Here is a 56,590-nt window from a genome sequence, read left to right as displayed (position 1 = left end):
GGCGGATTAATCCTGATGCGCGGGAAATAGCTCATCATCAGGAGCCCGCGCTTGAGCGCCTCCTGAAAAATCAGCTCCATGACCTTGCGGCCGAGCGGCTGGCGGGTTTCGCGATCGTTCACGAGGTCCATCCCGATTAGCAGGCCACGGCCGCGCACGTCGCCGACGAATGGGTACTTCTCCTTGAGGCCGAGCAGGCGGCTCAGGAGAATCGCGCCGATCTCGCGCGAATTTTCGACGAGCTTTTCGCGTTTGAGCGCTTTCAAGGTTTCGGCGACGGCGACCGCGGCGAGTGGATTTCCGCCGTAACTCGACGACGAGGCACTCGGCTTCGCGAAGGGCTCGGCGCGGCTGATCGCCTCGCCCATGAGCACGCCGGAGACCGGGAAGCCCGCGCCCATCCCTTTGCCGACCGTCATGATGTCGGCTGCGGCGCCGCTATGCTCAACGCCCCACATCTTACCAGTGCGGCCGAAGCCGGTGATCATCTCGTCCGCGATCAGCATCGCGCCGTTTTCTTCGGCGACGGTTTTGACCGCAGGCAGCCAGTCGTCCGGGGGAATTACGTTACCGGCCGTGCCCTGCATCGGCTCGGCGATGATCGCCGCGATTGCGCCGGCAGAGGCGTTTTTTATCTGCTGACGCGCGAAATCGACGCAGTAGAGCCCGCACGACGGATGTTGCAACTTGAAGGGGCAGTGATAGCAATCGGCGTAGGGCACGGCGTGCTGGCCGCCGGGCAGCGGGCCGTAGCCCTGCTTCGACTCGTCACCGATAAGTCCGAGGACGCCGCCGGTCTTGCCATGAAAGCCGCCCCAGAAACTGACGACCTCATGCTTTTTGGTCGCTGAGCGCGCGAGCCTGAGCGCGGCTTCGACCGCCTCCGAGCCGCCGCTGTACAGATGTGCGCGGCGGAGGACGGCGGGCGCCGCCTCCGTGAGCAGCTCGAGGGCCTCGGCGCGTTCGGCCGTGGCAAAGGTGCCGACGGTCAAGCGCGCTGATTGCCGCGCGATCGCGGTGCTCATCGCAGGATGGGCATGGCCAAGGCTCGCCACCGCGACGCCGGCAAAGAAATCCAGAAAAACATTGCCGTCGGCGTCGATCAGGGTCGCGCCGACACCGTGGTCGAAGGCGAGGCCGGCCAGCGACGAGATGCGCTGGCGTCCGGGCGCAAGATAACGCTGCTCGCGGTCGAAAATCGCGCGCGAATTCGGCCCCGGAATCGGCGTGACGACGCGCGGGAGTTTGGTCGTCAATTCAATCGCGGACCGAGTTGCAATATTGTCTTTGGCGCCCTTGCGCGTCTCAGGATTTAGAGAAAACGCCATCCGGTTAGCTCTGTCGTGCAAGAGCCTTTAAGTCAAGTATGGGAAGTCTACGGCGCCGGCGATCAAACAGCGGAATAACCTTCAAGCAGCGTTATAAACCTCGGCGATCTGACTCGGCCGGGTATCGCGACAGGTTTGACCTCGTGCTGCAAGTCAAGGGCTGAGCGCGGCCCGTACTGCAGGTGAGCGCTGGTGGGCGTGCGCTACCAGCATCGTCACCTGCCACCGCTGCGTGTCGGACAAGACGCTGCGGAATCCGGGCATGCCGGATAGCCGAATTCCGTGTGTCACCTTCCAACAAGTGACCCCCTCGGAATCGGCCGTCACCATCTGGTCTTGCTCGAATAACTGCGGCGGCTTGGGAAACATCCCTCGCGACGCGTCAGTGGGCGGCTCCTGCGGAAGACCGTGGCAGAACGCACAGCGTTCTTTGAAAATATGCGCACCCGCGGTCATGTTGGCGTCGTTGAATGGAAGAGGATTCCTTTGTGCGGCCGCATCCCCGATGCTCGCGCTCAATGCCATGTGGGCCAAAGTCGCCTCGAGTGGAAGCGGCTGCGCGGTGGTTTCCATCGAAACTCCGCCGGATTTCACGAACACGTATGCGCCGACTACAAATGCCAGAGTGGTTGCGACGCTACCAAGAACAAACCATCCCAAACGTAACGACATTCAGAATTTGTTTATCTCAAACGTCAGGAGATAGCGACCCATCTGTGCCAAACGTCCCTAGGACCGACGAATCGGCGAACAGCGCCCTCGCTTCCGCGTCTGGCACAGGAGCGCGGTTGCCGCGCGGCGGGTGCTGGTTACTTTCCTTCCCGCGTCGCAGCCCACCGGTCATCGTGAGGAACTTGGTGATGATGAATCTGCGTCTTTCGCGTTCTGTTTCGGTCCTTGCTAAGCGACCCAAGAAAAAACTCGATATCCTGGATATCAATTCGAGATCAATTCTACGCTACATATTGACACAAAAGATGTAAAAGCTGAATACTGCATGACATCTGCACTCCAGATGGTAAGCTCTCAGACCATAAGCGCCGCATTCGGAACGTCTTTGGCGGCCATGGGCCGAAGCGATAGACGCCGCCCTTTTTCCGTTCTAATTACCGCGACGACTTGGTGGCCGCTCTCCGCCCGACTTGCTATCCGACTTATCCAACACGGATGTTCCGTCGCGGCTTTGTGTCCTCGCGGCCACCTGTTGAACCGGGTCTCCGGCATTGGATCGCTCTATCGATATCGGGCGTTTGACTCTGGTCAGTCTCTGGCGCGCGCCATCGCCGCCCTGCGCCCAGATCTTATTGTTCCTTGCGATGACCGCGCAGTTTGGCAGCTGCACGAGGCCTTTGAACGATACCCTAGCTTCCGCCCGCTTATCGAAGCCTCGCTCGGTGACCCCTCGGCTTATGAATCGATTCGGAGCCGCGTCGACTTTATGCGCGTCGCGCGCGAATTGGGACTGCAATCACCTGATACCTGCAGGATTTTTTCGGCCGCCGACGTCGCCGCTTGGCAGATCACTCCGCTCCGGCCTGCGGTCGTCAAACTTGACGGCACCTGGGGCGGCACCGGAGTAAAAATTGTCACGTCCGCCGACGAAGCCGTCAGCAGCATCCGCGCGTTATTAAAGCCCCAGTGGCCCGGAACCGCTTGGAAGCGATACTTGATCAACGGCGACCCACTCGCCTTATGGGCGCGAAAGTCAGCCTCAAGGCCGGTCGTTTCGCTGCAAAGATTTATCCCGGGCCGGCCGGCCAACGCGATGCTTGCTTGCTGGCAGGGCGAATTACTCGGCTTGGTCACGACAGAAGTGATCGCTTCCCAAGGGCCGACTGGCTCTGCAACCATCGTCCGGCTAATCGACCATCCGGAAATAGCCGAAGCGGCGCGGCGCGTGACCGCGCGGCTGCGCCTTTCCGGCTTCCACGGTCTGGACTTCATTCTCGAGGAAGCTACGGGCTCGGCATTTCTGATCGAATTGAATCCGCGATGTACCCAGCTTGGCCACCTGATTCTCCCGGCCCAGGGTGATTTAGTCGGCATCCTCTGCCGCGGCTTGGGTCTGCGGACGGCGCCACTGCCCGAACCGGCGATCGAAGGCGACCTCGTAGGGTTTTTCCCACAGGCGGCGGCTTGGAATCCCGACAGCCCCTATCTGAAATTGGTTCAACATGACATTCCCTGGAGCGAACCGGCTCTCATCCATGAGCTGCTCCGCAGCTCATGGTCCGATCGGCGCCTTGTGATGCGTCTGTACCGCCTGTTGCGCGGCCTCAATCCGGAACGTGTGCCGGAGTTGGGCCAGGTCGACCTCGGATTGATGCTGCGCCCTCGCGAACGCGCCACTCGCCAGGCGCCGCTGCGGTGGCTGAGCAAGCGGAATCGCCGGCAGGCGGTCAAGTTTGCGCGGCCGGAAGAGGGTTCGCGCCCCGATCATGTCGTCGAGGGCTAGCAAGGTGCCCGACCCCCTCGTATGCCGGCTCGTCACAGCGAAGTAGCAATCGTCGGCGCCGGGCCTTACGGCTTATCCCTTGCTGCCCATCTCCGCGCCCGCGGCATCTCGCTGCGCGTATTTGGCGAGCCGATGCAGGTCTGGCGCGGCCAGATGCCCAGCGGCATGCTGCTCAAATCCGAAGGTTTCGCCTCGAACCTCTACGATCCGCAAAGTTCGATGACCCTGCGCCGCTATTGCGCTGATCGCGGTCTGCCCTATCAGGACGTCGGCCTGCCGGTGCCGCTCGCAACCTTCGTCGCCTATGGGCTCGCCTTCCAGCAGCAGTTTGTTCCTGACCTCGATCCCTCACGCGTCGACGCCATCACCAGTGCCGCTGACGGATTTGAGCTGACCACGGCGAATCGCGAGACCTTCTTTGCGCGCCGCGTGGTGGTGGCGGCAGGTATCAGCCATTTTGGCTGGCTGCCTCCCCTGCTATCCGGTCACCCCGCCGAATTGGTGTCTCACAGTTCCGCGCACGGCGGCTTGTCCGAATTCAAGCATCGCCGGGTAGCGGTGATTGGCGGCGGCGCCTCCGCGGTCGATCTTGCGGCGTTGCTTCACGAAGGGGGCGCCGCCGAGGTCACCTTGATTACGCGCCGGCCGGCGCTGGCCTTCCATGAACCTCCCGGTGGTCCGCGTTCGCTTATGCGCCGGCTGCTCGAGCCGCGCTCAGGCCTCGGCATCGGATGGCGATCATGGCTATGCACCTACGCGCCTCTGATCTTCCATCGGGCACCCGCCGATTTACGTACCCGCGTCGTCGAGCGTCATCTCGGTCCGGCCCCGGGATGGTTCATGAAGGACCGCGTTATCGGCCGCTTCCCGCTGCTGACCGGTTCGACCGTCAGCGGATTGAAGCTTGTGGACAGCAAAGTGCATCTGGAGATCGAAGATCAAAGCGCCCGGACCACCTCGATCACCGTTGACCATGTCATTGGTGCGACCGGCTACCGGGTTGACTTGGACCGTTTGACTTTCATCAAGACGCCCTTGCGGCGCCGGATTCGCCACGCGCATGGCGCGCCGATCCTCAACCCGAATTTTGAAACCAGCGTCCCCGGTCTATTTATGATCGGGATCGCTGCCGCTAACAGTTTCGGCCCGCTGATGCGCTTCGCCTGCGGCGCGGGCTTTACCGCCCGCCGCCTCGCCCGCCGCCTTTAGGATTCCAAGGCCGAGCCGGCGGCGTGAGGAAGAATCCGTGGATGCTCCGCGCGAGGTCGCGGAATCGTCTCGCTCCGCGCGGCAGTCGCGCTCCGCCAGTGTTTAGTCCTTGCCCAGGGCCATGCAGGTCATGTCGACATCGTAGGAATGCGTGTCGCTGGCGTGCGGGCGGATCTGGAGGTTGGAGACGGTCACGGGCATCGGGAGCGACTGCACGCCGTAGAGGCTATCGACCACCTGGGGAAGCGTGATGTTAGTGAGTTTGACTTCGACGGTGTACTGGCGAAAGCCGCCGGGTACGGCGTGATCGGCGGGCGTCAGCGAGACGATGCGATCGCGGTTGACGCTTTTGGTCAGGCTTTGCTCGACGACCGAGAAGAGCGAGAAGTTGGGTCCGTTGGGGACGGTGCGATGCTGAGCGGCGGCAAGCTCGCCCTGCAGGCGCTCGTAGACGCCGACCAGCCGCCGCACCTCGAGGAGATCGTTCCGGCGGGTGATGACACGGTCGGCGAGGCTTTGGCGCAGATTGACGATCGGCGAATAGACGAAGCCGTAGAGGACGAGCACGGCAACGATCGCGCCGAGCACGCGCAGAAGTAATTTCTCGCGCGGCTCGCGCTTGTCGAACCAGGTAGCCGCGGCTTCCCACAGGGGTGCGATCGCTTTCTGCGCGCGCTCGAACCACGGCTCCAGCGGCTGGGTCAAGGCTGCGGCGCGCGCGGCAAGGCGGCGGAGACCGACCGGCAGAGCCGGCGGCTTGAAAGTTAGATTGCGCAGGCGCTCGACGAGCGTCATTGCTGCCCCGCGGTGTCTTTGAGTTCGGCGCTCAGGCGGAACTCGACTTTGCCGGCGTTGGCGCCGGCGCCGGCGTGCTCGACCTGGATCGCGCCGAAGTTGCCGCTGCGCTCGAGCGCGCGCTTGATCAGATCGACGGTCGCGAAAGAGTCGGCGGAACCGCCGAGTTTGAGGCCGCTATCGTCAACCTGCAGCGTGTCGGCCTGGAGCGCGACCGTAGGCGGAATAGCGCGCGAGATTTCGAGCAGGACGTCGAGTGGCGAGCCATGGCCGAGGTTGCCGCCGAGCAGGCGCAGGCGATGATTCATATCGGCGATTTTGGCCTGCAATTGGGCGCGCGCGGTGGCCGCGTCGGGATTGCCGAGTGCGGGCGCAGTAACCGCGACGATCTGCCGATTCAACAGATGCAACTGGCGGGCGTCGACCGCCATCGCGAGGATGACGTGGATCGCGGCGATCGCGAGCGCGGCGATCGCCAGCCCGGTAGTCAGACGCAAGGGGCGCAAAGCGCCGCTGCGCCCGCGGAAGACGAAGTCCTGCTGGCGGAAGTTGAGCAACTCAAGCGGCGCCACCGGGGCCTCGCCGAGCAGCATCGCGAGGCAGGCGGCGAAACGCACCGGTTCACTGCTGACGCCTTGAATCAGCGCTGAACAATCGAAATCGCCGAGGTCGCGGATGGGAACTTCGAGCGCGCTCGCGAGTTCGTCACGCAGCTCGGGCGTGGCCGCGGCCGAGCCTGCCAGCACCAGGTCCGGCGGCGCCTGATCGGAGCTGTGGGCGAGCAGCGTCTGGCGGATCGCGGTCAGCATCGGAGCGGCGATGTTGGGCGGCGTGCGCGCGCCGGCGGGCGGTGCGAGTCCGCGGCCCACCGTGCGTAGCGAGCGCGGCGTGCCGGCCTCGTCGATCAAGACCATTGAGGTGCTGGTCTCGTCAATTTCCAACACCAGATGCGTGCCGCCGCGGCCATTGCGCGCGCGCGCGAGCAGGCCGGCGAGGGCGTGGGTGCTGAGCGTGACGGTCTTGGGATCGAGTCCGGAAGTGGCGAGCAGCTGGAGATGGCGATGGAGCTCTGCTTTGCGTGCGAAAGCGGCGATCACGAGACTCGCGCCATCCTGGCGGCCGACACGGGCGAAGGCGACCGCGGCGTCGTCGACGGCGAACGGGAGATGCTCCTCGAGGGCGAAGGGGACTACCTGGTTGAGGCGGCGGCGGTCGGTGAAGGGCAGGGTGAGAAGCCGCTTGGCGACTAGCTCACCCGGCAGCGCGCTGATCGCGATATCGGGCCGTCCGGTGGCGGCGACGATGCGCGCGAGCGCGCCGGCCAGGTCAGGCTCGTCGGCGGCGCGGTCTTGCTCATAGACGCCGACCAGTTCGAGGGCTTTGTAGGAGCGTTCGGCGAGCGCAGCGCGCACGCGGTCGCCGCTCAATTCGAGCGCCAGAATTCGTTGCCCCACGTGCTTTTCCCGCCGTCTCCCCGCCGTCGTGCCGGCGTTCAGTCCGCGTGCCAGTTCGATAATGTGAAGGAAGCGCCGCCGCCCTGAGCTGCTGCGCGTTTAAATGTCGCGTACACGCGCTTGCGGGCTCCGGCGAAATCCCCCTGACCCGTTATAGTAAAGTAAGTGCTGGTCGTGGTTAACAGGTTGCTCACGGGAGGTTTTCCGGCCTCAGGAATGACCCTGGTAACATCGGTCTGTTGATCGAAGGGCACGAGCGCACGCTGGTTGATGATGTCCTTGATAGTAACCGCGTCGATTTTAAGCGCTGGCGCCAAGGCCAAAAGCACCTCGGGCGGCGCGGTATTGAGGTTGACGCCCTTAGGTGTCGGCATCGCCGTCAGGAATTGAGAGAGGATGAGGAAGGTTTGGTCGTCCATGCCCTTGAGCATCCGCAGGTCGTAGATGGTGGGTAGGGCGCTGTTGCGCGGTTCGTAGGGCGGGATGAGGCTCAGGTAAAAATCGGCTTCAGCGCCGCCGGGAGTCTCGATACTGTCAGAGTCGAGCCAGTCGATCATGGTCGGGAGCAAATCGGGTGACAAATTCAGATTGGCAAGCAGGGTTGCGATAACCTCCGCGACTTGCTTGCTGGGCTGTCCGGTCTGGCTGTCGACCAGCTTGTTCAGGTTGATCTTGCGATCCTCATCGATAATCGCCAGCGAGACCGCGCCGCCCTCGACCGGAATGGGTGGGAAGGGCTGGGCCCAAATCTGATCGAGGCTGTCGTGTCCTTTCGGCTGGGTGGTCCCACCGCCGCCGCCCTGATTCTGCGGAGGATTGGCGAGGGCATTCTGAACGAGCAGGGCCAGGCCGACATTGACGCCCGACCGCGCGAGATAATAGGCGCGCAGCTCGTCAGCCTGATTCGCCGCACTGCGATAACCCAGGGCGGCCGTGGTGGTGAAATCCATCACCAGCAGGGTCATCAAGGCGACGGCCAGCATCGTCGCCAGCAGGGCGATGCCGCGTCGAGGTTTGCGCCCGGTCACCATTGTGCAAATGCCATTGGCAACGTGACCATGGTCGAGAGCCGCAGCGGCGCGCCGTTGGGGGAAGCGAGCGCGAGTTCGATCGCGACGGCCTCGGGGATTTGGCGGCCGGGCGGCAAGCTCTCCGAGTTCCAGGACTCGCCCCAGATATTGCCGTCGAAATAACTGAAATGCAGGGACAGGAGATTGTCGGCGAGAATGACGGTCGCGTTCGCGGCGGTGAGACCGCCCGCGGTGGTCAAGAGGCTGCTGAGCTGGGTGCGCGTCAGCAGGAACAAGCCGCGACGGTTGGGATTCGGCGCGGTGGCGTAAGTGACCGTGTCCTCTGCGCCAAAGCCTTCAAGCGAGCGGCGATGACCGGGATCCAGAGTCGAAAAGCTGATCGAGTCGAGCGGTGAATTGTTCTGCATGCGGCCCTGGCCGATCAGAGAAACATTGCTCGCCGTGACATTTTGGGTTTGCACCGCGCCGCGGATTTCGTTGCTCATCTGCCAGAGCACTGAGCGGCCCTGCTGCGCCGTGACGAGGCGGTTCTCGCCCTGGAGCTTGCCGGTTGCGACCGCGTGAAACGAGCCCGCGAGCATCACCATAATCAAGCCGAGGATCGCGACGGCCAGCATCAGTTCGATCAGAGTGAAGCCGGCCGCAACAGCAGGCCTCGAATGACGTCGCCGCAGGCTCATCCGGTGCCTAACGTCACACCACCCGGTCCGTTGGGGCCGCTCGGGCCGCCGCCGGGATTGGTCTGGTTGGGGGTTGGCGGCATCGGATTGTGCATGAACTCGGTCAGGTTGAAGCTCTTGCGGAAGCCGGGCCCGTAGAGCACCTGAACCTGGACGCGGGTGATGTCCGGAAAAAGCGGCGAGGGCGTGACTTCGCGCACCCAGCGGAAGTTCGGGTATTCGCCGGGGTGGGTCTGCGAGAAGTCGCCGTGGGTTTGGCCCGGGTTCGGAAAGCGCTCGAGTTCAGCTTCCGACATCAGAGCTTGTCCGAGCATCGCGGCCCGTGTGAGTTCCTGGGCGCGGATGACCGACTGCATGTCGCTATGATGGAGCGCGAGCAGGGCGATCAGTGCGATGCCGATGAAGGCGATGGCGATCATCACCTCAAGCAGCGTGAAAGCGGCAGTGAAATGGGTCGGACGGCGCCTCATCCCGCTATCCCGGCCATTGCCTGACGGCTCAAATCGCCGCGCGCGATCGCGGTGCGCCCGCTGAAAGGGTTGATTGAGAGGGTCATGACGTCGCCGTTGCTGTCGGAGAGATGGATCACCACGCCGTCGGCGATGCCGCTGGGGTAGAACTGCGAGCTGATGGCGCCGCGGCGGAAGGCGCCGGCGCCCTCGACCCAGACGTCGCGCAAATAGATGTTGGCCGGCAAGCGGACTGGCACTCCCGCGGGGCCGCGCTCGGGTCCAAATTGCGGCTGCACGGCGAACGGATCGAGGCGCGTGACGAAATAGCCGTTGTGATCGAGATCGAAGGTCAGGCGCAGCAGAACCTTCTGCGCGCCGGCTTCCTCGTAGAGGTAGTTCGAGCGGCTGGCGAGCCGCCGCGCCTCGCTCTTAAGCTCGGAATTGCGCAGGCCGCCGAAGTAGGGCATCGCGATCATCATCACGAGGCCCATGATGAAGAGCACGACGGCGAGCTCAAGCAGCGTAAAGCCGCGCGCCATGCGTCGCGCGATGTCGAGCCGCGGCCTCAGGCGGCGACGCTCATTGAGTGCTGCTACCGTCGATATCGGCGTTTTTGCCTTCACCACCCTCGACCCCGTCGGCGCCAAAGGATTTCAGCGTATAGCTGTTGCCGTCGCTCTGGTAGAAATAGGCATTCCCCCACGGGTCCGGCGGAACTTTTTCAATGTAGGGTCCCTGCCAGTCGTGCGGGATATTGCCGCTGCTGGGCGCGCCGATAAGTGCGTTGAGCCCCTGGTCGGAGGTTGGATAACTGCCGGCGTCGAGGTAGTAGCGGTCGAGGCCGCTTTTTAACTGCGAAATGTCGGCCTGCGCCTTGACGCGCTTGGCCTTGTCGGTGGCGCTGCGGAGGTTCTGGACCACGATGGTGGCGAGCAGGCCGATAATCAGGATGACGACCATCAGTTCGATCAGGGTGAAGCCCGGCGCGAACTGTGAGTTTTGGGATTTGGAAGTCATTGGCATACGGGCGACTCGTTTCGCGATCACTGCATCATCTGGTTGAGCTGAAAGATCGGTTGCAAGATCGACAGCATCATGATCAGGATAACCGCACCCATCAGGATCGTCATCAGGGGGCCGAGGAGGGTGGTCAGTTGTCCGAGTGAGGCATCGACCTCGCGTTCGTAGTTGTCGGCTACCCTTTGGAGCATCTGCTCGAGTTCGCCGGAGCGCTCGCCGACCTTGATCATCTCGATCAGCAGGGGGGGGAAAAGGCCGCTGCGCTGCAGCGTCTGCCCCATGCCGTGGCCTTCGCGGATACTGTCGCGGCTCTGCTCGACGGCGTCGGCCAACAGACCGTTGGTGACGACGCGCTTGACGGCGGTCAGAGCGGGCATCAGTTGTACGCCGCTTTCGAGCAGGGTCGCGAGCGTGCGGGCGAAGCGCGCGCAAATGATCCGCGTCATGGTAGGGCCGAGGTAAGGCATCCGCAGGATCCAACGATCGTAGACGCGGCGGCCGGCGCGGGTGGAGAGCCCGAACATGATGCCGGCGATGGCGGCGACGAGCGCGATAATGATCACGAGCCAGTAATTCGACAGGATGCCGGATAGGCGAATCAGCACGCGGGTCATCAGAGGCAGGGCCGCGTGCTGCTGATCGAAAATCGTCGCGACCTGCGGAATCACGTAGGTGACGAGAAAGCCCATGATGAGCATGCCGGCGAGGATCATGATGACCGGGTAGGTGAGCGCGCCGCGCACCTTGCCGACGAATTCCGACTGACGCTCGCTGTAGTCGGCGAGGCGATCGAGGACGGGCTCAAGGGCGCCGGCGGCCTCGCCAACGCGGACCATCCCGACGTAGAGGTCGGAGAAGATCTCGGGATGGAGCATCAGGGCGTCGGCCAGCGACGAGCCCTCGCGCACGCGCTCGCGGACCTGCGAGAGCATCCGCTTGATGTGGGGGCGGGTCGATTGATCGGCGAGCGTGCCGAGGGCCTCAACGAGTTGAACCCCGGCGCCGAGCAACGTGCTGAGCTGGCGGGTCAGCAGGGCGAGTTCGGGCGCCGGGAGGCGTCGATGGAAGGTCGGCAGCCATTGGCGGGGTGCCTGCGCCTGTAATGCAGCGTCGGCTTCCGCGGTCAATTCGGTGGGGAAGATGCCGAGTTCGCGCAGTTTGCCGCGGGCGGTGCGGGCGCTGTCGGCGTCGATGACGCCGCCAACATTGCGGCCGCTCGGCGCAAGTCCACGGTAGGCAAAAACCGGCATGATGGTTTCGGCCGCGCGGCCGCGCTAACTGATCTCCTCTTGCGTAACGCGGAGCAGCTCTTCAATGGTGGTCTGTCCGGCCATCACGCGCTCGGCGCCGTCCTGTCTGAGCAATTTCATCCCTTGCGAAGTGCAGGCCCGCCGCAAGGTCGCGGAATCGGCCTTGCGCATCACGAGGCTGCGCACCTCGTCGTCAATGATCATCAGTTCCTGAATCGCGGTACGGCCGCGATAGCCACTGTTGCGGCAAGCTTTGCAACCCTTGGGTTTGTAGATCGGGCCCTTCAAATGACTGGGACGCAAACCGATACGCGCCAATTCATTTTCGGCGGGCGTGTACGGCTCGCGGCACTCCGGGCAGACCACCCGGAGCAGGCGCTGAGCCAGCACCGCCAACACCGAGGACGACACCAGGAACGGCTCGATCTCCATATCGACCAGGCGCGTCAGTGCGCCGAACGAGTCGTTGGTATGGAGGGTGGAAAAGACCAGATGGCCGGTGAGGGCGGCCTGAATCGCGATCTCGGCGGTTTCGCTGTCGCGGATTTCGCCGACCATGATGACGTCGGGATCCTGACGCAAAATCGAGCGCAGCCCGTTGGCAAATGTCAGCTCGATCTTCGGATTCACCTGCATCTGGCCGACGCCGTGAAGCTGATATTCGATCGGGTCTTCGATCGTGATGATATTTTTTTCGGGTGAGTTGATGCGGCTGAGGCAGGCGTAGAGCGTCGTGGTTTTGCCCGAGCCGGTGGGGCCGGTGGCGAGGATGATGCCGTGACTCTGCCGAATCAAGCGATCGATTTTGCGCAAATTGTCGCCCGAGAAACCCAGCCGATCGAGATTGACGTCGACCTGCGCCTGGCCGCGATCGAGCAGCCGCAGCACGATGCGCTCGCCGAAGGCGGTGGGAATGGTCGAGACGCGGATATCGATGTCGCGGCCGGCGATGCGCACGCGGATGCGCCCGTCCTGCGGCAGCCGCTTCTCGGCGATGTTCAGCCCGGACATAACCTTGATGCGCGAGGCGATCGCAGCATGAAAACGCTTGGGCGGTGACAGCAGATCGTAGAGCATCCCGTCGACGCGGAAGCGCACCACCAGATCGCGCTCGAAAACCTCGACGTGGATGTCACTGGCGCGATCCTTGACCGCCTGCGACAAGAGCCCGTTGACCAGCTTGATAATCGGCGCGGCGTCGTCGGCTTCGAGCAGATCGCGCGGCTCGGAGGCAAGCTCGCTGGCGACCAGATCGAGCCGCTCTTCGTCGAGATCGATCATCAAATCCTGGGCGGTGGTCGTGGCGGCCTGATCGTAGGCTCGATTGATCGCTTCGTTGATCACCTCGAGCGGCGCAACCACCGGATTGATCGCCTTGCCGAAAAGCACGTGGAGATCGTCGAGCACTTCGTAATTCGACGGATCTGCGATCGCGACCATCACCGCGCCGTCCTTCAGGCCGATCGGCAGCAGCGCGTTTTTCTTGGCGTAGTTGATCGGGACCTTGGCGACAAGGTCGCTGTCGAGCAGGTGGCCGTCGATTTGCGCCTGAAACGGCAACCAGTATTCCTGGGCGAGAGCACGGGCGAGCCGCTGGGGCTCGAGTGCGCCCATATCGACCAGCACCTGGGCGAGCTCTTGCCCAGGCTTTTTGCGCTGCTTGGCCTTCTCGAGGTCCTGAGGTGAAACCCAGGAACGGTCGAGCAGGATTGCTTCAAAACCTTTGTGCGCAGTCGCCATTACGTCGGGAAGAGTTCTCTACCAACAATTAGACACGATGTGCCGCGCGGGGCGCAATATTTCGTCAGCAGATGGCTGCTTTAGCCTAATAATGGGTAATCGGAGTTCCGCCCCCTCCGCCCGTGCCGAATCCGTAGCTGAATCCTGCGCCTTTTTTCGCCGGCATCGTATGCTCCACCGTCGCCCATGAGACGAGTTTGTCGTCGACGAACTTCAAATCGAGAAATTTGTCCGTGTCGCCGGGTTTGGTTGAGGTGTAGAGCAAAGTTGCCGCGATGTCGTTCGAGTTCGGCGTCGAAACGTAGCTCCAGAGTTCGGAATTCTGTTCGAGCGGCGTGCGCATGTCGGGTTCGCCCCAATCCGAGTGGACCTGAACGGTCGATTCTCCAGCCTTCAGCGTAGATGCCATGCGTGCCGCCTTGGCGCGTGAGCCGGCGTCATACACCACTCCGCAGCCGGCCACGAGCACGACCGCCAGCACCATCAGAGTGCGCAGCTTGAAGCGTCCCATCGGCGGAATTGTCTAGGCCCAGCCCGCGCATGTCAAATTTCCCGCTAGCTGCGGCGCTCCGCAGCCGCGCTCCGCTAATCAAGAATCTTGACGCAGCTCGCAGACTCGCTTGCTCGCTCCGCGCGGCAGCCGCGCTCCGCTAACGTTGTGTTGTGCTATAAAGCTGTCGCGGGAGGCGACTGTGCAGGAGACTCCGGGCAGAAGAGGCAATTGATGGCAAGCAGACTTAAGCTGGTGAAAGGCGCTGCGGAGCGGGGCGCAATGATTTACGGGATGCGGCTGTTCCAGCCGAGTCAGCCGGTCAAGGTCGAAGACGCGAGCGTCAGCTTGAACGACGGCACCTCGGCGCGCGTCACGATGCATCTGCTGGAAGGCACTCGCGCGCAGATTCGGCGGCAATTGATGCAAAGTATCGATGCGTTCTTTGAATTGCTCGACGAGGATCATCCGCAGTAACAGCAAGCGGAGCGACTTCGCGGGGCCCAATAAAGAATTAGATCAGAGGGGAAAAACTTAAGGAGCGTTGAGATGGACCTGAAGTTTGTGAAGTACGAGAAGAAGGATCATTTGGCGTACGTGACTTTCAACCGGCCCGAGGTGATGAACGCGATGCATCCGCCGTGTCACGTCGAAATGGATCAGGTCTGGGATGACTTCGCCGCCGACAAGAATTTGTGGGTAGCGATTCTAACCGGCGCCGGCGATCGGGCCTTCTCCGCCGGCAACGACTTGAAGTACACGGCGGCACATCACGGCGAACCGATGCCGCACTGGCGCGGCGGCTTCGCCGGCATCACCGATCGCTACGATATCGTCAAGCCGGTGATTGCGGCGGTCAACGGGTTCGCCCTCGGCGGCGGGCTGGAAATCGCGCTCGCCTGCGACATCATTATCGCCGCCGATCACGCGCGTCTCGGGCTGCCCGAGGTGCGCGTCGGCCTGATGGCGGGCGCCGGCGGAGTCCATCGGCTGCCGCGTCACATCCCGCTCAAGATCGCGATGGGCATGATGCTCACCGGCAAGCACATCATGGCCGCGGAAGCTCATCGATGGGGTCTGGTGAACGAAGTCGTGCCGCTTAAGGATCTGATGCCGACGGCAGAACGCTGGGCCGCGGAGATTATGGAATGCTCGCCGCTGTCCGTGCAGGCAAGCAAGGAGCAGGCCTATCAGGCATTGCATCTTTCGATCGAAGAGGCGACGGCGAAAAAGTATCCGGCGACCAATCGGCTCTTCAAGTCAAAGGATATGATCGAAGGTCCTCGCGCCTTCGCCGAGAAGCGCAAACCCAACTGGAAGGGGGAGTAAACACGAGGGAAGCTGTGCACAGGTCGGTGAGCAGAGTCGTTTGCGTGAAGGAGTAGGCTGGATCGGCGAGGCGCGGTCAAGGTCAGGAGTCTGCGAGCTGCGTCAAGAATCAGGGAGAACAGCGCCGCTCCACCCCGATAGCGAAATCCGCTATGAATGGGACGGACCGTAATTCACCAACGGCCAACTGTTCAATGGAGAATCGATGAAACACGAAGATATTCGCTATCAGGACGGCGACGTTAACTGTCACGGCCTCTACGCTTATGACGAGCATAGCAGCGCGCGCCGCCCGGGCGTGCTGATCATGCCCGACGCTTTCGGTCTCGGCCCCTTCGTCAAGGAGCGCGCCGAGCGCCTGGCCAAGCTTGGCTACGTCGGTTTCGGCGCCGACCCCTATGGCGATCGTCTGGTCGCCAAGGATCTTCCCGAGGGCATCAAGTACGCGATGGCGTTGCTGGGCGATCCCGCGAAAGTTCGCCGCCGCGTCCGCGCCGCGCTCGATAAGCTCGCGGCGCTGCCGCAAGTCGATCCCAAGCGGCTCGCCGTGATGGGTTATTGCATGGGCGGCACCTGCTCGCTCGAGATTGCGCGCGACGGCGCGGCGCTCAGCGGGGTGGTTTCATTTCACGGCGGCCTGGGCACCGCGATGCCCGCGGCGGCTGGCGCGGTCAAGGCGAAAGTCCTGGTGTGCAACGGCGCCGAGGATCCCTTCGTGCCGCCCGAGCAGTTAGCCGGCTTCACCGCCGAGATGACCAAGGCCGGCGTCGATTGGCAGGTCATCAACTACGGCGGTACGGTGCATAGCTTTACTAATCCTGAGGCCGACCTGATCGGCGCGCCGGGAATCAAATACAACGAACAGACCGACCGGCGTTCGTGGCAGGCGATGAGCGGATTCTTCAAGGAGATCTTTGGCGCCTGAGCACGAAGCTCGGAAGCCGTCAAAATGAAACGCGCGCGCCCTGATCCTGATGGTAGATCACTGATGGCAAACGCCGCCCGTTCGCTCCGGCGAAAAAATATCACTGATCTGGCGCGCGGGACTTGGTCGCGCATCTGGCGCGAGCCGATGCCCTCGGGCTGGAAGGTCTACCTGGTGCGCAAGACCGTCATCCAGCACGCTTACGGCCGACATGTATGCGGCGTGACGCAGCACGATCGCAAGACCATCCTGATTGGCCGTAACACCGATCACTACAGCTTCCGCACGATGGTCCACGAGTTGGCCCATCTGCGCACGCTCGGCGAGGAGCTCGATCACGGCCCGCGCTGGGAGTACGAGTTTCATCGCGTGGCTCATCCGGCCCTCGGCGCTGAACTTGATAAAGACATTTGATTATGGGATGGAGATAACCGCAGCGTCAGCCTGCAGCTTGAGTCATAAGGTGGGCGCGCAGGGATCAAATGAGCGATAAGACCGAGATTGCAGTATTTGGTGAAGGCTGCTTCTGGTGCACCGAGGCGGTGTTCGAGCAGGTTAAGGGCGTGATTAGCGTCAAATCCGGTTATGCCGGAGGCACGCTGCCCAACCCGACTTATTCTCAGGTCTGCACTGGCCGGACCGGTCATGCCGAGGTCGGGCGCATCGAATTCGATCCCGCGCAGGTCACCTACGCTGATCTTTTGACCGTCTTTTTCGCGACCCACGACCCGACGACCCTCAACCGCCAAGGCGCCGACGTCGGCACCGAATACCGTTCGATCATTCTCTACACTTCGCCGGCGCAGAAGCGCGCGGCGACAAACTGTATCGAGGAGCTCTCCAAAAGCAACGCCTTCAACGCGCCGATCGTCACCGAGATCAAACCGCTCGAGGCCTTCTACCCGGCCGAGGACTACCACGCCGAATACTATCGCAACAACGCTTTTGCGCCGTACTGCCAGGTCGTCATCACACCGAAGCTCGCAAAGTTTCACAAAAAGTACGCCGAACTGCTGAAATCGTAGCGTCGTTCACGAAGATTCGATCACCAGTTGCGTTCAGCCTTGATTCTGCGGAATCCTGACGTGATGAGCGCACCGCATTGGCCGGCGCAATGAGCGCACCAAAATTAATCGTCCTTGACGACGCCGCTTCCCTCTTCGTCCACGCCGCCGAAGAGATCGCGCACGTCGCCGGCGAGGCCGTGTGCACCCACGGCGAGTTCACCTTCTGCCTGACTGGCGGGTTGACCCCAGAGCCAACTTACGAGCTCCTCGCCTCACGCTTCCATCACAGTATCGATTGGAGTGAAGCGCAGTTCTTCTGGGGCGACGAGCGCTGCGTGCCGCCCGACGATCCCGCGAGCAACTTCGCGATGGCCAACCGCACGCTGCTCTCGAAGCTCGAGCTGCGCCCCGAGCAGATTCATCGGATGCGCGGCGAGGATCCTCCCGAGACCGCTGCGCGCGCTTACGAAGACCATCTGCGCACCTTCTTCCACCTCGACCCCGGCGCGATGCCCGTGTTCAATCTCGTGCTGCTCGGCTTGGGCGAGAACGCGCATATCGCGTCGCTCTTCCCGCACCATCCGGCCCTCGCCATCACCGACCGCCTCGCGGTTGCGATCGAGGTTGACGCCCCGCAACGCCATCGCATCACGCTGACGGCGCCGATTTTGAATCAGGCCGCACGCATCATCTTTCTGGTTGCCGGCGAGTCCAAGGCCGCGGCGGTGAAAGCGGTGCTCGAAGGTCCACGCGACCCCGAATCCGCGCCCGCGCAGCTCATCGCGCCGCCCGACGGCGACGTTACCTGGATGCTTGATCGGGCGGCGGCGCGCTTGCTGTCCTAAGACTCGAGCGCGGCGCGCGACGCTACAAAATCGCCAGCCCGATTTCGGTCGAGCACTAGCGAAGCGCAGCGTAGCGAGCAGGCGCGTCGTATCTTGGCCGCGCCTCGCAGACTCGGCCGCACCCTGGAGCTGCGTCAAGATTCCCAGTTGAAGATCCTTTTCAACTGCCTGCTACAAAATCGCCAGCCCGATTTCGGTCGAGTAGGTGTACTGGCCGTAGCGGTCAAAGGTCCGATTCGAGACGCTGCCCTGGATCTGTACGCGATAGGTGCCCTCAACGCTGCGCGCGCCGACCGGCGGATTGCGCGACCAGATGCCTTGCTTGCACGCCTCGATAAACAGCCGATCGACCGCGAGGTCGCCCGAATGATGCTCGATCACGATCTCCTTGAGCCGGCCCTCCGGGTCCATGATCGCAGTCAGCACCACCGGCGTCAGTTCGAGGGGCACGCGCTTGCTCCCCAGTTTCTCCGGCTCCAGCGTCAGCGCGGCGCGCATCGTCTGCGTCAACAAAATATCGCTGAAATTGGCGTACTGACGCGCTTTGTCATTGAGCAGGCGAGTTCCCCCCGGCGCCTGCGTGTCCGATGAGGGCGTCTCGGTGTCGTAACGTCCCGGCTCGCCGGCGGCGAGCTTGTGCGTCAGTTGCTCATTGCGCGAAGCGCCTACGCTGACGTTGCTCGTGGACTGCAAGGGTGAAACGGTCGGCAGCACCGGCGGCAGCGCGACCGCCGTCGTATCCGCCGCCGACAACTTCGATAGATCGGTCACCACTTCCGGCCGGTCGGGGACGTTCGGCACCGGTTGGAGCGGCCGTTCATCGCTCGGCGGTTTTGGCGCGACGCATCCGGCCAGCGCCAGCAACCCCAGCGCGAGCGCCGCACACCGACAGCGCAGCCCGATCTTCACCGCGGAAGTTTTGCCCGACCTTCGCATCCTGCGCGTCATCCTGCCGCGCAGCATTCTAGCCGCGCCGCCCCCGCAGCTCAAAGTTGTCACGCGATTCTAACCAGGTACGCAGGTGAATTGTGCCGCGACCAAATGATGATTATTATAGCTCCACTTCCGGTGACTAATGCCGGTGGGCCTTAATATGAAAGCTGCAATCCATCCCGACTATCGCCGATGCGTAGTGACCTGCGCCTGCGGCAACACCTTCGAGACGCATTCGACCCTGCCGAAAATCCAGGTCGAAGTCTGCTCGAACTGCCATCCGTTCTACACCGGCCAGCAACGCTTGGTCGATACCGCCGGACGCGTCGAGCGCTTCAACCGGAAATACGGCAAAACCCCCGCGACCAAGGCCACTGCCGAGTAAGCGAGGAGCCTGATGGCGCCCCTTCTGCGCGCGCGCCATGATTAATTGAGCAACGGCCGTTGAATCCTCTGCTCGACAAGCTCAAAGGCGTCGAGGAGCGCTTCGGCGAGCTCGAACGCCGCCTGAGCGATCCCGCAGTCGCCGCGAACAACCGCGAATACGCCAAATTGGGGCGCGAACGCGCGCAACTCGCGGACGTCGTCGTGGTCGCGCGCGACTACCGCAAACTGCTCGAGGAGATTGCCGAGCACGACGCCTTTATCCAGGGTGACGACGCCGAGCTACGAGATCTGGCCCGCGCCGATTTGCCGGAACTCGCGCGCCATCAAGGCGAAATCGAAGAGCGGCTGAAACTCCTGTTGACCCCGCGCGATCCCAACGACGACAAAAATGTCCTGCTCGAGATTCGCGCCGGCACCGGCGGCGAGGAGGCTTCGCTCTTCGCCGGCGTCCTCTTTCGCATGTACAACCGCTATGCCGAGCGCCACGGCTGGAAGGTCGAGGCGCTCAGCCAGAGTAGCACCGGCCTTGGCGGAATCAAGGAAGTCATCGCCTCGATCAGCGGGCGCGGCGCCTTCAGCCGCCTCAAGTTCGAGGGCGGGGTCCATCGCGTGCAGCGTGTGCCCGCGACCGAAGGTTCAGGCCGCATCCACACCTCTGCGGTAACCGTCGCCGTGCTGCCCGAGGCTGACGAGGTCGAGGTCAGCATCAACGAAGAAAAAGATTTGCGCATCGACGTGATGCGCGCGTCGGGTCCCGGCGGCCAGAGCGTAAACACGACCGATTCCGCCGTCCGCATCACTCATATTCCGACCGGGATGGTGATCATCTGCCGCGACGAAAAATCCCAGCACAAGAACAAGGCCCGCGCGCTCAAGATTCTGCGCGCACGCCTGCTCGAAAACGCCCACGCCGAGCAGGACGCCAAGATCGCCGACGCGCGCCGCTCGATGGTCGGGACGGGGGACCGCTCCGAACGCATCCGCACTTACAATTTTCCGCAGTCGCGCGTCACCGACCATCGCGTCAACCTGACGCTCCATCAGCTTGATCAGGTGCTCGACGGCGCACTCGAACCGATTATCGACGCGCTCGCCACCGCCGAACAAGCCGCCGCCCTCAGCGATAAATAGGGCGCGCCATCTTCGCCTGCGATGGAAGTCGCCATGCTAAATCTCAAATATCTGCGCCTTAAGGTCTTTCACGAAATCCTCACGCGCGTTCAGCCAGCTTTACGTGGAAGCCGGATGGCAGAGTTTGAGAAAATTTTTGCTCCGGAGCGCGGCACCCGGGTGATTGACCTAGGTGGCACCACCACAATCTGGAACCTGATCAAAACGCCACTCGACGTCACCATCGTGAACCTAACCTGCACAGATCCTGCGAAGAACACCGACAGCCATCATCACTTCACCTTCGTCGAAGGAGATGCCACACAACTTCACGACTACAGTGATAATAGTTTCGACATCGTCTTCAGCAACAGCGTGATCGAGCATGTCGGCGGTGAGCCGAACGAGCGGAAATTCGCTGGCGAAGCCCGCCGTCTGGCGCCCTCCTATTACGTCCAGACGCCCTCGGTCTATTTTCCGCTGGAGGCGCATACCGGCATTCCGTTCTGGTGGGCCATGCCCCGCGCCCTCCGTGCAAGAATGCACAGGGGCTGGGAGAAGACGCTCCCGGATTGGAACGAAATGATCAGAGGCACGACGGTGATCACACGTCGTAAATTACAGGGCTATTTCCCTGATGGGACGGTGAAGACGGAGCGTATACTCGGGATCCCTAAATCATATTATGTCTATCGCCTCGCGGACGTATCAGCGGTGGTCGGCACTGTTGAACGTCCCGCGAATCTTTAGCCTCACGAGTTGGTCTGTAACCGACAGGCACCATTTTAAAAATCTTGTTTCGCGACCCACCAGCCATTCCCGCATTTTCGCCACCAGGCTGCCGACCCATAGTGCCCCGCCGACAGCGCGGCGACTTGAGGTTGCAGCCGGCGCGAACCTGCGATAGCCCGCCGGGCGGGCGCACGTTAAAGTAGCGGCACCTTCATGGACCAGATGATCATCCGCGGCGGCCGCACGCTGCGCGGCGCGGTCGCCGTCAGCGGCAGCAAGAACGCCACTCTGCCGATTCTGATGGCGTCGCTGCTCACCCGCGAGCCGCTCGTCCTGCACAACGTCCCGCGCCTGCGCGACGTCCGCACGGCGATCGCCCTGCTCGAAGGGCTCGGCGCGACCGCGCACTGGCTCGACGAACACAGCCTCGAAATCTGCGCCGCCGAAGTGCACGCGCACGAGGCCTCCTACGACCTGGTCAAAACCATGCGGGCCTCGTTCGTCGTGCTCGGCCCGATGCTCGCCCGCACCGGCCGCGCGCGCGTCTCGACCCCCGGCGGATGCGCGATCGGGGCGCGGCCAGTCAACCTGCATATCGGCGGAATCCGCGCGTTGGGCGCGCGTATCCAGCTCCGCAACGGTTATGTCGAGGCTCACGCCGAGCGCCTGGCCGGCGCGCGTTTGTGGCTCGACAGTCCTTCCGTCGGCGCGACGGAAAACATCATGATGGCGGCGGTCCTGGCGCGCGGACGCACGACCATCGAAAACGCCGCGCGCGAACCCGAGGTCCAGGACCTCGCCGCACTGCTGATCGCGATGGGTGCGCAGGTCGAAGGCGCCGGCACCCACGTGATCACCATTGAGGGAGTCGAGCGGCTGCACGGGGCGGAGCATCGCGTCATCCCCGATCGCATCGAGGCCGGCTCATTGATGATCGCCGCGGCGATCACCGGCGGCGACGTGACCGTGGAAAACGCTCCGGCCGCGCAGCTCGACGCGGTGATCGTCAAGTTGCGCGAAACCGGCGCCGAGGTCTCATCGCTCAACGGCGGGCTGCGGGTCGCGCGTTCCGGTGGTTTGCGGTCAGTCGAGCTGCGCACGCTGCCCTATCCGGGTTTCCCGACCGATCTGCAGGCCCAGATGATGGCGCTGCTGACGCAGGCGCGCGGAACCTCCGTCATTACCGAGACCATTTTCGAGAACCGTTTCATGCACGCCCCCGAACTCATCCGGATGGGCGCCGACATCGTGATGAAGGGTCCGACCGCGATCGTACGCGGCGCCTCGCCGTTAAGCGGCGCACCCGTGATGGCGACCGACTTGCGCGCCTCGATGGGCCTCATTCTCGCCGGCCTCGCCGCCGAAAACCACACCCACGTCAGCCGCGTCTATCACCTCGATCGCGGCTACGAGGCGCTCGACGACAAGCTGCGCGCGCTCGGCGCAGAGATTGATCGCGTCGCCGAATAATCCGATGCCGCTGCGCGTATTGGATGCCGGATCACCGGCCTGCGAGCGCCTGCTCAAACTGATCTTCAAGCGGCGCGGCGAGACCGGCGGCGCGGTCGATCAAGCAGTTGCGAAAATTATCGCCGAAGTCCGCCGTGGCGGTGACGCGGCCCTGGTCCGCCTCACTGCGCGCTTCGACACAGTGAGGATTCCGCGCGCGCACCTCCGCGTGAGCGCCGCCGAATTAGCCGACGCGCGCGCGACGCTGCCAGTTTCGGAGCGGCGCGCGCTCGAGCTCGCCGCGCGACGGATTGAGGCTTTCCACCGCCGCACCCTGATCAAATCGTTCTCTTATCGAGAGGCTCTCGGGATGCGCCTCGGTTCGATCGTCCGCCCGCTCCGTCGCGTCGGCATCTACGTGCCGGGCGGGCAGGGCGCCTATCCCTCGTCGGTGCTGATGAATGCGATCCCCGCACGCGTCGCCGGCGTCAAAGAGATCGCGATGGTTTCCCCGCCCGGCAAATCCGCTGACAAGCCCGCTAAGAAGTCCGATAACCAGTTCGGCGACAACCTTGGCGTCTTGGCGGCGGCCGCGATCGCAGGCGTCAGCGAGGTCTATCGCGTTGGCGGCGCGCAAGCGATCGCCGCGCTTGCCTACGGCACTGCGACGATCGCTCCGGTCGATAAAATCGTCGGCCCCGGCAATGCCTGGGTGCAGGCGGCGAAAAGAATGGTCAATGGCGCAGTTGATATCGATAAAATGGCCGGGCCGAGCGAAGTCTTGATCATCGCCGACGCCGCCGCGCACCCGACCTGGGTGGCTGCCGATCTCATCGCGCAGGCTGAGCATGGCTCGGGTGACGAGGCCGCCATACTGCTCACTAACTCCCGGAGTATCGCAGAGGAGACCGCGGCGGCGCTCGAACGCGCGCTCGACGATCTGCCGCGGGCGGCGGCGGTCAGGCGCGTGATGGCGCGGCGGGCCGCTGCGATCATCGTCAAGGACCTCGATGCCGCGTTCGAGCTCGCTAATCAGATTGCCCCCGAACATCTTGAGCTCGAAATCGCCAACCCCGCGCGATGGCTTCCGCGGGTCGAGGCTGCGGGCGCGGTCTTTCTCGGTGGCCATTCGCCCGCGCCGCTCGGCGACTATCTCGCCGGGCCCAATCACGTTTTGCCCACCGGCGGCGCTGCCCGCTTCGCCTCCCCGCTGGGTGCTTACGATTTCCTCAAGCGAACCAGTATAATCGAGAGCTCGCAGCGGGCGCTGGCACAGCTTGCCCCGGCGACGACGCGGCTAGCGCGGATGGAAGGTTTCGAGGGTCACGCTCGCGCGATCGAGGTACGGTTCGAGCAGGGCCAACTTAAGCTGAATGGGCGGCAGGCGCGGCGGGGAAACAAGGCATCCAATGGAAAATCGAGTTAAGTCGCGCTCGCTCGGAATTGCTCGAACAAGCGCGGCGGCGAACAATTCGCCTAAACGTGTTGCGGCGGTCGAGCGCAAGACGCGCGAAACCCATATCAGCGTCGCCCTAAAGCTCGATGGCCGCGGCGACGCTGCCGTCAACACCGGCGTGCCGTTTCTCGACCACATGCTCGAAAGCTTCGCCCGCCACGGTTTTTTCGATCTCAAAGTCGCCGCCGACGGCGACCTTAAGGTTGACGATCATCATACTGTCGAGGACGTCGGAATCGTGCTCGGCCGGGCCTTCCGCGAGGCGCTCGGCGACCGTTCCGGCATCCGCCGCTTCGGCGAAGCCACCGTCCCGCTTGACGAGGCGTTGTGCAACGTCGTCGTCGACATCAGCGGGCGCTCTTACCTTGCCTACAATGTGCCCATCACCCAGGAACGCGTCGGCGCGTTTCAAACCACGCTGATCAACGATTTTATGAAGGCGCTCGCGGATGAAACCGGCATGAACCTCCACCTCAACCTGCACAGCGGGCGCAACCCCCATCACATAATCGAGTCGGCGTTCAAGGCGCTCGCGCGTGCGATGGACACCGCGACCGCGCTCGACCCTCGTATTGCCGGCGCGCTCTCGACCAAGGGCACCCTGTCCTGACGAGGGTCCGCGGCGGCGGGCGCTGCCACGGCATGATCGCTTGACGAATCCGCTCTTCAGCCGCTTCACCGTTATCCCGGCGATCGATCTCAAGGGCGGGAAAGTCGTGCGCCTGCTGCGCGGCGAGATGAGTCGCGCGACCGTTTATGACGATGATCCGGCGGCGACGGCCCGGCGCTTCGAGCGCGAGGGCGCCGAGCTGATCCATATCGTGGACCTCGACGGCGCGATCGTGGGCGCGCCGCAGAACCTCGAGGCGATCCACGCAATTCGCGACGCGGTCGGCTGCCGTCTCGATATCAGCGGCGGCTTGCGCTCGCTCGACTCGATTTGTGCCACGATCGCCGCGGGGGCCGATTTCGTCTCGCTGGGCTCGGCGGCTTTCCTGGAACCTCAAGTGATGGTTGAAGCTTGTGCGAAGTTCCCAGAGCGCATTTTCGGCTCGCTCGATGCGCGCGATGGCCATCTCGCGATTCGCGGATGGGTCGAGACCAGCCAACTTACAGTCGCCGACGCGATTAGCCGCTTTTGCGCGGCCGGCGCGGCCGCGATCGTGCTCACGGACATCGCCCGCGACGGCACCGAAGCGGGCGCCAACGCCGCGATGTTCTCCGCGAATGCTAAAAAGGCTGGTCTCCCGCTGATCGCCTCAGGTGGCGTCGCGACGCTGGATGATATTCGGGTGCTCGCGCGCTGTTTCGATGCGGGCGTCGCCGGCGTTATCAGCGGACGCGCGCTCTATGAAGGGCGCTTCTCGCTGGCGGAGGCGATCGCCGCCGCGCGAGGATAATCTATTTCGCTGACGCTGCCGGTGTGCGCAACGCCACGGTCGGGTTGGCGCAGCGACGGGGGAGCTTACCGGCTAAAACGTCGAGGACATTGTCGACGGCGAGTTCCGCCATCCGCAGCCGCGTCGCGTGACTTGCGCTGCCGATATGCGGCGTCACGACCACGTTCGGAAATTGCAACAGCGGATGGTCTGACGGGAGCGGCTCGACTTCCGTGACATCCAGGCCGGCGCCCGCGATCCGCTCGAGCTTAAGTGCCATGATCAGCGCCTCCTGATCGATCACGGCACCGCGCGCGGTGTTGACGATAATCGCCTCGCGTTTCATTGCGGCGAATTCGTGTGTGCCGATCAGATGATGCGTAGCCGGCGTCAACGGCACATTGATCGAAATAAAGTCCGACTCCGCCAGCAGCCGCGTCAGCTCAACCTGCTCGGCCGCAAGGACCACCTGCTCCGCCGCGGGAGCGGTGAGCACCGTCGCCGCGGGCTCTTGTCGCTGGCGCGAGGAAGTATGCGCCGCGTACAGGATGCACATCCCGAAACCTGCCGCGCGGCGCGCGACCGCCTGCCCGATCGCGCCCCAGCCGATAATCCCGAGCGTTGCACCCCAGACGTCCCGTCCGAGCATCAGGCGCGGCGTCCAGGTGCGCCAGCGTCCTGCGCGCACGTAGCGGTCGCCTTCGGCGACCCGCCGCGCCGCCGCCAGCATCAGCGCGAAGGCGAGGTCAGCGGTGGTCTCGGTCAAGACTCCGGCGGTGTGCCCTACGGCGATGCCGGCGCGAGTCGCCGCGTCAAGATCGATATTATCGAGTCCTACGGCGAAGTTGCTGATCACCGCGAGCCGCGGCAGCGCCGCGATCGTCGCCGCGTCGAAGCGATCCGAGACCATGCTGATGACGGCGTCGGTCGTGGCGACGCGCGTGAGCAGCTCCTCGTGCGGCGGCGCGTTCTCGTCGTCCCAGAGATCGACGCGCGCAGATTCCGCGAGCCGGCGCAGGGCAGCGTCGGCGATCGGGCGCGTCACGAACACCCGTTTTCTCGATTGCGGCGGCATCCCGGTTTTCAATCAGTCGCAAACCTTTGCTATACGCCAGAATCGTGGACGAGAGAACTATCGGACAATTAACCGCGAGCGCACTTGCGGACGGCCGCAATGCGCTCTCTGAGATTGACGCGAAGCTGCTGGTCCGTGCGCTCGGGGTCGCCGTCGAGATTCCTGATCACGCACGCAGCGGCGACGAGGCGGCCGCCGCGGCCAAGCGCCGCGGCTTCCCCGCAGTGCTGAAGGTCCTGTCCCCGCAAGTCAGCCACAAAAGCGAAATCGGCGGCGTCGCCCTCGGTCTGAACTCCGAGGACGAGGTCCGTGCAGCCTTCGAGCGTATTCGCCGCGACCTCGAGGCGCACTCGCCCGGCGCGCAATTCGACGGCGTCGCGGTCGATACGATGGCGCGCCCGGGCATCGAACTAATTGTCGGGATCGTTCGCGACGAGCGCTTCGGGCCACTGGTCATCGCCGGGCTGGGCGGCGTCTTCGTCGAAATCTTCGCCGATACGGCCTTTCGCCTTGCGCCGATTGATCGCCGCGAAGCGCGCGCGATGCTTGATGAATTGCGCGGCAGCGCGATCCTGCGTGGTGCGCGTGGGGGCAAGCCGATCGACCTCGACTCGGTCGCAGCGCTGCTCGCGACGCTGTCGGAGTTCGCTGCATCTCATCCTGAGGTTAAGGAACTGGACCTCAATCCGATTGTTGCTTATGAGCACGGGCTCGCCGTACTCGACGCGCGGGTATTGCTCGATAGCGCACAGACGCCAGCCGCCGAGGCCGATCCGAACCGCTCGCGCCGATTGGAAAATCTCGCGCAGGCCTTCAAGGCTCGCTCGGTCGCGGTGATCGGCGACAAGCGGGCCGGCGGCTACATGTGGTTGCGCGCGATGAAGCGTTTCACGGGCAAGCTCTACTCCGTCCAGATCGATCCGAAGGAAATCCCCGGAATCGAGGCGATGGGTATCGCCAACTACAAGTCGCTGGCCGACGTGCCCGAGGAGCGCATCGACTATGCTGTCAGCGCGGTGCCGCGCCAGGTCGCACCGCGTATCCTCAAGGACTGCATCGAGAATCGCGTCGGCAGCCTCGGCTTTTTCACTTCGGGCTTTAGCGAGACCACCGAGGAGCTAGGTATCCGCCTCGAGGGCGACTTGCGCAGTCAGGCGCTCGATTCGGAGATCGCGCTGGTGGGACCGAACTGCATGGGTCTCTACAGTCCCGCCGTCGGCCTGTGCAATTTCCCCGAGCTCAAGACCGGCGACGCCGGCGACGTCTGCTTCATCTCGCAAAGCGGTACGCATTCGATCAACTTCTCGCTGCAAGCTCCGGCGCGCGGTATCCGGATTAATTTTGCGGCGTCGATCGGCAACGTGCTGATGCTCGAGGCCGCGGATTACCTCGGCCTGATGGCCGACGACCCGGCCACGAAAGCGATCGGGATGTATATCGAAGGGACGCGCGACGGCCGCCGCTTCTTTGAAGCGCTTCGGCACGCCGCCACGCGCCATCCGGTCGTAGTCTGGAAGGGTGGCATGACCGACGCCGGTGCGCGCGCGACCTTTTCACATACCGGATCGCTCGCGACGCCAGCCGCGGTCTGGAGCGCGATGGTGCGGCAGGCCGGGGCCGTCAGCGTAACGGGTCTCGATCCGATGCTCGATGCGATTGAAATGCTCGCACGCGGGCGCGCGGTGGCGGGCGCGCGCATGGGACTGGTCGCGATGACGGGCGGGCAGTCGGTGGTGATCACCGACACTTTCGCGTCCGCGGGTCTCGAAATTCCCACGCTCTCCGAGGCCTCGTACGAGGAGCTGAAGAGCTTCTTCAATATTATCGGCGGCAGCTATCGCAATCCGCTCGACGCCGGCGGCACGATTGGCGGTGGCGTCCATACCGGCAATCTGGGGCGCATTCTCGACATCCTCGATCGCGATACGAAAATCGATGTGATCGTCCTCGAGATCGGAACAGGATTCGCCGCACAGCGCTGGGCCACGCATGAAGACGAGCTGACATCGCTGCTCGACAAAATTGCCGAATTCAATCAGCGCACGGCAAAGCCGTTCGTCGCGATCATGCATCAGGCCCACGTCGCGGCGATCGTCGCGCGCGCACGGGAACTGGCGCGCGCCCGTGGTCTGGTGGTGTTCGACAGCTTCGAGCGCGCCGCGGCCGCGATCAGGCTGTCCTACGATTACTGGTCGATGCGCAGCGCCCGCACGAAGTCTTAGGCGGACAACGAGGGGCGGAGCGCGCGACGCTCACTCCCGCGGTTTCTTGCGCGCGCGGTCAGTGGGTTGTTCCTGGGGTTGTTTGCCGGGCCGTTCGCGAGGCCGCGCGCGGGAGTGTTCATGCGGATGTTCATGATCATCGGGATGCTCGTGATCGTCGATTGTTCCCCCGGCGACGCTATACGCCTCGCTGGCCCAGGTTCCGAGATCGGCCATCCGGCAGCGCTCCGAGCAGAACGGGCGATAGCGGTTCTGCGGCGAGGGATCGGTTTCACGTTTGCAAACTGGACAGCGCATAATCTTTGCTCCACCTGAGGTCACGGCCAGAGACCGCGTTGTGCCGCACAGTCAAGCGTCCCGTTTGTGATGTCGAAATCTTTCTCTTCGGCGTCGTAGACCAGTTTTGCCATATAGCAGAGCGGATTCCCCCGAAGATTGTTGTACGCGGCGGCGATTTGCACCTCGAGTGAGGATTTACCCGCCACAATCGAAGCATAGGCCGCAGGCGGAATCGGCATTCGAAACAGATGTTGCGTGCCCGGCGACAGAATTCCCGGCGTGATGATCTTCGTAGTGGACTTTACCTCCTCCCCGTCGATGATCAAGCGCCAGATAATCTTCAGGTTCGTCGCTGAGACATCGCCAAGGTTGCGATAATCGATCACGACGCGTGGATGCCCGGGCCGGCTGGCATCGAGTGTGGTCGATTCGAGACCGAAATAGGCGCGCTCGGCCGCCGCATAGATCGCGTTGGCGATCGAGGCGGTCCGCCACGTCGCGAAGGCGCTAAAGGCCGTCGCCGCTACCATCAAGACTGCCATGAAATCAGCTAGGTTCAGTCGCGACAGCAATTGGTCCGTGAACCGTTGCTGAGTGATCGCCGCCTGCGCTTCGCGACTCGTTGTCGCTTCGGGATCTTCCCGCACTACCATGCACCCCTCCCTCTGCCTCGGCCTTGGGAAACGTATATTGTCTTACACTTCGAGCGTAAAGCCTGCGGGCCTTCGCGCAGAGGCCGGGCAGAATATGATGGACCGGCAGGGACGATTCCCATAACGTGAGCTTGGCGATATGAAACGCCTCTTCACCTACGCCTGGCGCTATCGCCTCTGGTACGCGATCGGCGGCTTCTTCACCTTTGCGTTCGCGCTCCTCCAGATGTTGCTGCCGCTGCTGATGCGCAGCGCGATCGACGACGCACGCGCCGCCCGTCCGACTAAGCTGGTGCATATCGCCATCGCGATGGTCGCCGTCGCGGTGCTGATGTGCGTCGCGCGGGCGCTCTCGCGCATCATCACTTTCAACACCGGGCGCGATATCGAATTCGATCTGCGCAACGAGCTTTTCGCTCACGCGACCCGGCTCGGTCCGGACTTTTATGAGCGCCTCAAGACCGGCGACCTGATGTCGCGCATGATCAACGACCTCACTGCCGTGCGCATGATGGTCGGGATGGGTGTGCTGAGTTTCACCAATACGCCGGTCACCTACATCTTCGCGCTCATCTTCATGTTCTCGCTCAACGCGCGGCTGACGCTCGCGCTGATCGTGCCTTATCTCGTCCTGTTCGTGGTGATTCGTTTTCTGACGCGCGCGATGATGGAGCGCAGCTTCCGGGTGCAGGAGGGTCTGGGCGACCTCGGCGCGAAGGTTCAGGAGAGCCTGTCGGGCATCCATCTGGTCAAGGCTTATACGCTCGAAGAGCGCGAGGTCGAACGCTTCCGCGCGCTGAACGACGATTACAACGAGCAGAATCTCGCGCTGGCGCGCGTGCGCGGCGCGCTGATGCCGCTGATCCGCGCCGCCGTGGCGGGCTCGATGATGATTCTGCTGACCTATGGCGGCGCGTTGATCGAGGCCCATCGGATCACGATCGGCGACTTGGTCGCCTTCATGACCTACCTCGGCCAACTCGCGTGGCCCACTGTCTCGATCGGCTGGATGCTCTCGATTTACCAGCGCGCCAAGGCGTCGATGCGTCGCCTCGAGGAGATTTTCGAGGCGACCGAGGTGGCTAGCGTTGAAGGGGACGAGATCCGACTCGAGACCTCCGGCGCGATCGCCTGGGAGCGCGTTTCGTACAGCTACTTTGCCGATCCAGCCGGCGCGATCAACGGCGCGACGCTCAATGGCGCATCTAAGCATTCGTGGGCGCTGCGCGATATCAGCGTGAAGGTGCCGGCCGGCGGCAAGCTCGCGATCGTCGGACGCACCGGAGCGGGTAAATCGACGATGGTCAAACTGTTGGCCCGGCTGATCGAACCGACCACCGGACGGGTGACCCTCGACGGCAGCGATCTGCGCGAGCTGCCGCTGGCGGGTCTGCGCAAGACAATCGGGGTAGTGCCGCAGGAGCCGGTGCTGTTCTCCGACACGATTGCGCGCAATATCGCCTTCGGCCGCCTCGACGCCACGCCCGAGGAGATTGCTGCGGCGGCGCATATCGCGGGACTTGACGTTGACCTCGAAGCGATGCCGCGCGGCTACGACACAATCGTCGGCGAGCGCGGGATGTCGTTGTCCGGCGGCCAGAAGCAGCGGGTAACGATCGCGCGGCTGCTGGCATATAGCCCGGCGGTCGTGGTGCTCGACGATGCGCTCTCGAGTGTTGACACGGAAACTGAAAGGGCGGTGCTCCACAGCCTCGAAGAAAGCGTCAAGGGCCGCACTACCATCGTAGTTGCCCATCGCGCTTCCACCGTGCGCGACGCCGACGAGATCGTCGTGCTGGAAGAAGGCACGATCGCCGAGCGCGGCACCCACGAACAGCTCATGGCGCGCAGCGGTATCTATGCCGAGCTGTTCCGTCGCCAACTGCTCGAGGAGGAGCTTGCGCGCTACTAGCCGATGGCCGACGCACCGCAAGATCGCAGCCTCCGTTCTTATGATTGGCGTCTGCTCAACTTTATCTGGCGCTATATCCATCCGTATCGCCGCCTGTTCTGGCTCTCGGTCATCCTGATGCCGATCAACACGACCTTCGTGCTGATTCAGCCCTATGTCTTCAAGCTCACGATCGATATCTTCCTGGCGGCGCATACCACCGCCGCCCCGCACTGGCTCGCGCCGATCCTCGCGGCTTCTCACGGCCACGGCCTGCTGGTAATGGGAGCGATGTACCTTATCCTCCTGCTGGGCGAGGTCTCGAGCTTCTACGGACAGTTCTATCTGACCATGCTGGTCGCGCAGTATAGTCTCTCCGACCTGCGGGTAGCACTGTTCCGCCACGTCGAGCGGCTGCCAATGGCCTATTTCGATCGCACGCCCGCCGGCCGCCTCGTCAGCCGGATGACCACCGACATCGACGCCGTGAACGAAATGTTCAGCTCGGGCTCGCTCACGCTGCTGATGGATTTCCTGACGCTGGCCGGCATCATCTCGATCATGCTGGCGTTCAACGTCCGCCTGGCGCTGTGGTCGCTCTGCGGCGTGCCGCCGCTGTTGCTCGTCATTAACTTTTTCCGTGTGCGGATGCGCGTGGTCTTTGGCGAGATTCGCGAGCGCCTCGCCGCGCTCAACGCCTATCTCTCCGAGGCGCTGAGCGGAATGACGGTGATCCAGCTCTTCACACGCGAGCGCGAGAGCAGGCGCGAGTTTCAGGAGCTCAATCAGAAGAATCGCGAGTCGCAGCGCATCTCGAACATCTACGACGGCGCGATGTTCTCCTCGGTCGAGGCCCTCAGTTCGATCACGGTTGCGATGATTCTGTGGGTGGGCGGTGGCGACGTCATTCATCGATTGATCACGATCGGCACCCTCTATGCGTTTATCGACTACGCGCAGCGTTTTTTCATGCCGCTGCGCGACGTCTCGTCGAAGTACACGACCTTGCAATCGGCGCTGGCGTCAGTCGAGCGGATTGAAGCGCTGATGACGATTCCGGAATCGATCGCGAGTCCGGCCGTGCCGCGCCGCATCACGCGCCCGCTCGGCGCGATCGCCTTCGAGCACGTTTCCTTCGAGTACCGCCGCGGCGAGCCGGTCTTGCGCGACCTGAGCTTTCGCGTCGAACCGGGCCAGAAGGTCGCGATCGTCGGACCGACCGGCTCGGGCAAGACGACCATCATCAAGCTGCTCAACCGCTTTTACGACGTCACCTCCGGCCGCATCCTGATTGACGGCGGCGACGTCCGTGAATGGAATCTGCGCGATCTGCGCCGCACGATCGGCCTGGTCCAGCAGGATGTCTTTCTCTTCGCCGGCGACCTGCTCGACAACGTCCGCCTCAGCCGGATCGATTTGACTGAAAGCCAGGTGCGCGACGCGCTCGCGCGCGCGCAGGCGCTCCGCTTCGTCGAGCGGCTGCCGCACGGCCTCCACGAAGAGATTCACGAGCGCGGGGCCAATCTCTCAGCCGGGCAGCGCCAACTGCTCTCGTTCGCCCGCGCGCTCGCGTACGATCCCCGTATCCTCGTGATGGACGAGGCGACCTCGAGCGTTGACAGCGAGACCGAACGCCTCGTTCAGATCGCGCTGCGGCAGTTGCTCTCGGAGCGCACCGCGCTGATCATCGCTCATCGGCTCTCGACCATCGAGCGCGCCGATCGCATCCTCGTGCTGAGCAACGGCGTCTTGCGCGAGAGCGGTACTCATGAGGAGCTGCTCCGCCGCCCGGGCCTCTATCGCCGCCTCTTCGAGTTGCAGTACGCGACCAGCGCCGAGCCGCTCCGAGAAGCGCCCGCGAAAGTGCTATGATCCCGCAGCCGGAGTGAGTCGGGCGATCGCTGCGTAACTGCGGAGGAAAGTCCGGGCTCCATAGGGCAGGATGGCCGTTAACGGCGGCGCGGAGTGATCCGCGGAAAGTGGCACAGAAAACAGACCGCCCGTCAGGGCAAGGGTGAAATGGCGGGGTAAGAGCCCACCGGCGCGCGAGTGATCGCGCGCGCATGCCAAACCCCATCCGGAGCAAGACCAAATAGGAGGGATGAACGGCCCGTTCGCAATTCCTCGGGTATGGTCGCTCGAGCCGGCGCGCAAGCGCAGGCCCAGATGAATGATCGCCACCGTGAGGGGACAGAACCCGGCTTACAGGCTCACTCCGGCATCTATACAACTTCGGGCCGATTCAGTAGATTTCCGCAAAGGCAGGCTTATCATCGGAGGTAGCAACACTTATGGGATTGGCAAACGGCGTTCACCACCTCGCGATCTGTACCAAGGACATCAAGAAGCAGATTGAGTTTTTCACTCAACACGTCGGTATGGAACTGGTTGCGCTCTACTGGATGCACGGCGTCGACAAAACCTTCCACGGCTTTTTGAAGCTCGGTGACAGTTCGTCAATCGCCTTTTGCCAATCGCCCGAGATTGGCGAGATTCAGCCGCAGAAGGGCGTCTCCCATCCGGCGTGGACCGCCGCGCCGGTGGCCGCCGGCGTGATGCAGCATCTTGCGCTCAATGTTGATAGCGAAGCTGACCTGCTCGCGATTCGCGATCGCGTGCGCACGCACGGCGACTGGGTGATGGGACCGATCGACCATGGTTTCTGCAAGTCGATCTATCTCGCCGCCCCCGAGGGGATCATGCTCGAGTTCTCGACCTCCGAGGGAAAAACGATTGACGCCGAGTCGTGGATCGATCCCGAGGTCGTGCGGCTCAGCAATATCAGTATGGCCGAGCTCGATCGCTACAAGCATCCACCGGCCTTCGAATCACGCGGCGGCGCGGTGCCGAATCCGGCGGTCGATCTGGCGCATCCGCCGATGGAGTTTCCGCCGGGACGGGAAGCGGTCTTCGCGATGAGCGACGCGGAGGTCTTTGCCCGCATGAGCGAGACGACGCCGCCGGTGCAAGCGAAGCGCTGATTCGTCACTGCGCCGGGTACGGACGCGCGTTGGCTTTGCGCTCGTGAGTCGCGAAGGCGCGCGCCGCCTGCTCGAGGAAGCGGCCGCCGGCGCCTTCTACTTCCAACGCGTCAGCGACTTTTGTCAGCCAGCGCAACTCGCTGGCGTCGCGCTGAAGCTCGGGAATAGCGATCAGTGAAACACGGGCGCGGATTTCGCGAGCGAATTTCGCTGCGCGGCTGATCGCGGCAGCTTGTTCCGCCGCGTAGTCTGCGAGGAACTGCGCGATCGCGGCAAGCCGCTGATCGGTTGACGCGAGCGCCTGCAATTCCGCCGCCTCGCGCAAATGGGGCGGGACGCGGCCCGGCGCGCCCGCCAGAGCGGTAAAGGTTTTCTCGTCGGCGACGCGGTTGATCACCACGGCAGCGAGCCGCAGACCCTCATTTTCGATCCGGCGGATAATCGCACAAGCCTCGTTCAGGCGGTTCTCCTCCGCAGTGGTGACCAGCACGAAGTTGACCGACGACGAGCGCAGCAGCGAATCGCCCTCGACCATCCGTGCACGCAGCGCGTCGGTCGCTTCGGCGGCGGCGCCGAAGAATTGCGCGATCGCAAAGAGTGGCAGGGCGCCGGCGAATTTCTCGATCTGCGCGACGATCAGGCTGGCGATACGGCTGGTCACCGGCGGGCGTTCGCGTCCGGCCCGCGCCGTCCACTCCAACAGCCATCGCGCCGAACGCGAATCCAGCAGACGGGCGAGGTGCGCCGGCGCCTCGATAAAATCGAAGGCCTGCTGCGTCGGCGGAGTATCGACGACCTCGACCCCAAACTTCCCGCTCTCGTGCATCGCGAGCAGTTGTTCGAGCGCAGCGTAGGCTTCGGCGCCCGCAAATCGTTGCGTGAGGTTTTGATAGAACTTGTTCTCCAGGATTTGACGGCGCGCGGTCGGCGCTTTAACCAAACGCTCAATCATGCCGTCCCATGTGGCTTTGACGTCCATGCTGCTGGCGGCGAGCACCAGCCGCCCGCTCAGACCGGCTGCGCGCAACCGTCGCGCATCAAGCGGGCGCGGCCGCACCTCCAGCCGTGCGATGCCCAAGGCGTCGCGCAGCCGGCGCGCCGGATCAACCGTCAATACTCCGGTGCTGAAACCGGCGCGCGCGGCACCCAAACCCAGCGCGGCGGCGATCGTCGTTTTGCCGACTCCGCCCGCACCCACCACCACGACAATCGAACCCGGCTTAAATAATTTTTTCACGCCTCAATCTTTGACATCTTAATGTGCCACTTTAGGTTTCACTTTTACGACTTTTTTCAGCTCTTCACTTTTTCACGACGCTACGGATCGGGCCACGATACCATCCGTGCTGCGCAATTTCTGTGGACAAGCTTAAGCGCGCGAATAGACCGTCAACCTTGCGCCACGTAAATTGGTAGCTGGGGCTGCTGCGAGGATGTGGTGATGGAGCTGTTGTGGATGCTGTTCGGAGTTGCGCTCGGTTCGGTCGTGGGATGGATCGTCGCCGCCAACCGCATCCGCGCTAAGTTTGAAACCTCGCTGCGCGGCGCCGAGGCGCTTGCCGCAGCATCGTCGGCTGAGGCGAGTGCGCTGGGCGCCGAACTCGAGCGCGGCCGCGCCGAGATCGAGGGCTTGCGCCATCGCCTCGACGTCGCGGCGACCGCGAACGCCGGACTCGACGCGCGCGCTGAGGAGATGCGCCGGCGCTTCGACGAACAGCGCCAACTGCTCGACGCGGCGGAACGCAAATTTGCCGACGCCTTTCGCGCGCTGGCGGCCGACGCGCTCAAGTCGAGCAGCGAGAGTTTCCTGACGCTCGCGGCAGAACGCTTCGGTTCGATCCAGCAGCAGTCGGTGGCCGATCTCGACGCCCGTCGCGGCGCAATCGATCGCATCGTCGAACCGGTCAAGGAATCGCTCGCGAGCCTCGATCGTGAAATTCGCCGCATCGAAAACGAACGGCGCGGCGCGACTGACGTGTTGACCGATCAGCTCCGTTCGCTCAGCTCGCAGACCAACCGGCTGGTCGATGCGCTCAAAACCCCAACGGTGCGCGGCCGCTGGGGCGAAATCCAATTAAGGCGCGTCGTCGAGATCGCCGGCATGGTCGAACATTGCGACTTTCACGAACAGGCCCAGCTCACCACCAGCGGCGACAGCAAACTTCGGCCCGACATGATCGTCCGCCTGCCGGGTGGCAAGAACGTCGTGGTTGACGCCAAGGCCCCGTTGCAAGCCTACATGGAAGCGATCGAAGCGGAAGGCGAGGGTGAACGCGCCGCGAAACTGCGTGACCACGCCCGTCAGATTCGCAACCATATCGAACAGCTCAAAGCCAAAGCCTACTGGGACGCTCTCGAGCACGCGCCCGAATTCGTCGTGCTCTTTCTGCCCGGCGAAATGTTTTTCAGCGCAGCCCTCCAGCAGGACGCCACCCTGATCGAGGATGCGGCCGAGGCGCGCGTGATCCTGGCGACGCCGACCACGCTGATCGCGCTGCTCAAGGCCGTCGGTTACGGATGGCGTCAGGCGTCTCTCGCCGACAACGCCGAGCGCATCAGCCGCTTGGGACAGGAGATCCACGACCGCCTGACTATCATGCGCGATCATTTCGCACGGGTTGGCGCGTCGCTCGGCGGCGCGGTGCGCTCGTTCAACGACGCGGTCGGTTCGTTTCAGTCGCGCGTGATGCCGACGGCGCGGCGCTTCCGTGAACTTGGTGTCGGCGGTAAGCAGGAACTCCGCGATTTCGACACGGTCGATACGATTCCGCGGGAGCCTGAGTCGACCGCCGCCAACGGTATTTCAGAAACCCTGCGCGGGAAATAATCTCAAGCGGCTTTAGCGATCGCCTTCGACGGCGTCAGGTCGCAGTCGACGAGGACGCCGCCCTTCATCACAACCTTGAGGTTCACGCGGTCTTGCAACAGCGTGATGTCCTTGGTCGGGTCTCCCTCAACCACCAGCAGATCGGCCAGCTTGCCCGCCTCGATCGTGCCGAGATCATCCTTCATGCCGAGGAGTTCGGCGCCGTTGCGGGTCGCCCAGCCGAGCACCTCGATCGCCGGGATGCCGGCACCCTTCACATAAGCCTCAAGCTCTTTGGCATATTCACCATGAGGCATCGGTGCGGTGCCGAAGTCGTCGCCGATCACGAGCTTGACCCCGGCGGCGTGCGCCTTGGGAATCATGCGATAGGAGTCTTCGAGACCGCGTTCCATCTCCTCGACGCCGGGGAACGCCGCCTTGCCGGTGCGGCGCTTCTGCTCGACCATCATGTAGGGAAAGTAAAGGCTCGGCACGACGAAGGTTCCCTGCGCAACGAAGCGCTCAATACATTCCTCGTCCATCTGGTCGCCGTGATCGATAACGTCGAGGCCGGCGTCGAGCGCGGCCATGATTCCGCGCTTTGAGATGATGTGGCCGCGGATTTTTTTCCCGCGTTCGTGCGCGGTCTCAGCGGCTGCGTCGAGTTCCGCCTGCGTCATCGTCATCACGTCGGCGGGCCATAAGAGGCCGTGGCCGCCAGTCGGATAGAGCTTGATAATGTCCACACCCTGCTTGATTTCGTCGCGGACGGCCTTGCGGAACTCGTCAGGACCGTCGCAGATGAGGCCGAGGCCTTCCATCTTCAGATTCCACCATGACGGATGGAAATCCACCGAGTCGCCGGTGGTGACGACGTCGCGGCCGGAGGCCAGGAGCCGCGGTCCGGGGATGAGGCCGTGGTTGATCGCGCGTTTCAGCGTCACATCGATATTGTGCAGCGCGCCGGCGCCGACCGCTCCGGTAAAGCCCGCATGCAGGAGCATCTCGGCATTGTGCGCCGCGATGAGCGTCAGGTAGGTCGCGGGATGCTTCATGTCGATGTCGTTGAGGCTGGCGACGTTGTCGTACGCGCCGTGGTAGTGGCACTGCACCATGCCGGGCATCAGCGAGCGGCCGTTGAGATCATAGACGGTATCGTGCGCGGAGGGTTTGGGCGCATCGCCATTCGTGCCGACGGCCGTGATGCGCTCGCCCTCGACCACAACGGTGGCGTTTTTCTTCACGGCATGAATGCCATCGATCAGGTTCGCCCGCCGAAAGAATGTCCGTCCCATCGAAGTTACCTCCGCACGTTTAATGGTCGAGAATCCTCGCCTGACAAAGATGTCTTCTTATCCGACGAGTGCCACGGGTTGTCAAATCGCCGTAGGTCGATGTAAGTGATCCGGACCCGGACGAACGGGCCCAAGGATGGCGCACAATGGCGTAGGAGAGAAACGAGGCTGGGATCGTCTAAGGAGGAGCTGAATCATGACCGTAATCGATACCGACTATCTGATCGTTGGTGCGGGTGCGGCCGGGATGGCGTTTGCAGATGCGCTGATCGCTGAGTGCGACAGCGACGTCGTGATGGTGGATCGGCGACACTGCCCGGGCGGTCACTGGAACGACGCATACCCTTTCGTTCGCATCCACCAGGCCTCGGCAAACTACGGTGTTAACTCGCGAGTGCTGGGCACGGACTCAATCGACCGAACCGGACCGAACGTGGGGTTCTACGAGCGAGCGACCGGCGTGGAGATCTGCGACTACTTCCAAAAGGTCCTCGACGAGGCGTTGTTGCCGTCGGGCAAGGTGCGCTTTTTCGGGATGTGCGACTATGTCGGGAACTGGTCGAACGAGCACGCGTTCAGGTGCCGCCTAACCGGCGCCAGAACCGCGGTCCGTGTACGACGCAAGGTAGTGGACACGACCTACCTCGAATCGTCGGTACCTGCGACGCATAGGCCGTCGTTCGAGGTGGACCCGAATGTACATTGCCTTCCTGTCGGCGCACTCGTCGCGCTGGCCGAACCGCCCACCGGCTATACGATCCTCGGCGCCGGCAAGACCGCCATGGACGCCTGCAATTGGTTGCTCGACCATGGTGTCGATCCCAACAAGATCCGTTGGATCAGGCCACGCGATGCCTGGCTGATGGATCGCGCGTCTTTACAGCCGCGCGATCTCGTCACCTCGACGGTCGAAAGTTTCTCGCTCGGAGTCGAGGCCCTCGCGCAGGCCGAGAGCGTCGACGACCTGTGGCGTCACCTCGAAGCTTGCGGTCAACTTAATCGGCTCGACCCGAAGGTCGCCCCAACCATGTACCGTGGCGCCATACTCGGCGCGGCGGAGCGAAAAGGACTAGAGCAGATCGAGAGAGTGGTGCGTCTCGGACGAGTGCGACGCCTAAGTGCTGACCGAATAGTGCTGACTGACGGAGAAATTCCGACCGACCGCGGCCAGGTTCACGTGGACTGCACGGCCTATGGGTTCCGCGTGGCGCCGGTCCGGCCGATCTTCGAACCTCGACGGATCACGATCCAGTCGCTCACGGGCGGCTTCATTACATTTAACGCGGCACTTATCGGATTCATTGAGGCGACCCGGCGCGACGATGCTGAGAAGAACCGGCTCTGCCCGCCAACCTCGCAGCCGAGCCGGCCGATCGATTGGATGCGGGCGTTTCGAGCTGAGCTGCGCGCGGTCGCGCTGCGCTCGTCCCAAGCCGACCTGGCGGCGTGGCAGGAAAGGTCTCGCCTCAACCTCACTCGCGGGGTGCGCGACCACATGAGTGATCCGCGCATGCGGTCGGCACTTGCCCGTTTGGCTGCCAACCGGGAACTGGCCATGAAGCATGCGGAACAATTTCTGGCGGAATCATCGGCGCCGAGCTGAAACTCGAACTCAGCTGATAAAGCGCAGGGTGAGCCAGCCGACGGCGCCGCCGACGAGGATCAATAGAGCTGGATTGATCCGGCGGAGCAGCAGGATCGCAGTGACCGCCAGCGTGATCGCACCGGTGACTATATTGCGGCGCATTGAAGCGTCGAGGTTGAAAGTTGCGGTTTTGCCGATCGCGTAGACGCCCGAGAGCATCAGGCCCACGGTTATCGGCGCCATCCCGCGCTGCACGGCGTCGCGCCAGGGCGAGCCTTCGAAGTGGTCCCAGATTTTGCCCACGGTAAAAGCCAGGGTGCACGAGGGTATGTAGAAGGCGAGCAGCACCAGGAGGGCGCCGAGTGGGCCGGCGACGTGATAACCGATGATGGTCACCATATTCATGTTTGGACCGGGCGCGAGTTGGCCCAAACTGTAGACGTCGGTGAATTGCTCGGCGGTCTGCCAGTGATGCTGCCCGACTACCTCATGCTTCATCTGCGGCAAAACCGCAGTGCCGCCGCCGACCGCCAGAATCGACAACAATGCGAAGACATTCACCAGGCTGATGAGCTTGTTCATGATCCGGAGGGTGGTTTGGCCGCATGGCGCGCGGCGACTGCGTCGTGATGTTCCGCCAATTGCGCATGATAGGCCGATTGTTGGGCGTGATAGGCGGCGAGTTCATCGCCGTTCGGGCGATTGAGTTGGACTGCGATCGGTGCAAGGACCACGAGAACTGGAATGAGTGAAATGTGGTAAACGCCGACCAGGATGAAGGTTGGAATCAGGATCGCCAAATCCAGCCGTTTTCTCAGTCCGCGATAACCGATCTGGATCGTCACGGCGAGGATCAGGCCGACGGCCGCGGCGGCGACACCGGCGAGGACGGCGCCGACGTCGGGGTTTTTCCTGAAATGCGCATAGAGGATACCGAGAGCAAAGACCACGACTGCCCCCGGCACGGTCATCCCAAGCACGGCGACGATTGATCCCATCACGCCGCGCAAACGACTGCCGACGATCACGCTGACATTGGTCGAGATGAGGCCGGGGACGGTCTCGGCGATCTCGAGCGCCGCGAGAAAATGATCGGCGTCGAGCCACTGCTGCCGCTCGACCAGATGCTCGCGCAGATAGGCAACGACACCGCCGCCGAAACTGGTCGCGCCGATATAGAAGAAGACCCAAAATATATGCGCGAGGCTTGCCGTCGAGCGGTTCCCCGGTTCATCGATTTCAGGAGCGAACGGCGCACCCATCACCCGGCCTCAGTGAGTGACGTTTCTGCGCGTGCCGGTGATTCGAAGAAGAGCCGGAATGCGCTCCCTTGCCCATCGCCCGGCCGATCTCTTCCATCACCAGGTAGGCCGCGACGATCATGCTGATCAGCAGAACGAGGCCGAGAAAGCGGTCCAATTTCGCGTTGGCGATGACGAGTCGAGCCCCTGCATGCAGACTACCCGTTTCGCGGGCGCCGTGAAAAATCCGTTCGCCTATACCGAAAACGATCACGACCACGCCGTAAAGGAAAGTCTTGTAAGCCACCACGAGAGCGCGCGGAAAGCGATTCTGCGCATGTCCAGCCTGCGTCCATTCCATCAGCAGAACCACTTTGCCGAGGACCAATGCACCAAGCGCGGCGCGGCTAAAAGCATAAAATTCTATCGAGTACTGCGCGACAAAGAGCTTGAGTAACAGGAGAATGAGCATCAAGGCGACGAAGAAGAACGCAACGACTGGCGCCAACTCGCGAAGCAGTGCGGTTAGTCTTCTCACCATCAGGATCGCCTCGGTAGTCTAAGTGACGCCAAAATCGCGGGTGACCAGAATCGCGGCGAATAGTACAGGAGTAACGGGAGCAAAGCCATTTCAATGATCATCGCGGCGGCGTGCGATTCGAGCCAACAAGCGGGTGTCACGTTTGCGAGCGGTCTTAACTCGGCGGAAGATTGATCGGTATGAAGATCAGTCCACTGGCGGGGAAGCCCGCCGAACCGTCGACGCTGGTCAACTTGCCGAGGCTGATCACGGCGTACTACACAGGCCGGCCCGATCTCTCCGTGGCGGCGCAGCGCGTGAGTTTCGGGACTTCCGGACATCGCGGGTCGTCGTTCGACAATTCATTTAACGAGACGCACATACTCGCGATCACGCAGGCCATCTGCGATTACCGCCAACGCGAGGGGATCGACGGACCGCTCTACCTCGGCATCGATACGCACGCGCTATCCGCGCCGGCCTTTGCGAGCGCACTGGAGGTACTGGCGGCAAACGGCGTCGCGGTCATGATTGATGCGGACGATGGCTACACGCCGACACCGGTCGTCTCGCACGCGATTCTGGTCTATAACCGCGGCCGCCGACGCGGTCTCGCCGACGGGATTGTCGTGACCCCTTCGCATAACCCGCCGAATTCCGGCGGCTTCAAATACAACCCGCCCCACGGCGGTCCCGCCGACTCCGCAGTCACCCAATGGATCGAGGGGCGCGCCAACGCGCTTATCGAGCAGGACCTTCGCGAAGTCACGAGGATCCCGTACGAGCGCGCGCTGCATGCAGCTACTACTCATCGGCACAGGTATGTCGATGAGTATGTCGGTGACTTGGAATCGATAATCGATGTCGACGCGATCAAGCATAGTGGATTACATATTGGAGCCGACCCGCTCGGCGGCGCCAGCGTCGCCTATTGGGCGGCGATTGCTGAACGTTACAAGCTGAACCTCGAAGTCGTGAACCCGACGGTCGATGGGACCTTCCGCTTCATGACGGTAGATTGGGACGGCCAGATTCGGATGGACCCGTCCTCAGTCTATGCGATGGCGGGCACGGTCAAGCTCAAGGATCGCTTCGATCTGGTCTTCGCGAACGATGCCGACGCTGACCGGCACGGAATCGTCAGCAAACGCTATGGCCTGCTCGAACCGAACAGCTATCTTGCGGTCGCTATCAGCTATCTGTTCGCCAATCGGCCGCGATGGTCCAAGACGGCGGGCGCGGGCAAGACGGTCGTGAGCAGCGGCATAATCGATCGGGTTGTGGCGGACTTAGGTCGGCGACTGGTCGAAGTGCCGGTGGGCTTCAAGTGGTTCGTCGATGGGTTGGTGGACGGATCGATTGGCTTCGCGGGCGAGGAGAGCGCCGGCGCATCTTTTCTGCGGCACGACGGCACCGTCTGGACCACCGACAAAGATGGCCTGGTACCGAACCTGCTGGCGGCGGAGATAACGGCGCGGACCGGACGGGACCCGGGCGAGCATTATCGCGACTTGACGGCGCGTTTCGGCGAGCCGCTTTACGCGCGGGTCGACGCGCCGGCAACCGCTGAACAGAAGACGAAGCTCGCGAAGCTCGCACCCGAGGCGGTTAACGCGTCGGACCTCGCGGGTGAAAAGATCATCGCAAAACTGACCAAGGCTCCAGGCAACAACGCGGCGATTGGCGGGCTCAAAGTCGTTGCGCGCAGCGGATGGTTCGCCGCGCGACCGTCAGGTACGGAGAGCATCTACAAGATCTACGCGGAGAGTTTCAAGGATCGCGCCCATCTCGACACGATCCTCGCTGAGGCCCAGGAAATCGTGAACAGGGCCTTGACTGGCGGCGCCGGAGAGATTGGCATGGATGGTATGGCGGCGCGCGCATCAAGCTCATGATCCCGCGCGCAATTCTGCGAACGCAACCGCGCTCCAATTTCGAGGTGACACCATGAAGGCTACGGAATCGCTGCACAACCTGGGTCAAAGCATCTGGCTCGATAATATCACCCGCAACTTGCTGACGACCGGCACGTTGAAAAAATATATTGACGACCTGTCCGTCACCGGACTGACCTCGAATCCGACGATCTTCGACAACGCGATTGCCAAGAGCACGGACTACGACGCGGCGATTCAGCAGAAACTCGGCGAGGGCAAAGCCGGCGAAAAGCTGTTTTTCGAACTGGCGCTTGACGATCTGACGCGCGCCGCGGATCTGTTCAAGCCGGTCCATGACCGCACCGACGGGGTGGACGGCTGGGTCTCGCTCGAAGTCTCGCCGCTACTGGCGTACGACACCGCGAAGACGATCGCTGCGGCCAAGGAGCTGCACGCCCGCGCCGGCCGTCCGAATCTGCTGATCAAGATCCCCGGCACTGAAGAAGGCCTGCCCGCGATCGAAGAGTCGATCTTTGCCGGCATCCCGATCAACGTGACACTGCTCTTCTCGCGCGAGCATTATCTCAGCGCCGCCGAGGCCTACCTGCGCGGGATCGAACGGCGCATCGAGGCCGGACTCGATCCGAGTATCGGCTCGGTCGCCTCCTTGTTCGTGAGCCGCTGGGACGGCGCGGTGACCGGTAAAACGCCGGAGACGCTGCGCGATCAGTTGGGTATCGCGATTGCTCGACGGACCTACAAAGCCGCACGCGACCTGCTCAATTCGCCGCGCTGGCTGCGCGTTTTGAATCTCGGCGCACGCCCGCAGCGCGTTTTGTGGGCCAGCACCGGAACCAAAGATCCGAAGGCCTCTGACGTGCTCTACATCGAGGCGCTCGCCGCGCCCTTCACCGTCAATACGATGCCCGAGGCTACGCTGAAGGCGTTCGCCGAGCATGGCAAAATCGGCGCGCTGATGGCCGCGGACGGCGGTGACTGCGAACAGGTTCTCGCCGAGTTCGGCAAGGCCGGCTTCGATATCGATGCTTTGGGCGCGACGCTGCAGGACGAGGGCGCGAAGGCGTTCGTCAAATCCTGGAATGAACTGATGGAGCGCATCGAGTCGAAGAGCGTCACGATCCGCAAGGCCGGCTGAAACCCTCGCGACAGTTCGTGACGCAAACGGCTGACGCAAACGGGTGAGGACAATATGACGGAAGTCGCACCGCTGCGCCGCCGCCCGGCGTGGGCCGCGCTCAAAGATCATTATGAGAAGCTCAGCGCGCTCCATCTGCGGCAACTTTTCTCCGCGGATCCGGATCGCGGCCTACGGATGACGGCTGAGGCCGCGGGCGTTTACTTCGACTACTCGAAGAATCGGATTAGCGATGAGACGCTCGCGTTATTGATCAGGTTGGCCGAGGAGTCCGGGCTGCGCGAACGGATCGACGCGATGTTCCGCGGCGACAAGATCAACGTCACCGAAAAGCGTGCGGTTCTGCACACGGCTTTGCGCGCGCCGCAGGGAGCCTCGATTGTCGTGGACGGCTGCAACGTCGTGCCCGAGGTGCACGCTGTGCTCGACCGGATGGCGGCTTTTGCGAACCGCGTCCGTAGCGGCGAGTGGAAGGGTCACACCAGCAAGCGCATCCGCAACGTGATCAATATCGGCATCGGGGGCTCCGACCTCGGGCCGGTGATGGCGTATGAGGCGTTGAAGCATTACAGCGATCGCGCGCTCACGATGCGCTTCGTTTCCAACGTTGACGGCACGGATTTCGTCGAGGCGACGCGCGATCTCGACGCGGCGGAAACGCTCTTCATCATCTCCTCGAAGACCTTCACGACGCTTGAGACGATGACCAACGCGCAGAGCGCGCGTGAATGGTCTCTCGCCGGTCTCGGCGGCGACGCCGCGGCGGTCGCAAAACACTTCGTCGCGGTCTCGACCAATGCCGGCGAGGTCACGAAATTCGGGATCGACACCGCGAACATGTTCGGTTTTTGGGACTGGGTCGGCGGGCGCTATTCGATGGACTCGGCGATCGGGCTGTCGACCATGATCGCGGTTGGGCCTGAGAATTTTCGCGCGATGCTCGAGGGCTTTCGGGAGATTGACGAGCATTTCCGCTCGACGCCGTTCGCGCAAAACCTGCCGGTGCTGATGGGCCTTCTGGCGATCTGGTACAACGACTTTTTTGGCGCGGCGACGGTCGGCGTCTTCCCGTACGAGCAATATCTCAAGCGCTTTCCCGCATACCTCCAGCAGTTAACGATGGAGAGCAACGGCAAGCATGTAACGCTCGACGGTAGTGAGGTTGATTACGCCACCGGACCGATCTACTGGGGCGAACCGGGGACTAACGGGCAGCACTCGTTTTATCAACTGATCCATCAGGGCACGCGGTTGATTCCCGCGGACTTCATCGCCTTCAACCACAGCCTCAATCCCCTGGGCCGGCATCACGATATGCTGCTGGCCAACGTCTTCGCCCAGACGGAGGCGCTGGCCTTCGGCAAAACCGCGGAACAGGTAAAGGCTGAGGGCACGCCGGACTGGCTCGTGCCGCATCGGGTGTTCGCGGGCAACCGGCCCTCCAACACGATTCTGCTTGAGCGGCTGACGCCGGCAGCGCTGGGCAAGCTCGTCGCGCTTTACGAGCATAGCGTGTTTACCCAGGGGACGATCTGGCAGATCGACTCATTCGATCAATGGGGTGTTGAACTCGGCAAGGTGCTGGCCCAGCGCATCATTCCCGAGCTGGAGGGCCGCGCCGAACCGGCGCTCGCCCACGACTCGTCAACCAATAACCTGATTCGGCGTTACCGGAAAGCGCGGCAGGACTGAACCTGATTACACGAAGGAAATATCTATGCAGCTCGGAATGATCGGACTCGGCCGGATGGGCTCGAACATGGTGCGGCGGCTGATCGCCGGCGGCCATGAATGTGTGGTGTTTGACGTGTCGTCGAAGGCGGTCAGCGACCTGGCGAAAGAAAAAGCGGTCGGCGCAGGCGCGCTCGCCGACTTTGCCGCGAAGCTCTCGAAGCCCCGAGCGGTGTGGCTGATGGTGCCGGCGGCGGTGGTGGATAAAACGATCAGCGATCTTTTGCCGCATCTGGAGTCCGGCGACATCCTGATCGACGGCGGCAACTCCTACTACGTTGACGACATCCGGCGCGCCGAGGAGCTTGCGGCGAAGCAGTTGAACTACGTCGACGTCGGCACCAGCGGCGGCGTCTGGGGGCTCGAGCGCGGCTACTGCATGATGATCGGCGGCGGCGAGGCGACGGTGCGGCATCTCGATCCGATCTTCAAGACCCTGGCACCCGGCCGGGGCGACATTCCGGTAACGCCGGGACGTGAAAAAGTCGGGGGCAGCGCGGAAGAGGGTTATCTGCACTGCGGCGCCAACGGCGCCGGCCATTTCGTCAAGATGGTCCATAACGGGATCGAATACGGCATCATGGCGGCCTACGCCGAGGGTCTCGGCGTCCTGCACCACGCCAATGTCGGTAAACGCAAGCAGGAGGCCGATGCGGAGACCACGCCGCTGCGTGACCCCGAACACTATCAGTACGATCTGAATTTGCGCGACGTCACGGAGGTGTGGCGGCGCGGGAGCGTGATCGCCTCGTGGCTGCTGGACCTGACGGCGACGGCGCTGGCCAAAGACCCGGAGCTGAAGGAATTCGGCGGCCGCGTCTCAGACTCGGGCGAGGGCCGCTGGACGATCAAGGCGGCGATCGACGAGGCCGTGCCCGCGCCGGTGCTGTCGACGGCGCTTTATTCGCGGTTCGATTCGCGCGGTCAGGCGGACTTTCAGAACAAGTTGTTGTCGGCGATGCGCTATGAGTTCGGCGGCCATCTCGAGAAACCCGCCGGCAAGTAGGCGGCGCTGGTTCGGTCCGAAGGAAACGGCTGAAGTCTCGGCTAAAGTGTCGACTAGTTAAAAATCCGGTTCGCTAAACCTGATACTGATATTGGAACGCGAGCGGATAAAATAACGCTGTGGTTATAGGTCGGATTATCGGTTACGGCGACCTGGTAGCCGACGCCGAGGGTCAGTGTCGCTGACGGGAGACGAATTTTCGAGAGTATGACGCCGGGAGTCAGAAACATCTGCGTCTGTCCTTCGCGCTTGCCGTTGGGCCACCAGGTATAGTTCACTTCGAATTCGGGCCAAAGGATCGAGTCACTCAAGATGGTCCACTTGGGAAATAAGCCGAGAGTTTTCTCGTACTGGAAGACGATGTTCCAGGCGAGCGGCATGCCTAGCCGCTTGAGGCCGCCGTCGGGGAGCGAGATGCCGAGGTTGGCCTGAACGTCGAAGTCTTGTCCGAGATACCTGAATCCTTTTCCCGCAGCGATCATCGGGGTGAAAACTCCGTGTCCCATGCTGTTGCCCGCGGTGCCGGTTGGCGCACTGAAATTGATCAAGGCGGTGACGATGTAATTGCCTTGGTCCTTTGGTCGGCAGAAAAGACGGTTTTTAAGCCAGAATGTTTCGTCGGACCATCCGTCGGTAGCAGGATGGGGATTTTTTTTCGTCGGGTGCTGAATGGTGCCGTTGTGAGCGATCCATGCGGGCAGGCCGAGGACGACTTCCGTATTCGGAAGCTCCGGCACCGGCAATTCCAGTACGTTCAACCCGTCACCGAACCCGCCGGGAGCAGTCCCGCCGACGCCTTTTCCTCCGCCAAAATTATCGGTTGCGACACCTCTGGGATTTGCCTGCCAGATTTGGTCATAGCGAAGTTGCGGTATCAAGGTAGGGGCCGCAGTCGTCGTAGCCAAAGGCGCGATCCAGTTGGGTTGCGGTCCCTTATCCCCCGGGAAGATCTCAAGGTATTCCGCGATTGGGTTGCCGGTGGGCGCTTCCTTCGCCTTTGACGTTGGTGGTGGTCCACAGTCGGATTGCGCCAAAAATGAAGGCAGCCAAGCGGGCGGCTCCTGCGCGATTGCCGGATGCGCGCAAAAGGGTCCACCGGCGAGGGTGATTAAGAACAAGGCGAATTGTAGGAACCTTTGTGGTTTCATCTAGGCGCTCTTTTTTGAATGCCGACCAGAGTGAGAGAAAGAGTCGTGAAACCTTTGAATAAACCCTCAAAAACCTATCCAGATCGCGAACTTCGATATTTGTATGGAAAATACCTTTCCGATCATGAGCCTTATCCTTGCTAGCTGCTGTCGTGTGACGTTTACTTGATCACGACGCTTTCGCAAGGTAGCCGTTTGTTCCGTCGGTGCGGTCAGTGGTGGGCGGCGATCAGTCCGTCTGTCAAAGGTGCGCCGCATCCGGCGATTGGAGCGGGTCTAAGCAGAGCGGGGCAGGGCGTCGCGATAGTCGTCGTCTGCCAGACCGACGGGGCTATCGCGGCGAAATCTGCTGCCGCAGGTCCGATCACGACCAGCACCGTGTCCGCCCGCGTCTCGATGGCGTGCGCGTGGCGCGGCCCTTTCAAGTGGCTCAAAATCCCGTCGTAGGTTGCGGCAAAAGACTCGGCTGACAGAGTGTCGCGAAAGGCGAACATCCAGATCAGAGTTACCACGCGATCTTTTTGCAGGATGACCATCTGATCGCCGGCCCAGCTTTCCGCCAGCCGCACGGCCGGTGAGTGAGGCGGGAGATTACGCTCGAGAACAATCTTGAGCAGCAACTCGCCGAAGGTGTCGTCTTCAACCTTTTTCCAATCCGGGAGGAGGTTCTGATAGCCGCCGAGCTCGATCTGGAGGGGCGGCGTGCGATGATCGAAATAGAGTGAAGGATCGAGGATCTGTTGCGAGGAGAGCGGCGGGTCGCGGTAAAGCGCATCGACAGCGTCCCAGCCGCCGCGCTTCCAGGCCTCGGCGACAAAACGGGCGCCCTGCGCGTACTGGAACATCATCGGCACACGCAGCGCGATCGGCCCGTCGGCCGCTTCGGCCTCGCCGCCAGTGCCGAGGGCGCTCAGTTGCGCGACGATTTTATCCGCCGACTGATCGGTAAGCCCGCCCGCGACATAACCAAGGCCGGACAGTGTGGCGTCACCTTCTATCAGGGAGTGGAGCGCGATTTCCTGGTCGTCGTTGTTCTTGACCCGTTCCATCATCGGTTCGAGCCGGAAATGCTGATCCTGGAGCGCGTGCGTCAGCTCGTGCGCGTAGAGCAGTTCGCCGCTGGGACCGGATTCGCCAGTGAAGCTGCCGCCGAGGACGCCCATCCCACGAACTTCAATCATCACTTTGTCGCGCGGATCATAAAAACCCGCGACCTGCTCGCGCATCAGTTTTATTTCTTCGCGCTTGAGGTCCATGCCGGCCGGGAAAAGCCCGGTCATCTGGCCGGCCTCGCCGCTCAGGCGCAATTCCGCGTCGGAATTGTCGCGCTCGAGCTTGGCGATCATCATCTGCTGAGCTTCGGCCGGGGTTTTGGAAACGAACGGGACGTCCTGCAGAAAGTCGAGTTGTCGCACTTGCGCGACGCCACTTTTGACGTCGCCCGGCTTGATCTGATTAGTCGCGTCCGCACAGCCGAAGGCCGCGCCCAGGACTGCAATTACCGATAAATGAATTGCGAGCGTGTAATAGCTATCGGCGCGTATTGTGGTCGCTCCCACCTGCCGGGTTTGGGGGTTTCATTCCGTAATGATCATCGCGCGATAGCCGCGGGCCGAGAGCGCGGCGGCGCGCTGCTCGGCCTGGTCGCGCTCGAGAAAGGCGCCCATCTGTACACGATAGACCGGGCCCGCATCGACGGTTGCCGCGATAACGTTGACATCGGGGTAGTTCGCGGCGAGCCGCCGGCGCAGACTTGCCGCACCTCCGGCGTCCGCGTATGCGCCGACCTGAACGAAGTAGCGCTGGCCGAGGGCGGGACCGCCGGCCGGCGTCTGGAGAACATCTATGCGGACTCGAGCTGTACCCTCACCGATCATTCCCAGTGCGCGCGCGGCGCCGTGTGACAGATCCAGGCCGCGCCCTTTCACGTAAGGACCGTGATCGTTGATAGTTACCTCAACTGCACGGCTGTTGCCAAGGTTGGTGACGCGGATGCGGCTGCCGAGCGGAAAGAGCGTGGACGCCGCGGTCATCCCATCGGGATCGTAAACCGCGCCGCTGGAGGTGCGATGGCCCGCGAAGCCCGGTCCGTACCAGGAGGCCACTCCGAAGATCGAAGTCGCAGATGCCGGGTAGGGCAGGGGCGGGGAGCCGCTTCGGTTCGTCGAGCAGGCCTGGAATGCGGTAGTCGTCACGGTCAGCGCCAGCGCCCAAAGCAAAGAGATTCGTGTCGCCCTCACGACCGCCTCCACCACCCGTGGCGATTATACACGCGAGGTCGGCGGCTGTGCACAGACCTTTGCCGGTTCGTCTCGGTGCGCGAAGGGCGCCGTGATAATTTGTCAGCAGGGTAAGATGCTACGGACGCGAACGGATTTGGAGGAGCTGGAAGGGCGCACGCTCGCGCCCTACGCGACGCTCGCGCGCATGAGCCGCGGGCGGCGCGTGCCCGAGCCGCCTCATCCGATGCGCACCTGCTTTCAGCGCGACCGCGACCGCATAATCCACTGCGCGGCTTTCCGGCGCCTCGAATACAAGACCCAGGTCTTCGTCAACCACGAAGGCGATTACTATCGCACGCGCCTGACCCATACGCTGGAGGCGGCGCAGATTACCCGCACGGTGGCGCAGGCGCTCGGACTTAATCGCGACCTGGCGGAGGCCGTCGCGCTGGCCCACGACCTCGGCCATCCGCCTTTCGGGCACGCGGGCGAACACGCGCTCAACAATCTGATGCGCGCGCATGGCGGCTTCGATCACAACGCGCAGAGCCTCAGGACAGTGGATTGGATCGAGGTGCGCTACCCGGGTTTTCGCGGCCTCAACCTCAGCTACGAGGTGCGCGAGGGAATCATTAAGCATTCGGCGTTCAAGGTGCGTGCGGCGGCGCAGGAGTTCGAGCCATCGCGCTACCCGGGGCTCGAGGCGCAAATCGTCGATCTGGCGGACGAAATCGCCTACCTCACGCACGACGCCGATGACGGCGTCAAGGCCGGGATGCTGACGACGGCGGAGCTCGAAGCCTCGCGGCTTTACTGTGAGGCGCGTCGCGCGGTCGCGGGCGGGGTCGACGATGCGCGCATCGTGCGCTATCAGACCGCGATCAAAATGATCGATCTGATGGTCACGGACTTCGTCGCCAATATCGATCGTGAGTTGTCCGATCGCAAAATCGACAGCGTCGAAGCAATTCAGGAGGCGGGGAGGGCGCTCGCCGTCTTCAGCCCGGAGATGGACGAGCGCGTCGCCGAGCTCAAGCGCCTGATGCGCGATCGGCTCTATCGCAATTATCGCGTCAGCCGCATGACCGCCAAGGCGGGCCGCGTCCTCACGCAACTGTTCGAGGCCTACATGTCCGAGCCGCGCCAGATGCCCGAGCATGTGCTGACGCGGGCCGAGCGCGAAGGCGAGCCGATCGCGCGGGTGGTCGCCGACTACATTGCCGGTATGACCGATCGTTTCGCGCTCGATGAATACCGCAAGCTGTTCGATCCCGATGAACGGGTCTGAGGCGCGGCGGCAGGCGGCGTTCAAGACGTGAACCGCATCAGCCGGCAGCGCCGTATTGTCATTTTGCGCGACGACCACGTCGGCGATCCGCTGGGCGCAATCTTTTTCGAGCTTTCAAGCGAGCGCGAAGATGCGGTGGTCGATCTAATCCGCAATTACCTCGGACCGCGCGTGCGCATCCGCAAAATCGAACTGATGGCGGCGCGGGTCGAGGTCGAAGTCGAAGTGCGCGGGTTCAGCGATGAAGCCGAACGTCTCGCCGCCGCCGCGCTCGATCTGGAAAAGAAGGGGGCGCCGCGCAATGCGCTGCAACTCTATCGGGAGGCGCGCGAACTCGACCCGCTAAATCAGGTGGTGTGCTATGCGCTGGGTTCGGCCGAGGCGCGGCTCGGCCATTACGACGAGGCCCTGGCGACCCTAAAACGCGCCCGGGAGAGCGGTCCTGAAACCGCCGACATCCTCCATATGCTGGGGAGCGTTGCGCTGCAGCTCGAGCGCACCGCCAGTGCGATCATCTACCTGGAGCGGGCGTTCGAGCTGTCGCCGAGCCACTTCGGCGTCCGCCGCGCCCTCACCGAGCTCGGCCTCAAACCGACGCCGCCGCCACGTAGCGCAGCCGCTGATCCGCTAGCGATTCCAGCAACAAGCGATCTTAAGCTCAGCCGATAGACTATCTGATTAGCTAAATGTATTACTTGAGATAATTGCCCAGCATGGTGGCGGCCCGGACCAGTTCACCACATCGGCCACATCATGAAATCCGAGCGCTCTTGCAGAGCGGCATCCTCGTTCATCTCCGCGGCTGATTCTTCCCGCTCGACCGTTTGTTGTTGCAAGCGGAGCTCTTCGTATTTTTGGTAATCTTCGGGACTGCCAACGTATAGGCACCGACAGACCGTCGGATCGGCGAACCAGTAAAAAATCTTGCCGTTTCGCGTCGAATATCTAACCTTCAGCGCCGGCCGCCACTTAAGATCATCGAGACGCTCGGGGGTGTCGGCGGGATGGAGTCGAAAGCCAGATGCCGCCAGCATCGGTTCGATGCGATTGGCGCGCTGGGTCGGCGTCTCAGCGCAGCCCACGAGCAGGGTCGTCAGAGCAAGACATAGAAGCTTGAAAACTCGCCACGACATGCCGGCTATTTTACAACTGCGCGCGCCTTAAGCCAGCAACGGCTCACGGCCCCGTTTGTATCGGGAAATCGTCGGTCTGTAGTGGCGCTAAGTCCGCGTCATCTCTATGATTGAGCCGCGATGAAATTGAAAATTTTTTCGGTTGGTGCGGCGCTCTCGGCTTTGACGATTCTGGTTGCAAATCCAAGTTTACATAATATTTCTTATGCGAACCTGACGCCACGGCTAACGTTGGCCGCCGAAGCGCTCGCCGGAGATTCCCCCAGCGACGCCAAACTCAAGGCCGCGCTGCAAAAGCGGCTGCTGGTCGCCGACCCCACTCTCCTGGAGCTTGGACCGCCGTCGGCGGGACCGTTGGCCGGGATGTCGCAGCGGAAGGTTACGATCAGCAACGGACAGGGCCAGAAGGTCGAGCTCAAGTACTTTACGACGAGTGATGCAGATAAGGGTCTGCTGGTCCACGAATTCGCCGCCTTTGATATTGCGGATCCGTGGCAGCATGCGTCCGTAAAGTCGCTGCATCTCGAAGATCGCGCGACGCTGGGTCCCGCGTCCGCCCCGATCACGATTATCGAGTTTGCGGATTTCGAGTGCCCGTATTGCGCACGGGCCTTCAGTGAAATCGAGACCGTCGTGAACACGACCTACAAGGGCAAGGTGCGGCTGATCTGGAAGAACTTCCCCCTGCCCTCGCACGACTGGGCGGAACAGGCGGCGATCGCGGCGGAATGCGCACGGCAGCAGAATCCCGCGGCGTTCTGGGCCTTTGCGGGAAGTTTTTACCAGGACCAAACGGAAATTAACGTGCAGAACCTGCGCGAGCATATCGAACGCTACGCGAACGCCAACAGTCTAGACGTCAAAGCCTTGAACGCGTGCGTCCTCACCGACGCGGCCGAGGCCAAGGTCCTCCAGGATCGCAAGGACGGCGAAGGGATTCAGATTAACTCGACGCCGACCTTTTTGGTCAACGGCGTCGAGGTCGTGGGCTTGCCGACCAGCAACGTCTTCGATTTCGTGATTACGTCGCAGTTAGCCGAAAAGAGCGCGTCCCGTTAAAATTGCGGGTTAGGTGCAGTGAGCGGTGCGACGATTGTTAACGCACGAAAATCAGTCCGAAGTGGTTATCTGTCACCTCGCCGGTGGTGCTCAACGTGAAGTTGGAGGTGATAAGTCCGCTCGCGCCGGCGAACTGACCTTCGCCGCCCTCGACCCGCCACATAACCGAGCCGTGCTGCAGCGCCGCGTCAGGACTTTTGCCGAGGAATCCTTGGCCGACGGTACTGAACCGGAGCAAGTGGCTCGACTCGCCAAACCGAATCGTACCAGCCTCGATGAAGGACGTTTCTCCGGTGAGCGTCACTTCCGACTCGAATGATGCTGTCCCGTCCGGTAACGGCTGCAGCGTGGATGTCACACCGCTGGGACCAACGACTGAACTGAACTTGCAGCTCGGCGCAGTGGTCGAGGCTAAGATCACTCCCGATACGCCAGCCTTCGGAGCCGCGCTACCCTTAAACTGCATAGCATAGACAATCTGGTTCATTGGTTTCTCCTCTATTCGTCGTTATTACGTAAGCTTTAAACCGCGTGCGACTATAGCAAAGGATCAAGGCTTTTGAATTGTAGCGAACGGAAGCTTCGCTTCACGACTGGCGGTTAGAAAGTTGCCCGAAGAGTTTAGAAATTCGCTCGCTCCATCAGCGAGTCAATATCTATGGGCGATCCTCGAATCATCGAAAAGGCCGCTGCCACCGCGGAATTCGCATGCTTGGTCGGCAGCTTTCAAAGGTCGCGGTCCGCCGGACGCTCGCGCTGAATGGCCGAGGTTATGGCTCGGGCATCGGCGGAGGCTGTGGCGATGCTGGCGCGGCGACGCCGAGGCTGGCGAGCGCGTCAACTGCGGTGCCGCGATCGGGTGAAAAGGGATTTTCTCGAATGAAGCGCTGGTAGCTGGCGATGGCGGCGGCTTTTTCGCCCGCGCGCGCCTGCAGCCGCGCGACATTGAGCGCGGCGCGGGGCTGCTCGGCGCCTTTGAGCGCAGCAGCCTCTGCGTAGCTCTCACGAGCGCCGGCATAATCGCCGAGATCCTCGTCGGCGACCCCTAGCTGCATCAGGGCGAGTTCGCGGAAAGCCGGCGGACTGTCGTTGGCGAGATACTGCTTGAGGGCGTCGCGCGCTTTGGCCGGCTGCTGCTGCGCGAGATTCGCGTTTGCGACGTAAAACGGCGCGAGCCGACCGAGGCGCGAGTGCGGATGCTCGTTGGCAAGCGCGGCGAATTGGGCTGCGGCCGCGGCGTAATCCTTGTGATCAAGCGTGTTAACCGCGGCGTAGAAGGCTTCGGCGGCGTCGCGCTCCTGGGCGCTCAGGTAAAAGCGCACGCCGACCGCGAACAGAATCAGCGCCAGCAATCCCATCGCGGCGAGAATGACCTGCACGAGATGCGTTGCGACGTATTCGCCGGCCGCGTCGAAAAAGCTGACGAACTCGTCGGGCTGGCGCAGCTCCTTGCGGGAGATGTGCGGACGGTGGGTGCTGGTCGCCATTTTTTTTCAGATGTGAGGTCGGTACTTCAGGTCCGGACGCGACGGCTGCCCGCCGGATCCGCAACTACCCCGACGCGCGCTCACATCTTGTACTTGAAGTCGTCAGGCGACATCTTTTCGAGAATCTCCGACCACTTGTCGCGCGAGACGCCAGCGAGATTCTGTTCGGAGACGGCGCTTTGCTCCGCCGCCTCGTGCAGCTCACTCGAGGATTCCAGCACCTGCTTGGCGACGTAGATCGGCGACTTGGTGCGCAGGGCGACCGAGATGGCGTCGCTCGGCCGTGAATCGATCGTGAGCGCCCCACCCTCGCGGGTCTTGAGCTCGATGCGCGCGTAGTAGGTATTGTCGCGCAATTCGGTAATCTCGATCGCTTCGACGCTCGCGCCCAGCTCGCCCATCACGTTGCGCAACAGATCATGGGTCATCGGACGCTGCGGCTTGATGCCTTCGATTTCGGTCGCCATCGAGGCGGCTTC

The 56,590-nt window shown here is 62.8% G+C and carries 56 protein-coding genes and 1 other RNA gene (1 of these 57 cut by a window edge); 29 read left to right on the top strand and 28 right to left on the bottom strand.

Features of this window, described 5'->3' with window-relative positions:
- Both VKS22_11500 and VKS22_11495 read right to left on the bottom strand, forming a co-directional pair.
- On the bottom strand, positions 1-1,328 hold the 5' portion of the coding sequence (locus VKS22_11500; protein ID HLW71233.1) for an aspartate aminotransferase family protein. 100 nt of this gene lie to the left of the window's left edge; only the first 1,328 of its 1,428 coding nucleotides appear in the window; the start codon lies at positions 1,326-1,328; its stop codon lies beyond the left edge, outside the window.
- Positions 1,329-1,481: 153 nt separating this feature from the next.
- Entirely contained in the window at positions 1,482-1,901 is a 420-nt protein-coding gene (locus VKS22_11495) for a cytochrome c (GenBank protein HLW71232.1), read from the bottom strand.
- A gap of 883 nt (positions 1,902-2,784) precedes the next feature.
- Between VKS22_11495 and VKS22_11490 the strand changes: the two genes are divergently transcribed.
- Complete coding sequence (locus tag VKS22_11490) at positions 2,785-3,783, top strand: ATP-grasp domain-containing protein (GenBank protein ID HLW71231.1); 999 nt, start codon at positions 2,785-2,787, stop codon at positions 3,781-3,783.
- 21 nt (positions 3,784-3,804) lie between these two features.
- Positions 3,805-4,992: an NAD(P)-binding domain-containing protein gene (locus VKS22_11485; GenBank protein HLW71230.1), complete on the top strand. Its 1,188-nt coding sequence runs from the start codon at positions 3,805-3,807 to the stop codon at positions 4,990-4,992.
- 102 nt (positions 4,993-5,094) lie between these two features.
- On the opposite strand, the gene gspM is transcribed toward VKS22_11485, so the two are convergent.
- The 10 genes from gspM to VKS22_11435 all read right to left on the bottom strand — a co-directional run bounded on the left by gspM (position 5,095) and on the right by VKS22_11435 (position 13,925).
- Positions 5,095-5,787 carry a type II secretion system protein GspM gene (gene gspM, locus VKS22_11480; protein ID HLW71229.1) on the bottom strand — a complete coding sequence of 231 codons (693 nt, stop codon included), beginning with the start codon at positions 5,785-5,787 and terminating at the stop codon, positions 5,095-5,097.
- Positions 5,784-7,241, bottom strand: coding sequence for a PilN domain-containing protein (locus VKS22_11475; GenBank protein ID HLW71228.1), 1,458 nt, complete (start codon positions 7,239-7,241; stop codon positions 5,784-5,786). Before VKS22_11475 ends, gspM begins: the two co-directional genes overlap by 4 nt.
- Positions 7,242-7,279: 38 nt before the next feature.
- Positions 7,280-8,272 (bottom strand): type II secretion system minor pseudopilin GspK, encoded by a 993-nt coding sequence (gene gspK, locus VKS22_11470; protein ID HLW71227.1) that lies wholly within the window; start codon positions 8,270-8,272, stop codon positions 7,280-7,282.
- A complete protein-coding gene (locus VKS22_11465; protein HLW71226.1) occupies positions 8,266-8,952 on the bottom strand; it encodes a prepilin-type N-terminal cleavage/methylation domain-containing protein in 687 nt (228 codons plus the stop codon). The genes gspK and VKS22_11465 overlap by 7 nt, the downstream gene beginning before the upstream one ends.
- A complete protein-coding gene (locus VKS22_11460; protein HLW71225.1) occupies positions 8,949-9,422 on the bottom strand; it encodes a hypothetical protein in 474 nt (157 codons plus the stop codon). The genes VKS22_11465 and VKS22_11460 overlap by 4 nt, the downstream gene beginning before the upstream one ends.
- Positions 9,419-9,943, bottom strand: coding sequence for a prepilin-type N-terminal cleavage/methylation domain-containing protein (locus VKS22_11455; GenBank protein ID HLW71224.1), 525 nt, complete (start codon positions 9,941-9,943; stop codon positions 9,419-9,421). The genes VKS22_11460 and VKS22_11455 overlap by 4 nt, the downstream gene beginning before the upstream one ends.
- A gap of 40 nt (positions 9,944-9,983) precedes the next feature.
- Positions 9,984-10,421, bottom strand: a complete 438-nt coding sequence (gene gspG, locus VKS22_11450; GenBank protein HLW71223.1) for a type II secretion system major pseudopilin GspG — start codon at positions 10,419-10,421, stop codon at positions 9,984-9,986.
- A 26-nt stretch (positions 10,422-10,447) separates the two neighbouring features.
- Positions 10,448-11,674: a type II secretion system inner membrane protein GspF gene (gene gspF, locus VKS22_11445; GenBank protein HLW71222.1), complete on the bottom strand. Its 1,227-nt coding sequence runs from the start codon at positions 11,672-11,674 to the stop codon at positions 10,448-10,450.
- Positions 11,675-11,698: 24 nt separating this feature from the next.
- On the bottom strand, positions 11,699-13,414 hold the full coding sequence (gene gspE, locus VKS22_11440) for a type II secretion system ATPase GspE (GenBank protein ID HLW71221.1): 1,716 nt from the start codon (positions 13,412-13,414) through the stop codon (positions 11,699-11,701).
- A gap of 85 nt (positions 13,415-13,499) precedes the next feature.
- Positions 13,500-13,925: a hypothetical protein gene (locus tag VKS22_11435; GenBank protein ID HLW71220.1), complete on the bottom strand. Its 426-nt coding sequence runs from the start codon at positions 13,923-13,925 to the stop codon at positions 13,500-13,502.
- 213 nt (positions 13,926-14,138) lie between these two features.
- Between VKS22_11435 and VKS22_11430 the strand changes: the two genes are divergently transcribed.
- From VKS22_11430 to pgl, 6 genes are all read left to right on the top strand, one after another.
- On the top strand, positions 14,139-14,381 hold the full coding sequence (locus VKS22_11430) for a hypothetical protein (GenBank protein HLW71219.1): 243 nt from the start codon (positions 14,139-14,141) through the stop codon (positions 14,379-14,381).
- A 72-nt stretch (positions 14,382-14,453) separates the two neighbouring features.
- A complete protein-coding gene (locus tag VKS22_11425; GenBank protein ID HLW71218.1) occupies positions 14,454-15,233 on the top strand; it encodes an enoyl-CoA hydratase-related protein in 780 nt (259 codons plus the stop codon).
- Between the two features lie 205 nt (positions 15,234-15,438).
- On the top strand, positions 15,439-16,158 hold the full coding sequence (locus VKS22_11420; protein HLW71217.1) for a dienelactone hydrolase family protein: 720 nt from the start codon (positions 15,439-15,441) through the stop codon (positions 16,156-16,158).
- Between the two features lie 63 nt (positions 16,159-16,221).
- Positions 16,222-16,572: a hypothetical protein gene (locus VKS22_11415; GenBank protein HLW71216.1), complete on the top strand. Its 351-nt coding sequence runs from the start codon at positions 16,222-16,224 to the stop codon at positions 16,570-16,572.
- A gap of 68 nt (positions 16,573-16,640) precedes the next feature.
- Positions 16,641-17,183: a peptide-methionine (S)-S-oxide reductase MsrA gene (msrA, locus tag VKS22_11410; protein HLW71215.1), complete on the top strand. Its 543-nt coding sequence runs from the start codon at positions 16,641-16,643 to the stop codon at positions 17,181-17,183.
- Between the two features lie 89 nt (positions 17,184-17,272).
- A complete protein-coding gene (gene pgl / locus VKS22_11405; protein HLW71214.1) occupies positions 17,273-18,010 on the top strand; it encodes a 6-phosphogluconolactonase in 738 nt (245 codons plus the stop codon).
- A 171-nt stretch (positions 18,011-18,181) separates the two neighbouring features.
- Here pgl and VKS22_11400 read toward each other — a convergent pair whose 3' ends face one another.
- The gene (locus tag VKS22_11400) at positions 18,182-18,919 is read right to left on the bottom strand and encodes a hypothetical protein (GenBank protein HLW71213.1); all 738 of its coding nucleotides are present in this window, start codon (positions 18,917-18,919) and stop codon (positions 18,182-18,184) included.
- 184 nt (positions 18,920-19,103) lie between these two features.
- Here VKS22_11400 and rpmE point away from each other — a divergent pair, with 184 nt between their 5' ends.
- The 7 genes from rpmE to VKS22_11365 all read left to right on the top strand — a co-directional run bounded on the left by rpmE (position 19,104) and on the right by VKS22_11365 (position 25,477).
- Complete coding sequence (rpmE, locus tag VKS22_11395) at positions 19,104-19,328, top strand: 50S ribosomal protein L31 (protein ID HLW71212.1); 225 nt, start codon at positions 19,104-19,106, stop codon at positions 19,326-19,328.
- Between the two features lie 59 nt (positions 19,329-19,387).
- The gene (prfA, locus tag VKS22_11390; protein ID HLW71211.1) at positions 19,388-20,461 is read left to right on the top strand and encodes a peptide chain release factor 1; all 1,074 of its coding nucleotides are present in this window, start codon (positions 19,388-19,390) and stop codon (positions 20,459-20,461) included.
- 21 nt (positions 20,462-20,482) lie between these two features.
- On the top strand, positions 20,483-21,190 hold the full coding sequence (locus tag VKS22_11385) for a class I SAM-dependent methyltransferase (GenBank protein HLW71210.1): 708 nt from the start codon (positions 20,483-20,485) through the stop codon (positions 21,188-21,190).
- Positions 21,191-21,385: 195 nt separating this feature from the next.
- The gene (gene murA / locus VKS22_11380) at positions 21,386-22,642 is read left to right on the top strand and encodes a UDP-N-acetylglucosamine 1-carboxyvinyltransferase (protein ID HLW71209.1); all 1,257 of its coding nucleotides are present in this window, start codon (positions 21,386-21,388) and stop codon (positions 22,640-22,642) included.
- Positions 22,643-22,646: 4 nt separating this feature from the next.
- Complete coding sequence (gene hisD, locus VKS22_11375; GenBank protein HLW71208.1) at positions 22,647-24,047, top strand: histidinol dehydrogenase; 1,401 nt, start codon at positions 22,647-22,649, stop codon at positions 24,045-24,047.
- Positions 24,031-24,687: an imidazoleglycerol-phosphate dehydratase HisB gene (hisB, locus tag VKS22_11370; GenBank protein HLW71207.1), complete on the top strand. Its 657-nt coding sequence runs from the start codon at positions 24,031-24,033 to the stop codon at positions 24,685-24,687. The genes hisD and hisB overlap by 17 nt, the downstream gene beginning before the upstream one ends.
- Positions 24,688-24,727: 40 nt before the next feature.
- On the top strand, positions 24,728-25,477 hold the full coding sequence (locus tag VKS22_11365) for a 1-(5-phosphoribosyl)-5-[(5-phosphoribosylamino)methylideneamino] imidazole-4-carboxamide isomerase (GenBank protein ID HLW71206.1): 750 nt from the start codon (positions 24,728-24,730) through the stop codon (positions 25,475-25,477).
- 1 nt (position 25,478) lies between these two features.
- Here VKS22_11365 and VKS22_11360 read toward each other — a convergent pair whose 3' ends face one another.
- Positions 25,479-26,507 carry a D-glycerate dehydrogenase gene (locus VKS22_11360; protein ID HLW71205.1) on the bottom strand — a complete coding sequence of 343 codons (1,029 nt, stop codon included), beginning with the start codon at positions 26,505-26,507 and terminating at the stop codon, positions 25,479-25,481.
- Positions 26,508-26,575: 68 nt separating this feature from the next.
- On the opposite strand from VKS22_11360, the gene VKS22_11355 reads away from it, so the two are divergent.
- Positions 26,576-28,753 carry an acetate--CoA ligase family protein gene (locus VKS22_11355; GenBank protein HLW71204.1) on the top strand — a complete coding sequence of 726 codons (2,178 nt, stop codon included), beginning with the start codon at positions 26,576-26,578 and terminating at the stop codon, positions 28,751-28,753.
- 30 nt (positions 28,754-28,783) lie between these two features.
- Here VKS22_11355 and yacG read toward each other — a convergent pair whose 3' ends face one another.
- Together yacG and VKS22_11345 are read right to left on the bottom strand one after the other, a co-directional pair.
- Complete coding sequence (gene yacG / locus VKS22_11350) at positions 28,784-29,050, bottom strand: DNA gyrase inhibitor YacG (GenBank protein ID HLW71203.1); 267 nt, start codon at positions 29,048-29,050, stop codon at positions 28,784-28,786.
- Positions 29,051-29,070: 20 nt separating this feature from the next.
- Positions 29,071-29,685: a hypothetical protein gene (locus VKS22_11345; protein HLW71202.1), complete on the bottom strand. Its 615-nt coding sequence runs from the start codon at positions 29,683-29,685 to the stop codon at positions 29,071-29,073.
- A gap of 139 nt (positions 29,686-29,824) precedes the next feature.
- Between VKS22_11345 and VKS22_11340 the strand changes: the two genes are divergently transcribed.
- The 4 genes from VKS22_11340 to VKS22_11325 all read left to right on the top strand — a co-directional run bounded on the left by VKS22_11340 (position 29,825) and on the right by VKS22_11325 (position 34,557).
- Positions 29,825-31,597, top strand: coding sequence for an ABC transporter ATP-binding protein (locus VKS22_11340; protein ID HLW71201.1), 1,773 nt, complete (start codon positions 29,825-29,827; stop codon positions 31,595-31,597).
- A gap of 3 nt (positions 31,598-31,600) precedes the next feature.
- On the top strand, positions 31,601-33,448 hold the full coding sequence (locus VKS22_11335; GenBank protein HLW71200.1) for an ABC transporter ATP-binding protein: 1,848 nt from the start codon (positions 31,601-31,603) through the stop codon (positions 33,446-33,448).
- Positions 33,449-33,458: 10 nt separating this feature from the next.
- Positions 33,459-33,797, top strand: an RNA gene (gene rnpB, locus VKS22_11330) — RNase P RNA component class A.
- Between the two features lie 70 nt (positions 33,798-33,867).
- On the top strand, positions 33,868-34,557 hold the full coding sequence (locus VKS22_11325; protein HLW71199.1) for a VOC family protein: 690 nt from the start codon (positions 33,868-33,870) through the stop codon (positions 34,555-34,557).
- 4 nt (positions 34,558-34,561) lie between these two features.
- Here the strand turns inward: VKS22_11325 and VKS22_11320 are convergent, their stop codons facing one another.
- Positions 34,562-35,794, bottom strand: a complete 1,233-nt coding sequence (locus VKS22_11320; GenBank protein HLW71198.1) for an ArsA-related P-loop ATPase — start codon at positions 35,792-35,794, stop codon at positions 34,562-34,564.
- 204 nt (positions 35,795-35,998) lie between these two features.
- On the opposite strand from VKS22_11320, the gene rmuC reads away from it, so the two are divergent.
- On the top strand, positions 35,999-37,384 hold the full coding sequence (rmuC, locus tag VKS22_11315) for a DNA recombination protein RmuC (protein ID HLW71197.1): 1,386 nt from the start codon (positions 35,999-36,001) through the stop codon (positions 37,382-37,384).
- A 2-nt stretch (positions 37,385-37,386) separates the two neighbouring features.
- Here the strand turns inward: rmuC and VKS22_11310 are convergent, their stop codons facing one another.
- Positions 37,387-38,658 (bottom strand): amidohydrolase family protein, encoded by a 1,272-nt coding sequence (locus VKS22_11310; GenBank protein HLW71196.1) that lies wholly within the window; start codon positions 38,656-38,658, stop codon positions 37,387-37,389.
- 196 nt (positions 38,659-38,854) lie between these two features.
- Between VKS22_11310 and VKS22_11305 the strand changes: the two genes are divergently transcribed.
- Positions 38,855-40,261: an NAD(P)-binding protein gene (locus VKS22_11305; GenBank protein ID HLW71195.1), complete on the top strand. Its 1,407-nt coding sequence runs from the start codon at positions 38,855-38,857 to the stop codon at positions 40,259-40,261.
- Positions 40,262-40,270: 9 nt separating this feature from the next.
- Here VKS22_11305 and VKS22_11300 read toward each other — a convergent pair whose 3' ends face one another.
- The 3 genes from VKS22_11300 to VKS22_11290 are packed head-to-tail and all read right to left on the bottom strand — an operon-like array spanning position 40,271 to position 42,025.
- The gene (locus VKS22_11300; GenBank protein HLW71194.1) at positions 40,271-40,825 is read right to left on the bottom strand and encodes a chromate transporter; all 555 of its coding nucleotides are present in this window, start codon (positions 40,823-40,825) and stop codon (positions 40,271-40,273) included.
- Positions 40,822-41,505, bottom strand: coding sequence for a chromate transporter (locus tag VKS22_11295; GenBank protein HLW71193.1), 684 nt, complete (start codon positions 41,503-41,505; stop codon positions 40,822-40,824). Before VKS22_11295 ends, VKS22_11300 begins: the two co-directional genes overlap by 4 nt.
- A complete protein-coding gene (locus tag VKS22_11290; protein HLW71192.1) occupies positions 41,483-42,025 on the bottom strand; it encodes a hypothetical protein in 543 nt (180 codons plus the stop codon). Before VKS22_11290 ends, VKS22_11295 begins: the two co-directional genes overlap by 23 nt.
- 179 nt (positions 42,026-42,204) lie before the next feature.
- On the opposite strand from VKS22_11290, the gene pgm reads away from it, so the two are divergent.
- Genes pgm through gnd form a run of 4 tightly spaced genes read left to right on the top strand, consistent with a single transcriptional unit; the run spans position 42,205 to position 47,774 of the window.
- On the top strand, positions 42,205-43,899 hold the full coding sequence (pgm, locus tag VKS22_11285) for a phosphoglucomutase (alpha-D-glucose-1,6-bisphosphate-dependent) (protein HLW71191.1): 1,695 nt from the start codon (positions 42,205-42,207) through the stop codon (positions 43,897-43,899).
- Between the two features lie 52 nt (positions 43,900-43,951).
- Positions 43,952-45,037 carry a transaldolase gene (tal, locus tag VKS22_11280; GenBank protein HLW71190.1) on the top strand — a complete coding sequence of 362 codons (1,086 nt, stop codon included), beginning with the start codon at positions 43,952-43,954 and terminating at the stop codon, positions 45,035-45,037.
- 54 nt (positions 45,038-45,091) lie between these two features.
- Positions 45,092-46,729, top strand: coding sequence for a glucose-6-phosphate isomerase (gene pgi / locus VKS22_11275; protein ID HLW71189.1), 1,638 nt, complete (start codon positions 45,092-45,094; stop codon positions 46,727-46,729).
- 25 nt (positions 46,730-46,754) lie between these two features.
- A complete protein-coding gene (gene gnd / locus VKS22_11270; GenBank protein HLW71188.1) occupies positions 46,755-47,774 on the top strand; it encodes a decarboxylating 6-phosphogluconate dehydrogenase in 1,020 nt (339 codons plus the stop codon).
- A 53-nt stretch (positions 47,775-47,827) separates the two neighbouring features.
- Here the strand turns inward: gnd and VKS22_11265 are convergent, their stop codons facing one another.
- The 3 genes from VKS22_11265 to VKS22_11255 form a co-directional block, all read right to left on the bottom strand.
- Positions 47,828-48,922, bottom strand: coding sequence for a hypothetical protein (locus VKS22_11265; protein HLW71187.1), 1,095 nt, complete (start codon positions 48,920-48,922; stop codon positions 47,828-47,830).
- 212 nt (positions 48,923-49,134) lie between these two features.
- Positions 49,135-50,481 carry a hypothetical protein gene (locus VKS22_11260; protein HLW71186.1) on the bottom strand — a complete coding sequence of 449 codons (1,347 nt, stop codon included), beginning with the start codon at positions 50,479-50,481 and terminating at the stop codon, positions 49,135-49,137.
- Between the two features lie 18 nt (positions 50,482-50,499).
- Positions 50,500-51,162, bottom strand: a complete 663-nt coding sequence (locus VKS22_11255) for a septal ring lytic transglycosylase RlpA family protein (protein ID HLW71185.1) — start codon at positions 51,160-51,162, stop codon at positions 50,500-50,502.
- Between the two features lie 115 nt (positions 51,163-51,277).
- Here VKS22_11255 and VKS22_11250 point away from each other — a divergent pair, with 115 nt between their 5' ends.
- A complete protein-coding gene (locus VKS22_11250; GenBank protein ID HLW71184.1) occupies positions 51,278-52,432 on the top strand; it encodes a deoxyguanosinetriphosphate triphosphohydrolase in 1,155 nt (384 codons plus the stop codon).
- 27 nt (positions 52,433-52,459) lie between these two features.
- Positions 52,460-53,101 carry a tetratricopeptide repeat protein gene (locus VKS22_11245; protein ID HLW71183.1) on the top strand — a complete coding sequence of 214 codons (642 nt, stop codon included), beginning with the start codon at positions 52,460-52,462 and terminating at the stop codon, positions 53,099-53,101.
- A gap of 65 nt (positions 53,102-53,166) precedes the next feature.
- Here the strand turns inward: VKS22_11245 and VKS22_11240 are convergent, their stop codons facing one another.
- Positions 53,167-53,565, bottom strand: coding sequence for a hypothetical protein (locus tag VKS22_11240; GenBank protein ID HLW71182.1), 399 nt, complete (start codon positions 53,563-53,565; stop codon positions 53,167-53,169).
- A gap of 120 nt (positions 53,566-53,685) precedes the next feature.
- Here VKS22_11240 and VKS22_11235 point away from each other — a divergent pair, with 120 nt between their 5' ends.
- Positions 53,686-54,624, top strand: a complete 939-nt coding sequence (locus VKS22_11235) for a thioredoxin domain-containing protein (protein ID HLW71181.1) — start codon at positions 53,686-53,688, stop codon at positions 54,622-54,624.
- Between the two features lie 37 nt (positions 54,625-54,661).
- On the opposite strand, the gene VKS22_11230 is transcribed toward VKS22_11235, so the two are convergent.
- From VKS22_11230 to VKS22_11220, 3 genes are all read right to left on the bottom strand, one after another.
- Entirely contained in the window at positions 54,662-55,111 is a 450-nt protein-coding gene (locus tag VKS22_11230; GenBank protein ID HLW71180.1) for a hypothetical protein, read from the bottom strand.
- 283 nt (positions 55,112-55,394) lie between these two features.
- Positions 55,395-56,111 carry a tetratricopeptide repeat protein gene (locus VKS22_11225; GenBank protein ID HLW71179.1) on the bottom strand — a complete coding sequence of 239 codons (717 nt, stop codon included), beginning with the start codon at positions 56,109-56,111 and terminating at the stop codon, positions 55,395-55,397.
- Between the two features lie 80 nt (positions 56,112-56,191).
- A partial coding sequence (locus VKS22_11220; GenBank protein HLW71178.1) for a bifunctional nuclease family protein occupies positions 56,192-56,590 on the bottom strand: 399 nt, incomplete at its 5' end.

This window comes from Candidatus Binataceae bacterium (genome assembly GCA_035308025.1).
Taxonomy (GTDB): Bacteria; Desulfobacterota; Binatia; order Binatales; family Binataceae; genus JAJPHI01.
The sequence above is the reverse complement of the archived record's forward strand: the minus strand, read 5'-3'. Positions and strand labels throughout refer to the sequence as shown.

Bases quoted from the DNA above. Each gene is read 5' to 3' on its own strand.
- VKS22_11455 (HLW71224.1), bottom strand. From the start codon at position 9,943: ATGGCGCGCGGCTTTACGCTGCTTGAGCTCGCCGTCGTGCTCTTCATC.
- rmuC (HLW71197.1), top strand. From the start codon at position 35,999: ATGGAGCTGTTGTGGATGCTGTTCGGAGTTGCGCTCGGTTCGGTCGTG.
- hisB (HLW71207.1), top strand. From the start codon at position 24,031: ATGGAAAATCGAGTTAAGTCGCGCTCGCTCGGAATTGCTCGAACAAGC.
- VKS22_11290 (HLW71192.1), bottom strand. From the start codon at position 42,025: ATGGTGAGAAGACTAACCGCACTGCTTCGCGAGTTGGCGCCAGTCGTT.
- VKS22_11430 (HLW71219.1), top strand. From the start codon at position 14,139: ATGGCAAGCAGACTTAAGCTGGTGAAAGGCGCTGCGGAGCGGGGCGCA.
- VKS22_11420 (HLW71217.1), top strand. From the start codon at position 15,439: ATGAAACACGAAGATATTCGCTATCAGGACGGCGACGTTAACTGTCAC.
- VKS22_11305 (HLW71195.1), top strand. From the start codon at position 38,855: ATGACCGTAATCGATACCGACTATCTGATCGTTGGTGCGGGTGCGGCC.
- gspE (HLW71221.1), bottom strand. From the start codon at position 13,414: ATGGCGACTGCGCACAAAGGTTTTGAAGCAATCCTGCTCGACCGTTCC.
- VKS22_11235 (HLW71181.1), top strand. From the start codon at position 53,686: ATGAAATTGAAAATTTTTTCGGTTGGTGCGGCGCTCTCGGCTTTGACG.
- msrA (HLW71215.1), top strand. From the start codon at position 16,641: ATGAGCGATAAGACCGAGATTGCAGTATTTGGTGAAGGCTGCTTCTGG.
- pgl (HLW71214.1), top strand. From the start codon at position 17,273: ATGAGCGCACCAAAATTAATCGTCCTTGACGACGCCGCTTCCCTCTTC.
- VKS22_11465 (HLW71226.1), bottom strand. From the start codon at position 8,952: ATGAGCCTGCGGCGACGTCATTCGAGGCCTGCTGTTGCGGCCGGCTTC.
- VKS22_11250 (HLW71184.1), top strand. From the start codon at position 51,278: ATGCTACGGACGCGAACGGATTTGGAGGAGCTGGAAGGGCGCACGCTC.
- pgm (HLW71191.1), top strand. From the start codon at position 42,205: ATGAAGATCAGTCCACTGGCGGGGAAGCCCGCCGAACCGTCGACGCTG.
- gspF (HLW71222.1), bottom strand. From the start codon at position 11,674: ATGCCGGTTTTTGCCTACCGTGGACTTGCGCCGAGCGGCCGCAATGTT.
- VKS22_11495 (HLW71232.1), bottom strand. From the start codon at position 1,901: ATGGAAACCACCGCGCAGCCGCTTCCACTCGAGGCGACTTTGGCCCAC.
- gnd (HLW71188.1), top strand. From the start codon at position 46,755: ATGCAGCTCGGAATGATCGGACTCGGCCGGATGGGCTCGAACATGGTG.
- murA (HLW71209.1), top strand. From the start codon at position 21,386: ATGGACCAGATGATCATCCGCGGCGGCCGCACGCTGCGCGGCGCGGTC.
- VKS22_11225 (HLW71179.1), bottom strand. From the start codon at position 56,111: ATGGCGACCAGCACCCACCGTCCGCACATCTCCCGCAAGGAGCTGCGC.
- VKS22_11485 (HLW71230.1), top strand. From the start codon at position 3,805: ATGCCGGCTCGTCACAGCGAAGTAGCAATCGTCGGCGCCGGGCCTTAC.
- VKS22_11460 (HLW71225.1), bottom strand. From the start codon at position 9,422: ATGAGGCGCCGTCCGACCCATTTCACTGCCGCTTTCACGCTGCTTGAG.
- gspG (HLW71223.1), bottom strand. From the start codon at position 10,421: ATGACTTCCAAATCCCAAAACTCACAGTTCGCGCCGGGCTTCACCCTG.
- tal (HLW71190.1), top strand. From the start codon at position 43,952: ATGAAGGCTACGGAATCGCTGCACAACCTGGGTCAAAGCATCTGGCTC.
- VKS22_11265 (HLW71187.1), bottom strand. From the start codon at position 48,922: ATGAAACCACAAAGGTTCCTACAATTCGCCTTGTTCTTAATCACCCTC.
- VKS22_11385 (HLW71210.1), top strand. From the start codon at position 20,483: ATGGAAGTCGCCATGCTAAATCTCAAATATCTGCGCCTTAAGGTCTTT.
- rpmE (HLW71212.1), top strand. From the start codon at position 19,104: ATGAAAGCTGCAATCCATCCCGACTATCGCCGATGCGTAGTGACCTGC.
- VKS22_11425 (HLW71218.1), top strand. From the start codon at position 14,454: ATGGACCTGAAGTTTGTGAAGTACGAGAAGAAGGATCATTTGGCGTAC.
- gspK (HLW71227.1), bottom strand. From the start codon at position 8,272: ATGGTGACCGGGCGCAAACCTCGACGCGGCATCGCCCTGCTGGCGACG.
- VKS22_11230 (HLW71180.1), bottom strand. From the start codon at position 55,111: ATGAACCAGATTGTCTATGCTATGCAGTTTAAGGGTAGCGCGGCTCCG.
- VKS22_11345 (HLW71202.1), bottom strand. From the start codon at position 29,685: ATGGTAGTGCGGGAAGATCCCGAAGCGACAACGAGTCGCGAAGCGCAG.
- VKS22_11295 (HLW71193.1), bottom strand. From the start codon at position 41,505: ATGGGTGCGCCGTTCGCTCCTGAAATCGATGAACCGGGGAACCGCTCG.
- VKS22_11240 (HLW71182.1), bottom strand. From the start codon at position 53,565: ATGTCGTGGCGAGTTTTCAAGCTTCTATGTCTTGCTCTGACGACCCTG.
- VKS22_11325 (HLW71199.1), top strand. From the start codon at position 33,868: ATGGGATTGGCAAACGGCGTTCACCACCTCGCGATCTGTACCAAGGAC.
- VKS22_11310 (HLW71196.1), bottom strand. From the start codon at position 38,658: ATGGGACGGACATTCTTTCGGCGGGCGAACCTGATCGATGGCATTCAT.
- VKS22_11340 (HLW71201.1), top strand. From the start codon at position 29,825: ATGAAACGCCTCTTCACCTACGCCTGGCGCTATCGCCTCTGGTACGCG.
- VKS22_11415 (HLW71216.1), top strand. From the start codon at position 16,222: ATGGCAAACGCCGCCCGTTCGCTCCGGCGAAAAAATATCACTGATCTG.
- hisD (HLW71208.1), top strand. From the start codon at position 22,647: ATGCCGCTGCGCGTATTGGATGCCGGATCACCGGCCTGCGAGCGCCTG.
- pgi (HLW71189.1), top strand. From the start codon at position 45,092: ATGACGGAAGTCGCACCGCTGCGCCGCCGCCCGGCGTGGGCCGCGCTC.
- yacG (HLW71203.1), bottom strand. From the start codon at position 29,050: ATGCGCTGTCCAGTTTGCAAACGTGAAACCGATCCCTCGCCGCAGAAC.
- VKS22_11300 (HLW71194.1), bottom strand. From the start codon at position 40,825: ATGAACAAGCTCATCAGCCTGGTGAATGTCTTCGCATTGTTGTCGATT.
- VKS22_11435 (HLW71220.1), bottom strand. From the start codon at position 13,925: ATGGGACGCTTCAAGCTGCGCACTCTGATGGTGCTGGCGGTCGTGCTC.
- VKS22_11335 (HLW71200.1), top strand. From the start codon at position 31,601: ATGGCCGACGCACCGCAAGATCGCAGCCTCCGTTCTTATGATTGGCGT.
- gspM (HLW71229.1), bottom strand. From the start codon at position 5,787: ATGACGCTCGTCGAGCGCCTGCGCAATCTAACTTTCAAGCCGCCGGCT.